Annotated in this window: 53 protein-coding genes (2 of these 53 cut by a window edge); 26 read left to right on the top strand and 27 right to left on the bottom strand. The window is 72.5% G+C overall.

The window, feature by feature from the left end; all coding sequences use genetic code 11:
• The 7 genes from AB0L65_RS38925 to AB0L65_RS38895 form a co-directional block, all read left to right on the top strand.
• Positions 1-424: the 3' portion of a hypothetical protein gene (locus AB0L65_RS38925; RefSeq protein WP_364256277.1), read on the top strand. Its footprint begins 98 nt before the window's first position; only the last 424 of its 522 coding nucleotides appear in the window; the start codon falls outside the window, past its left edge; its stop codon occupies positions 422-424.
• A gap of 135 nt (positions 425-559) precedes the next feature.
• The gene (locus tag AB0L65_RS38920) at positions 560-1,036 is read left to right on the top strand and encodes a hypothetical protein (RefSeq protein WP_364256274.1); all 477 of its coding nucleotides are present in this window, start codon (positions 560-562) and stop codon (positions 1,034-1,036) included.
• Positions 1,037-1,289: 253 nt separating this feature from the next.
• The gene (locus AB0L65_RS38915; RefSeq protein WP_364256271.1) at positions 1,290-2,153 is read left to right on the top strand and encodes an NBR1-Ig-like domain-containing protein; all 864 of its coding nucleotides are present in this window, start codon (positions 1,290-1,292) and stop codon (positions 2,151-2,153) included.
• Between the two features lie 166 nt (positions 2,154-2,319).
• Positions 2,320-2,769, top strand: coding sequence for a nitroreductase family deazaflavin-dependent oxidoreductase (locus tag AB0L65_RS38910; protein WP_364256268.1), 450 nt, complete (start codon positions 2,320-2,322; stop codon positions 2,767-2,769).
• 385 nt (positions 2,770-3,154) lie between these two features.
• On the top strand, positions 3,155-3,553 hold the full coding sequence (locus AB0L65_RS38905) for a hypothetical protein (protein WP_364256265.1): 399 nt from the start codon (positions 3,155-3,157) through the stop codon (positions 3,551-3,553).
• A gap of 164 nt (positions 3,554-3,717) precedes the next feature.
• On the top strand, positions 3,718-5,034 hold the full coding sequence (locus tag AB0L65_RS38900; RefSeq protein WP_364256262.1) for a cytochrome P450: 1,317 nt from the start codon (positions 3,718-3,720) through the stop codon (positions 5,032-5,034).
• On the top strand, positions 5,031-5,246 hold the full coding sequence (locus AB0L65_RS38895) for a hypothetical protein (RefSeq protein WP_364256259.1): 216 nt from the start codon (positions 5,031-5,033) through the stop codon (positions 5,244-5,246). The genes AB0L65_RS38900 and AB0L65_RS38895 overlap by 4 nt, the downstream gene beginning before the upstream one ends.
• A gap of 48 nt (positions 5,247-5,294) precedes the next feature.
• Here AB0L65_RS38895 and AB0L65_RS38890 read toward each other — a convergent pair whose 3' ends face one another.
• Positions 5,295-5,912 carry a DUF305 domain-containing protein gene (locus AB0L65_RS38890; protein WP_364256256.1) on the bottom strand — a complete coding sequence of 206 codons (618 nt, stop codon included), beginning with the start codon at positions 5,910-5,912 and terminating at the stop codon, positions 5,295-5,297.
• A 91-nt stretch (positions 5,913-6,003) separates the two neighbouring features.
• Positions 6,004-6,402 carry a hypothetical protein gene (locus AB0L65_RS38885; RefSeq protein WP_364256253.1) on the bottom strand — a complete coding sequence of 133 codons (399 nt, stop codon included), beginning with the start codon at positions 6,400-6,402 and terminating at the stop codon, positions 6,004-6,006.
• Between the two features lie 298 nt (positions 6,403-6,700).
• On the opposite strand from AB0L65_RS38885, the gene AB0L65_RS38880 reads away from it, so the two are divergent.
• A complete protein-coding gene (locus AB0L65_RS38880) occupies positions 6,701-7,681 on the top strand; it encodes an NlpC/P60 family protein (protein WP_364256250.1) in 981 nt (326 codons plus the stop codon).
• Positions 7,682-7,687: 6 nt separating this feature from the next.
• Here AB0L65_RS38880 and AB0L65_RS38875 read toward each other — a convergent pair whose 3' ends face one another.
• Both AB0L65_RS38875 and AB0L65_RS38870 read right to left on the bottom strand, forming a co-directional pair.
• The gene (locus AB0L65_RS38875; protein ID WP_364256247.1) at positions 7,688-8,329 is read right to left on the bottom strand and encodes a class I SAM-dependent methyltransferase; all 642 of its coding nucleotides are present in this window, start codon (positions 8,327-8,329) and stop codon (positions 7,688-7,690) included.
• A 219-nt stretch (positions 8,330-8,548) separates the two neighbouring features.
• The gene (locus AB0L65_RS38870; RefSeq protein WP_364256244.1) at positions 8,549-10,399 is read right to left on the bottom strand and encodes a hypothetical protein; all 1,851 of its coding nucleotides are present in this window, start codon (positions 10,397-10,399) and stop codon (positions 8,549-8,551) included.
• A gap of 139 nt (positions 10,400-10,538) precedes the next feature.
• Here AB0L65_RS38870 and AB0L65_RS38865 point away from each other — a divergent pair, with 139 nt between their 5' ends.
• The 4 genes from AB0L65_RS38865 (at position 10,539) to AB0L65_RS38850 (ending at position 14,833) form a co-directional block, all read left to right on the top strand.
• Positions 10,539-11,264: a LuxR C-terminal-related transcriptional regulator gene (locus tag AB0L65_RS38865; protein WP_364256241.1), complete on the top strand. Its 726-nt coding sequence runs from the start codon at positions 10,539-10,541 to the stop codon at positions 11,262-11,264.
• A 92-nt stretch (positions 11,265-11,356) separates the two neighbouring features.
• Entirely contained in the window at positions 11,357-11,884 is a 528-nt protein-coding gene (locus tag AB0L65_RS38860; RefSeq protein ID WP_364256238.1) for a hypothetical protein, read from the top strand.
• A 385-nt stretch (positions 11,885-12,269) separates the two neighbouring features.
• On the top strand, positions 12,270-13,589 hold the full coding sequence (locus AB0L65_RS38855; RefSeq protein WP_364256235.1) for a cytochrome P450: 1,320 nt from the start codon (positions 12,270-12,272) through the stop codon (positions 13,587-13,589).
• Positions 13,586-14,833, top strand: coding sequence for an MFS transporter (locus tag AB0L65_RS38850; protein ID WP_364256232.1), 1,248 nt, complete (start codon positions 13,586-13,588; stop codon positions 14,831-14,833). The genes AB0L65_RS38855 and AB0L65_RS38850 overlap by 4 nt, the downstream gene beginning before the upstream one ends.
• Here AB0L65_RS38850 and AB0L65_RS38845 read toward each other — a convergent pair.
• On the bottom strand, positions 14,762-15,901 hold the full coding sequence (locus tag AB0L65_RS38845) for an ATP-binding protein (RefSeq protein WP_364256229.1): 1,140 nt from the start codon (positions 15,899-15,901) through the stop codon (positions 14,762-14,764). The two genes, AB0L65_RS38850 and AB0L65_RS38845, sit on opposite strands and share 72 nt — an antisense overlap.
• Before the next feature lie 361 nt (positions 15,902-16,262).
• Between AB0L65_RS38845 and AB0L65_RS38840 the strand changes: the two genes are divergently transcribed.
• On the top strand, positions 16,263-16,772 hold the full coding sequence (locus tag AB0L65_RS38840; protein WP_364256226.1) for a hypothetical protein: 510 nt from the start codon (positions 16,263-16,265) through the stop codon (positions 16,770-16,772).
• On the opposite strand, the gene AB0L65_RS38835 is transcribed toward AB0L65_RS38840, so the two are convergent.
• The 5 genes from AB0L65_RS38835 to AB0L65_RS38815 form a co-directional block, all read right to left on the bottom strand.
• Positions 16,759-17,667 (bottom strand): LLM class flavin-dependent oxidoreductase, encoded by a 909-nt coding sequence (locus tag AB0L65_RS38835; RefSeq protein WP_364256223.1) that lies wholly within the window; start codon positions 17,665-17,667, stop codon positions 16,759-16,761. The genes AB0L65_RS38840 and AB0L65_RS38835 overlap by 14 nt on opposite strands.
• Positions 17,668-17,723: 56 nt before the next feature.
• The gene (locus AB0L65_RS38830; protein WP_364256220.1) at positions 17,724-18,815 is read right to left on the bottom strand and encodes an FAD-dependent oxidoreductase; all 1,092 of its coding nucleotides are present in this window, start codon (positions 18,813-18,815) and stop codon (positions 17,724-17,726) included.
• Between the two features lie 87 nt (positions 18,816-18,902).
• Positions 18,903-19,373: a MarR family winged helix-turn-helix transcriptional regulator gene (locus tag AB0L65_RS38825; RefSeq protein ID WP_364256217.1), complete on the bottom strand. Its 471-nt coding sequence runs from the start codon at positions 19,371-19,373 to the stop codon at positions 18,903-18,905.
• Positions 19,374-19,430: 57 nt separating this feature from the next.
• Complete coding sequence (locus AB0L65_RS38820; RefSeq protein WP_364256214.1) at positions 19,431-21,323, bottom strand: DUF2264 domain-containing protein; 1,893 nt, start codon at positions 21,321-21,323, stop codon at positions 19,431-19,433.
• Between the two features lie 77 nt (positions 21,324-21,400).
• Positions 21,401-22,414 carry a LacI family DNA-binding transcriptional regulator gene (locus AB0L65_RS38815; protein ID WP_364256211.1) on the bottom strand — a complete coding sequence of 338 codons (1,014 nt, stop codon included), beginning with the start codon at positions 22,412-22,414 and terminating at the stop codon, positions 21,401-21,403.
• A gap of 227 nt (positions 22,415-22,641) precedes the next feature.
• On the opposite strand from AB0L65_RS38815, the gene AB0L65_RS38810 reads away from it, so the two are divergent.
• Entirely contained in the window at positions 22,642-23,103 is a 462-nt protein-coding gene (locus tag AB0L65_RS38810) for a GNAT family N-acetyltransferase (protein WP_364256208.1), read from the top strand.
• On the opposite strand, the gene AB0L65_RS38805 is transcribed toward AB0L65_RS38810, so the two are convergent.
• A complete protein-coding gene (locus AB0L65_RS38805) occupies positions 23,080-25,671 on the bottom strand; it encodes a LuxR C-terminal-related transcriptional regulator (protein ID WP_364256205.1) in 2,592 nt (863 codons plus the stop codon). The genes AB0L65_RS38810 and AB0L65_RS38805 overlap by 24 nt on opposite strands.
• Positions 25,672-25,747: 76 nt before the next feature.
• On the opposite strand from AB0L65_RS38805, the gene AB0L65_RS38800 reads away from it, so the two are divergent.
• Both AB0L65_RS38800 and AB0L65_RS38795 read left to right on the top strand, forming a co-directional pair.
• Positions 25,748-26,827: a hypothetical protein gene (locus AB0L65_RS38800; RefSeq protein ID WP_364256202.1), complete on the top strand. Its 1,080-nt coding sequence runs from the start codon at positions 25,748-25,750 to the stop codon at positions 26,825-26,827.
• Positions 26,828-26,870: 43 nt separating this feature from the next.
• A complete protein-coding gene (locus AB0L65_RS38795) occupies positions 26,871-28,124 on the top strand; it encodes an epoxide hydrolase (RefSeq protein ID WP_364256199.1) in 1,254 nt (417 codons plus the stop codon).
• 1 nt (position 28,125) lies between these two features.
• On the opposite strand, the gene AB0L65_RS38790 is transcribed toward AB0L65_RS38795, so the two are convergent.
• On the bottom strand, positions 28,126-29,001 hold the full coding sequence (locus tag AB0L65_RS38790) for a dioxygenase (protein WP_364256196.1): 876 nt from the start codon (positions 28,999-29,001) through the stop codon (positions 28,126-28,128).
• Positions 29,002-29,066: 65 nt separating this feature from the next.
• Positions 29,067-30,371: a M28 family peptidase gene (locus tag AB0L65_RS38785; protein ID WP_364256193.1), complete on the bottom strand. Its 1,305-nt coding sequence runs from the start codon at positions 30,369-30,371 to the stop codon at positions 29,067-29,069.
• A 76-nt stretch (positions 30,372-30,447) separates the two neighbouring features.
• Between AB0L65_RS38785 and AB0L65_RS38780 the strand changes: the two genes are divergently transcribed.
• Complete coding sequence (locus tag AB0L65_RS38780; RefSeq protein ID WP_364256190.1) at positions 30,448-31,275, top strand: alpha/beta hydrolase; 828 nt, start codon at positions 30,448-30,450, stop codon at positions 31,273-31,275.
• Between the two features lie 46 nt (positions 31,276-31,321).
• Positions 31,322-32,329 carry a HEAT repeat domain-containing protein gene (locus tag AB0L65_RS38775; protein WP_364256187.1) on the top strand — a complete coding sequence of 336 codons (1,008 nt, stop codon included), beginning with the start codon at positions 31,322-31,324 and terminating at the stop codon, positions 32,327-32,329.
• 96 nt (positions 32,330-32,425) lie between these two features.
• Here the strand turns inward: AB0L65_RS38775 and AB0L65_RS38770 are convergent, their stop codons facing one another.
• The 10 genes from AB0L65_RS38770 to AB0L65_RS38725 are packed head-to-tail and all read right to left on the bottom strand — an operon-like array spanning position 32,426 to position 42,680.
• On the bottom strand, positions 32,426-33,373 hold the full coding sequence (locus tag AB0L65_RS38770) for a hypothetical protein (RefSeq protein ID WP_364256184.1): 948 nt from the start codon (positions 33,371-33,373) through the stop codon (positions 32,426-32,428).
• On the bottom strand, positions 33,370-34,593 hold the full coding sequence (locus AB0L65_RS38765) for an FAD-dependent oxidoreductase (protein ID WP_364256181.1): 1,224 nt from the start codon (positions 34,591-34,593) through the stop codon (positions 33,370-33,372). The genes AB0L65_RS38770 and AB0L65_RS38765 overlap by 4 nt, the downstream gene beginning before the upstream one ends.
• A complete protein-coding gene (locus tag AB0L65_RS38760; protein ID WP_364256178.1) occupies positions 34,590-35,282 on the bottom strand; it encodes an SDR family oxidoreductase in 693 nt (230 codons plus the stop codon). Before AB0L65_RS38760 ends, AB0L65_RS38765 begins: the two co-directional genes overlap by 4 nt.
• A complete protein-coding gene (locus tag AB0L65_RS38755) occupies positions 35,279-36,043 on the bottom strand; it encodes an SIS domain-containing protein (RefSeq protein ID WP_355202383.1) in 765 nt (254 codons plus the stop codon). The genes AB0L65_RS38760 and AB0L65_RS38755 overlap by 4 nt, the downstream gene beginning before the upstream one ends.
• Positions 36,040-36,903: an ROK family protein gene (locus AB0L65_RS38750; RefSeq protein WP_364256175.1), complete on the bottom strand. Its 864-nt coding sequence runs from the start codon at positions 36,901-36,903 to the stop codon at positions 36,040-36,042. Before AB0L65_RS38750 ends, AB0L65_RS38755 begins: the two co-directional genes overlap by 4 nt.
• A complete protein-coding gene (locus tag AB0L65_RS38745) occupies positions 36,900-38,894 on the bottom strand; it encodes a hypothetical protein (RefSeq protein ID WP_364256172.1) in 1,995 nt (664 codons plus the stop codon). Before AB0L65_RS38745 ends, AB0L65_RS38750 begins: the two co-directional genes overlap by 4 nt.
• Positions 38,891-39,691, bottom strand: a complete 801-nt coding sequence (locus tag AB0L65_RS38740; RefSeq protein WP_364256169.1) for a carbohydrate ABC transporter permease — start codon at positions 39,689-39,691, stop codon at positions 38,891-38,893. Before AB0L65_RS38740 ends, AB0L65_RS38745 begins: the two co-directional genes overlap by 4 nt.
• On the bottom strand, positions 39,688-40,605 hold the full coding sequence (locus tag AB0L65_RS38735) for a sugar ABC transporter permease (protein ID WP_364256166.1): 918 nt from the start codon (positions 40,603-40,605) through the stop codon (positions 39,688-39,690). The genes AB0L65_RS38740 and AB0L65_RS38735 overlap by 4 nt, the downstream gene beginning before the upstream one ends.
• Positions 40,602-41,888: an ABC transporter substrate-binding protein gene (locus AB0L65_RS38730; protein ID WP_364256163.1), complete on the bottom strand. Its 1,287-nt coding sequence runs from the start codon at positions 41,886-41,888 to the stop codon at positions 40,602-40,604. The genes AB0L65_RS38735 and AB0L65_RS38730 overlap by 4 nt, the downstream gene beginning before the upstream one ends.
• Before the next feature lie 24 nt (positions 41,889-41,912).
• Positions 41,913-42,680 carry a GntR family transcriptional regulator gene (locus tag AB0L65_RS38725; protein WP_364256160.1) on the bottom strand — a complete coding sequence of 256 codons (768 nt, stop codon included), beginning with the start codon at positions 42,678-42,680 and terminating at the stop codon, positions 41,913-41,915.
• Between the two features lie 165 nt (positions 42,681-42,845).
• On the opposite strand from AB0L65_RS38725, the gene AB0L65_RS38720 reads away from it, so the two are divergent.
• The 5 genes from AB0L65_RS38720 (at position 42,846) to AB0L65_RS38700 (ending at position 50,231) form a co-directional block, all read left to right on the top strand.
• Positions 42,846-44,603: an ATP-binding protein gene (locus AB0L65_RS38720; protein ID WP_364256157.1), complete on the top strand. Its 1,758-nt coding sequence runs from the start codon at positions 42,846-42,848 to the stop codon at positions 44,601-44,603.
• Positions 44,604-44,617: 14 nt separating this feature from the next.
• Positions 44,618-45,757 carry an exonuclease SbcCD subunit D gene (locus AB0L65_RS38715; RefSeq protein WP_364256154.1) on the top strand — a complete coding sequence of 380 codons (1,140 nt, stop codon included), beginning with the start codon at positions 44,618-44,620 and terminating at the stop codon, positions 45,755-45,757.
• Positions 45,757-48,183 carry an SMC family ATPase gene (locus AB0L65_RS38710; protein ID WP_364256151.1) on the top strand — a complete coding sequence of 809 codons (2,427 nt, stop codon included), beginning with the start codon at positions 45,757-45,759 and terminating at the stop codon, positions 48,181-48,183. Before AB0L65_RS38715 ends, AB0L65_RS38710 begins: the two co-directional genes overlap by 1 nt.
• Entirely contained in the window at positions 48,180-49,124 is a 945-nt protein-coding gene (locus AB0L65_RS38705) for a hypothetical protein (protein ID WP_364256148.1), read from the top strand. Before AB0L65_RS38710 ends, AB0L65_RS38705 begins: the two co-directional genes overlap by 4 nt.
• A gap of 102 nt (positions 49,125-49,226) precedes the next feature.
• Positions 49,227-50,231: an ABC transporter permease gene (locus AB0L65_RS38700; protein ID WP_364256145.1), complete on the top strand. Its 1,005-nt coding sequence runs from the start codon at positions 49,227-49,229 to the stop codon at positions 50,229-50,231.
• A gap of 5 nt (positions 50,232-50,236) precedes the next feature.
• On the opposite strand, the gene AB0L65_RS38695 is transcribed toward AB0L65_RS38700, so the two are convergent.
• A complete protein-coding gene (locus AB0L65_RS38695) occupies positions 50,237-50,623 on the bottom strand; it encodes a cupin domain-containing protein (protein WP_364256142.1) in 387 nt (128 codons plus the stop codon).
• Positions 50,624-50,789: 166 nt separating this feature from the next.
• Here AB0L65_RS38695 and AB0L65_RS38690 point away from each other — a divergent pair, with 166 nt between their 5' ends.
• Positions 50,790-51,203, top strand: coding sequence for a ribonuclease domain-containing protein (locus AB0L65_RS38690; RefSeq protein WP_355202410.1), 414 nt, complete (start codon positions 50,790-50,792; stop codon positions 51,201-51,203).
• 12 nt (positions 51,204-51,215) lie between these two features.
• Positions 51,216-51,584 carry a barstar family protein gene (locus AB0L65_RS38685; RefSeq protein WP_364256139.1) on the top strand — a complete coding sequence of 123 codons (369 nt, stop codon included), beginning with the start codon at positions 51,216-51,218 and terminating at the stop codon, positions 51,582-51,584.
• Between the two features lie 12 nt (positions 51,585-51,596).
• Here AB0L65_RS38685 and AB0L65_RS38680 read toward each other — a convergent pair whose 3' ends face one another.
• The 3 genes from AB0L65_RS38680 to AB0L65_RS38670 form a co-directional block, all read right to left on the bottom strand.
• Positions 51,597-53,294 (bottom strand): hypothetical protein, encoded by a 1,698-nt coding sequence (locus AB0L65_RS38680; protein WP_364256136.1) that lies wholly within the window; start codon positions 53,292-53,294, stop codon positions 51,597-51,599.
• Positions 53,287-54,519, bottom strand: a complete 1,233-nt coding sequence (locus AB0L65_RS38675; RefSeq protein WP_364256133.1) for an FAD-dependent monooxygenase — start codon at positions 54,517-54,519, stop codon at positions 53,287-53,289. Before AB0L65_RS38675 ends, AB0L65_RS38680 begins: the two co-directional genes overlap by 8 nt.
• 163 nt (positions 54,520-54,682) lie before the next feature.
• Positions 54,683-55,195 carry a fasciclin domain-containing protein gene (locus tag AB0L65_RS38670; RefSeq protein WP_364256130.1) on the bottom strand — a complete coding sequence of 171 codons (513 nt, stop codon included), beginning with the start codon at positions 55,193-55,195 and terminating at the stop codon, positions 54,683-54,685.
• 890 nt (positions 55,196-56,085) lie between these two features.
• Between AB0L65_RS38670 and AB0L65_RS38665 the strand changes: the two genes are divergently transcribed.
• Positions 56,086-56,330, top strand: the 5' portion of a protein-coding gene (locus tag AB0L65_RS38665; RefSeq protein WP_364256127.1) for an NUDIX hydrolase. The gene runs 238 nt beyond the window's last position; 245 of the gene's 483 nt are visible here — the first part of the coding sequence; its start codon is at positions 56,086-56,088; the stop codon falls past the right edge of the window.

Below are 56,330 nucleotides of genomic sequence, written 5' to 3'. Positions count from 1 at the left end.
CGTCACCGCCGTCTCGGACAGCTCGGCCGTCCTGGCGCCGGGCTGGTCGGCGAAGTCCTACCTGGGGATCAGTTACCACGACCGCTGCAAGGGGTGGCAGCGGATAAAGACCCCGTACAGGACTGGCGCCTATATCACGACCAGCAGGCAGGTCCACTGCGAGAAGGGCGAGTGGGGCCGCCGGGCCGTGGTCAAGACGAGCCTCCAGCAGTATCGCGGGCTCGGTTTCTGGCGGACGAAGGCCACCTCGGAGGTGAAGAAGGGAAGGGCGGCGTTCACCGTGACGACGACCCCTTCGTGGAAGTGCTCCGGCGGCAGTCAGCTCTACCGCAACCAGACGAAGGTGCATCTCTACTCTGTCCTGCGTGGCAGCGAAGTGGCCACCCTGTACAAGCGGTCGCAGGAGCGCCGGATCCGGTGTTGATCCCGAGCTGGGACGGGGACGTAGCTCGGCCGGACTTCGGCCCTTGGCGCTCGCAAGAGCGCCAAGGGCGTTTTCTTCCGAAGGAGTGAGCGGCGGATGAGATCGCGTGAGAGAAGGCATGTCCCGGCGTGGCGCGTGATCGTCGGCGGGGTCGTGCCGGCCCTTGCCTTGGTGCTGTGGGCGACGGTCTCGGTGGCGGAGGAGCAACCGTACGAGGACGTCAAAAGGCAATACATCGCCGCCGTGGACGCGGTCTGTGAGGAAGCGTCCCGGCAGTCGGATCTCCGCGAGGAGCCACCTGCCAACCTGCGCGAGGAGGTGGACGAGCTGCGCCGCGCGTCGGAGTCGATGACCGGCACCACAGCCGCGATAGAAGCGATCGCGCCACCCGGTGGCGACGTCCCGCGGGTGCGAAATGGGTTCTTCGTGCCCGCCAGAGCGCTGGCCGCGAGCCTGCGCGAACTCAGCGGACGCGCGGAGGCGGCGATGCGCGCGGGCAGGGAGGGCGAGGCGAAGAAGGCGGTGGAACAGTCCTTGGAACCGGACGAGAACGAGAAGGCATTGCGATCCTTCGCGGCGGGGTACGGCTTCCGGGCATGCGCAGGTGAATGACCACGGCGTCCAGGTAACCCGCAGAATTCCGGACGTATTCGGACAATTCAGGTAATCTCATTTGCTCTCAGGCGTCACAGGCCATGCCGAGGTCGTCGGCACGGCCGGATGACGGCGCCGGACAGGGCAGGTGAAGATGCCGGAATTACCGGGGACGTCAGGCTCGCAGGGAGACGAGCCTGACCCGCAGTGGACGGGCAGAGTAGCGCGGCCCGGGCGAAAACCGGTCCGGCCTGAACCGGCCGCGGGCCCGGTGGCCGCCCTCGCGTACCGCCTGTGGGAGCTCAAGGCGGAGGCGGGCGACCCGTCCTTCGCGGAGATGTCGACCCGCATGGGCGCGGCGGCCTCGAAGTCCTCGCTGGCAGCCGCCGCCCGGGGGCAGGTCCTGCCGACCTGGGAGACGACGTGGGAGTTCGTCCGGGTCCTCGCCGTCGACCGGTTGAGGCAGGACGCCGAGGAGGCCAGGCGCGAGTGGCGAGCCCACTGGGAGCGGGCCGCGAGCGCCGCCGCACGTAGCGAGACCACCGAGGGCCGTACGGGTCACGACGAGACCCGCGCCGGACCCGCCGAGGCCCGTGCCGGGCACATCGAGACAGAGGTCCGTATGGCGGAGCATCCCGAACGCCGAACCCGACCTCCCCTTGCCAGGAGGCCGACCATGATCGCGGCGGTCGTGACCGCCGCTGCCGCCGCCGGTGCCGCTCTCTTCACCTGGTTCGCCCCGCTCTCCGGAAAGGACGGGCCCACCGCGCCGAACACCCCGGCGGGGGCCGCCTCCCCCTACGACGATTCCGCCTTCGAACAGGACGTCACCCATCCGGACGGCACGACGGTGAAAACGGGGACGGAGTTCACGAAGATCTGGCGGATCAGGAACACCGGCACCATCCCGTGGCGGGGACGCTATCTCACCCGGCTGAACGACACCCCGTGCCGCGCCCCCAAACGGGTCGAGATCCGCCCGGTCCAGCCGGGCGAGCCCGTCGACATCGCGGTACGCGTCCGCGCATCGGACTCCCCCGGCAGATGCAAGATCTACTGGAAGATGACCGACGAGACCGGGACCCAGTTACTGTCCGCCAAGAAGCCGATCTTCCTGGACGTGGTCGTCGGCTGATCAGGTCCCAACAGAATGATCTTTGTTGTGCTCTGATCCCCGCTGGAGCCGAGCAAGAGCGCATACCCCCAGCACCTGGCAACCGGGACTGAGGCGTGGATGAAAACGCACCGGCCGGGTGTTGGAGCGTCCTGAATGTGAGTTGGCCGACCAAGGGATGGATGCCATGCCTCTTGTGGGTGAGTACGAACCCAGCCCGACGCAGTGGGTGCGCGAGCAAGTGAAGCTGTACGAAAGCTCCGGCGGCACCAAGGGCACGACTCTGCTGGATACGGGAATGCCCGTCATATTGCTGACCACCCTGGGTGCCAAGAGCAGCAAGATCCGCAAGACGCCGCTGATGCGCGTGGAGCACGAAGGCCGATACGCCGTGGTCGCCTCGCAGGGCGGCGCTCCCGAGCACCCCGTCTGGTACTTCAACGTCAAGGCCCACCCTCATGTGGAACTTCAGGACGGCCCTGCCAAGCAGGACATGAAGGCCCGTGAGGTGACTGGCGCGGAGAAGGCCGAGTGGTGGGAGCGTGCGGTGGCGGCGTATCCGCCGTACACCGACTACCAGAAGAAGACGGACCGGGAGATCCCGGTGTTCGTGCTGGAGCCGCTGGACAGCGACTGACCGCGCGGAAGTCTTGCTCCACGGGACGTACGGGGTCCGCGTCTGCCGGGCGCCCTGTGCGTCCCGTGGTGCTTCTCCGTCGCGAAGGCGCGACCGTCCTGGGCAACGCGGCGGCGTACGGACCGGACATCGACCGGCCGGCGCTCGCGCGCCACGCCCTCGAGACCGACAACAAGTCACGCGGCTGGACGCCACCACCACCCGCCGCAGCCCAGCCCTGCGGCGGGTCCGCCTTTGCGACGTGCCTGGCGGCTTCGGCCTCACTCCTGCCAGAGAACGTCGCAAGCCGGCCGCAGGACGCTGACACGATTCATGGGACTCTCATCCCATCCCCATGTGGCTCCAAGACCCCTCCACGACCCTGGTGCCGTAAGGAGGGGGTGTCATGACCGTGGTACCGGATGTGATCACTGGGCCATCGCCTGTCACGGGCCTGCGGGAGTCGGTGAAGGCGTTCGTGGCCGATTGGGGCAAGCAGGCAAGAATTCCGGTGGAGGTGTGGGCGTTGCCGGAGGACGCGGTTCCCGACGAAGCGGCCCTCCTCGCCTTCGCGGTGCTGGTCGACGCGTTCTCGGCCGTCGAGCAGGCCACGTACGTCTCGATGGCGCTGACCGCGGGGGTCACGTTGAGGCTGACCGTCTGCGACGACGGGCCGGGGCTCGGCTCGCACGAGGTCATCGACCGGAGCAAGCTCCACGCCCGGGCCGCCGCGTTGGGAGGGCGGTACGACATCGCCTCTTCGGTCGGCAACGGGACGACCGTCACGCTGGAGCTGCCGCTGTGAGCCTCCGCCTTCGTCCTGGACATTGAGACTCCTCCACATACGGGTGACCAGGTCAGACCCGCGACGGTGACGGCCATCGGAGGCTGCCGCGGGTGCTCGGCACCTTGCCAAGCAGCCACTCACGGGAGATACGTAGAAGAGATCCGTATGTCCATGGAGGTAACGTGTCGGTGATTCCCGGACCACCCGTACGAGGTGACGGCGGGCTGCATGACATCGCTACCGCGGGCGGCCTGCACGCCTACCAACTGCAGTTGCACGCCGAATACGGGCCGGTCGTACGTTTCGAGTTGCCCGGCACGGACTCGGCGGTCTCCATCGCGGACCCGGTGCTGCTCGAGGCCACCGCCGGGGTCAACAAGCGACCGGAGGAGCTGTTCGAGTTCCTGGCCCCGCTGTGCGAGGCCGGCAACCTGCAGACCCTGCCCGCGGACGAGCACACGCCATGGCGCCGCGCGGTCCTGTCCGTACTGGCCGGTCGCCGCTCCCACGAGGCCCACTTCCCCGGCTTGACCGCGCTCGCCGGCCAGTTGGCGGACCGGTGGGCGAAACAGGCCGGCGAGGGACCGGTCGAGCTGCAGAAGGACCTGAGCGCGCTGTCGCTCCGGATGATCTGCCAGTACGCCCTCGGCAACGGCGTCCACGACCCGGACAAGGTCGTGACGGCCTTCGAGGTCGTGCTCACGGAGTACCTGGGCCGTCAGTACCAGCCGGCCGACCCGGGAACCGAGGAGCAGAGACGGAAGCGTGCCCAGGAGGCCCTGGCCTACCTGCGCGCAACCGTGAACGACGTGCTCGCCTCGGCCCAGCAGGACGGCAACGCCCTGGCCGCGGCGTTGGTCGCGGCGGGGATGAGCCCGGCCCGCGTGCGGGACACCGTATTGATGATCATGCTTGCCGCCCACCACACGACCGGCGTGGCGGTCTCGTGGACCCTCTACCTGCTCTCCCGGCACCCCGCCGAGGCCGAGCGGGTCACGGCGGAGATCGACGAGGTCCTGTCCGATCGTGTCGCACCCGAGTACGCCGACCTCAAACGGCTGACCCGTCTTCAGAACGCGCTCAAAGAATCGATGCGCCTGTATCCGCCGGGTCCGTACGGGGCTCGCGAGACCACCGAGGATCTCGTCCTGGCCGGCTACGAGATCCCCACCGGGACGACCCTCTTCTATCCGTTCTGGGCCGTCCACATGAACCCGCGGTACTGGCCCGATCCCGAGACGTTCGACCCTGGCCGTTTCACCCCCGGCCAGGTCGCCGGCCGACCTCGCTACGCCTACATCCCGTTCGGCCTCGGGCCGCGCAGCTGCGAAGGCGCGAGCCTGGCCATGGTGGAGGCCGAACTGGTGCTGGCGGTCCTCCTGAGGAGATTCCGCTTCCAACCGGCCTCCGGACACGACGTCGTCCCCGTCGAACGGTTCGTGCTCTGGGCCGAGGACGGGATCCGCATGAACCTCACGCCACGACCGGCAACCCGGTGACGAACGCCCACGAGCTCCGAACGACGCGCCCCGACGCCTGCGCGGCGCTGCTGACCCAGGTCTACAACGGGTCGGCGGGCCGCTGCGTCCCGGTGCGGCTGGAGGACGCGGAGCTGCCGCCGTTCGCCGAGATCCGCCGGCCGATCGACCTGCGCCGCGGCTACGACGCGAAGGTGGCCAAGCTCGCGGCCGCCGTCGCTCAGAATCGGTAACCGGTGGGTCCTGGGGGCCCGCCGCGCCGTGCGGCGGGCCCCCAACTCCTAGAGACGGTCGAGGATCTCCCGCAGCTGGGCGACCTCGGCCTGCTGGGCGGTCTCGATGGTCTTGGCCAGCTCCTTGGCCTCGGCGTTGGAGCCCTGCGTCTGCTCGGTACGCGCCATCTGGATCGCGCCCTCGTGATGGGCGATCATCAGCTTGGCGAACTGCCGGTCGAACGCGCCGCCCTTGGCCGCCTCCAGCTTCTTCATGTCGTCCTCGGACATCATGCCGGGCATGTCATGGCCCATCCCATGGTCCATGCCTTCGGACGGCATCGGCTTGCCCCACGCCGTGAGCCAGCCCTGCATGGTCTGGATCTCCGGGTCCTGAGCGGCCTTGATCTTCGCGGCCAGCTCCTTGACCTCCTTGTCGGCGGCCCTGGTCGCGGCCAGGTCGGCCATCTCGACCGCCTGCTGGTGGTGCGGGATCATCATCTGCGCGAACATCACGTCCGCGTCGTTGAACGCCGCCGCGGGCGAGGCGCTCGCCGTCGTCGCGGCGGGTGCGCTGCTGGACATGCCGGCCATGTCCGGCCCCATCGAGCCGCTGTCGGTGCCGCCGCAGCCGGCGACCAGCGCGAGCACGGCTCCGGCCGCCGCGGTGGCAGCCGAGATCCTCATATTCGTGAACATGGTGTTTTTCCTTCGGTGATGGAGGTACGCAGGCCGTCATCGCGAACCGGCTTTTCAGCCCGTCCGCCGATATTTCGGCCTATATGCGCATCACCGAGAGCACTGCGGGGTTCGGCGCCAGGCGGCGCGGCGGCGCTCTGGCCGCCGTACGCGCCGGGGACCCCCAGCCGCCCATCCCCGCACGCCAGTAGAGTGTGGCGGCCCAGACGACCGCGATCAGCAGCGCGATGACCGAGGTGAGCACGGCCAGGCACACGTCGCTCGGATCGAACCCGGCCGCGTCCCGCGAGCAGATCGCGACCTCACCCCGGTCCATCCCGAAAGACTCCACGGGAGAGGCATGAACGTGCGAGCCTTGAACGACGGCGCCACCATGGTGAGAGCCGAGATGCCCCAGCGTGTGCATGCCGGCCACGCCGAACGCGATCAGCAGGGGCAGCAGCCAGGGGAGGCCGGGCAGGAGCAACCGCCGTGCCACGCGCTCCCCCCTCACAGCTGCCGACCTTAGTATTCGCGCCAGGATAGCCAGCGGCGTCACTGCTCACCCGGGCAACAGAACAACTACAAGTCATAGTAGTAGACGTCCCAACAGCATGAGTCTCCCGTTGAACGCCGGAGGCGCGGCGCGCGTATCTCCTCTTGGACCGGCCTGATCGCCCCCTAGCGCAGGTAGTACCCGCCGTTCCGGATGCTCGATGCCGCAAACAGGCCAGACAGCCCTTTCACTTCTGTACTATTTCGCCCCAGGTTCTGGAGATTTACGAGGAGGCGTCGTAGTGGCCCTGCCGACAAGGCTTGGACGAACAGCGGCGGCCGCGGCCCTGTCCCTGGTCGCACTGGCCGTCACTCCCGGCGCCGCCGTGGCCGAGCCGTCGCCGGCCAAGGCCAGAGCCAAGCTCGTGAAGCTGAACGAGCAGGCCGACCAGGTGGTCGAGCGGTACAACCAGGCCACGGAGGCGTACAAGAAGGCCAAGAAGAAGTACGACACGCTCAACACCGAGCTCCGCCTCAAGGACGCCCGAGCCAGTTCCCTGCGCGACGACCTCGTCCGGCTGGCCGTCAACGACTACCAGTTCGGCCCGATCAGGGGGTGGGAAGGGCTCGCAGGCCAGGCCGATCCCACGGCGATCCTGAACAGCATGGCCTCTTTCCGGGAGATGGCCGAGTCCCGGGCGGCCAAGGTCCGCGCCTACGAGGCGGCCACCAAGGAGCTGCGCGACCGGCGCAACGACGCCAAGACCACCCTGGCCGAGTCCGACGCCGCGCGCGACAAGGTCAGCGACGAGAAGTCCAAGATCGAGAAACTGATCGCCGAGCAGACCAAGCTGCTGCGCAGGCTGGGCGCCTTCAAGACCGGCGACCCCAACAGCGCCGGCATCAAGTACACGGGTCCGGCCTCCGGCAATGCCCGCCTGGCGCTGCAGTTCGCCTTCGCCCAGGTGGGCAAGCCGTACCGGTTCGGCGGCACGGGACCGGGCTCCTACGACTGCTCCGGCCTGACCCAGGCCGCCTGGCGGCAGGCCGGGGTCGAGCTGCCCCGTACGACCTGGACCCAGTGGAGCTGGGGCTCCGCCCGCCGCGTCCCCCTGAACGCGTTGCAGCCCGGGGACCTGCTCTTCAGCAAGGGGCTGGGGCACATGGGCATGTACGCCGGCAACGGGAAGATGGTGCACGCGCCGCAGACCGGGGACGTCATCAAGGTCGTCGATCTGGACGACTACTGGCGCACCCGCCTGCTCGGCGCGGTCCGCCCCTGACCGGCTCTACGTGGTCCGGTGAGCCCGGCCGAGGACGTGCGCGAGGGCGGGGACGGGCGGCTGCGGCGCGAAGGCGAACCGCTCGACCTCGTCCACGGCGAAGCCCGCCCGCCGGATCGCGGCGAGCGTGTCGCGGTTGGGACTGCACCTTCCGGCCATGCGCCGCCACACCGGGGTGATCGCGTCCTGGAGCAGGCCGAGCGCCGGGTTGGACGATCGTACGTGCTCGTAGAAGCGCAACTCCCCGCCCGGCCTGAGCACCCGGGCGATCTCGGCCAGCGCCGCCGGTGGCGAGGGCACGCTGCACAGCACGAGCGAGACCACCGCGGCGTCGAAAGCCTCGGCCTCGCCCGGCAGAGCCTCGGCGTGGCCGGCCACGACCCGCACGGGCACGGGCGCCGAGGCGGCCTCGGCCTCGGCGAAGCGGCGCAGGGTGTCCTCCGGTTCGACCGCGACGACTTCGCTGACCGTCTTGGGATAGTGGGCGAAGTTGCGGCCGTTGCCGGCGCCGATCTCGATCACCCGGCCCTCGAGCCCGTCCAGGAGCCGTTGCCGGTGCTCCCGCCCGCCGCGCAGGTCCGCGGCGGCGGAGGCCTGGACGTACACGCGGGCCAGGCGGGGATGCTGAAATCCGGACAGGTCAGTCACGACGATCACCTTTGTTAGCGGGCTACCGTCTTCCAGACTGGCTCATGGCGGACGAAAACGGCCTGCTACCGACTCGCGGGCCCCGGTCGGCGCGGTCGGCGTGGACCCCGGTCGGGCGGGCACCGCTCGGCGCGGACCCCTGGTCGGCGCGGTCGGGGCGGCCCCGGTCGGCGCGGTCGGTGTGCGTGCCGTCGCCGGGACGACGGCACGCACGGGTCGTCATTTCTCGCAGCGGATGGGGTAGGTGGTCTGCGCCGTCGGCTTGTTGTGGTTCAGGACCTCGATCCTGATCGTGCCGTCGGTCCTGGCCGGCCGGCTCCAGCTGAACGCCTGGATGCCGAGGACCCCGCTCTCCGGCATCTTGTGGGTGAAGGTCTCCCCGGCCTGGCCGTCGATGACCCAGTGGTAGCTGACCTCCGTGCCCGCCGGCGCCTTGAACTCGCCGAAGGCCGTCAGGTACGGGTCGGCGACGCAGTCCCCGTAGTAGCCGACCGACTCGATCTCGGTGATCTGCACCGTGCCCGGCGACGGGTCGGGCTGCGTGCAGGTCCAGGTGTAGGGCTCCTGCTCGGCCGGCTTGTTGTGGTTCAGGACTTCCAGGCGGACCACGCCGGAGCCGCTGGACCTGGCGTTGCTGTACCAGAAGTCGCCGATCCTGCTCCGTACGCCGGGCTTGAGCGTGGCGGCCCTGAGCGTGCCCGGCTTGCCGTCGACGACCAGGCGGTACTTGATGTCGGCCGCGCGGTCCGTCACCACCATGGCGTCCGCCCGCAGGGTGAACGAGCCGTCGCACTGGCCGGTGAAGTGGGAGGTCAGCATGTACTCGGCGGTCAGCTTGGCGTCGCCGCCCTCCTCGACGCAGGTGAAGGAGAACTCGCGCTCGGCCGGCTCGCCGGGGCCGCCCTCGGTCGCGAGGCCGAGCGTGTGGGTGCCGTTCCGGCCGGAGTCGAGGCTCCAGGTGGCGGACACGTCACGGGTGCGGGGCTGGTCGCCGGCGGGGAAGTCGACGGTCTGCGGCGTCCACTTGACCCCGTCGAGGATCCACCAGTACGTGACCTTGCGCGCCGGGCCGGCCGGGAGCGAGATGCGGCCGGTGGCCTGGTACGAGACGGGCTCCAGGCAGCTGCCCTCGTAGTCGCCGGGGGTGACGTCGACGATCTGCGGCACCGGCTTCTGTGCGGGCGGAGGCGTCGTGGGAGGCGGCGTCGTAGGCGGAGGCGAGGTGGGCGGAGGCGTCGTGGGAGGCGGCGACGTCGGCGGAGGTGTCGTGGGCGGAGGTGTCGTGGGCGTGGTGGAGCAGGTCACCTGGTAGGTGGCGCGTCCGGAGTCGCGGCCGCCGGCGTTGAGGATGCGGATGGCCTTCCAGCCGCCGGTGGAGCTGCCCACGGACAGCGGCAGCGTCACCTGCCGGGTACGGGGCCCGCCCGCCGCGAAGTACAGCAACTCGGGCCGCCCCTCCCCCGCGCTGCTGTCGATCCACTGGTAGTCGACCCTGGCGGGCGTGCGCGACACCTGGACGGTGCCCGTGAACACCACCGTCGTGGGGCAGGCGCCGCGGTAGGTCGCCGGGTTCGCCTCGACGTCGGCCGCGGCGACCAGCGGCCTGCCGGGCTCGGCGGGCAGCGGGTGGGCGCCGTCCCACACCACGACGGGGCCCGCGCACGCGACGCTGAAGCGGCCCTTGGCCGACAGCCCCTTCCTGCCGAGGATCTCCACGGCCTGCCAGCCGGAGGTGCTCCGGTCGAACGTCTGGCGGTCGGTCACGATCACCTTGCGCGTGCCGTTGACGCGGAAGCTCTTGATGGCGCCCTTGCTGCCGTCACCGCGTACCCAGCGGTAACGCACGGTTCCCCGGCCCTTGGCCGCGACCACGGCGGAGAAGCCGACCGTGGTGGGGCAGGCGCCGGACTGCTTGGCGGGGCTCACCTTGACCTTGGCGGTCCTGACCGCAGGCGCGGCTGTCCTGACCGCGGGCGCGGCCGAACTGACGGCGGGGGCGGCGAGCGCCGGAGGGGCGGCCAGCAGGCTGCTGAGCAGCGCGGCACCCAGCAGCAACGCTGTCCTTCTCATCGGGGGTCCCTTTCTTTCCACAGAGGAGGGACCATGCTCCCCGGCCCGTCTTGGGACTCACTTGGACCTCTCTTGTAACCTCCGCCACAAGTGCCGCCAAGGGATCGGACAGAATGTCCCAATACGGATGAGGGGGCGTGTGAACGAGAGCGTGGCGTTGGCCCAGCTTGCCCAGCGGCTGGAGGAGGTGGTGGGCGAGCTACGCGGCATCCCCGTCGACGTCGAGCGGGTGGAGGACAACGAGCTCGTCCGGGAGCAGATCGCGCAGGCCGCCGCCACGGCCCGCGAACTGCGCGCCATGCACCCGGTGGGCTCGGCGGAGCACGGCCGCGAGGAGCAGAAGAGCCGGCTCCGCGTGCTGGACGCCCTGCGGCGCGGCATGACGATGCGCACGATCGTCCACGCGAGCGTCCTGGACGACCCCCGCAAGGCGGCCCGGATCAGGGAGCTGCACGCCACCGGCGACCTGCACCGGGTCATCGACGAGCCGATCCAGCAACTGCTCGTCTTCGACCGCGCGGTGGCGTTCATCCGGATCACCCCCGTCCCGTACTCGCCGGGGGCTCTCGTGATCAGGCAGCAGAGCCTGATCGCCATCCTCATCGACCTGTTCGAGCAGACCTGGGCCAGGGCCAGGGAGACCACCGAGCCCGCGCACCGGCTGACCCAGCGGGAGCGCGAGGTGCTCGCGCTGATCGCCGAAGGGCGCTCCAACAGCGCCGTCGCCCGCGCCCTGTCGATCACCGAGGCGGCCGTCGGCAAGCACGTGGCCGGCGTGTTCACCAAGCTCGAACTGCCCGCGACCGCCGACGACAACCGGCGGGTGCTGGCCGTGCTCGCCTACCTGCGCGGTGCGGCGGGGTAGGGCGGCGGGGTAGGGCCAGGACTACCCCGACCTCGTCCCAGCCCCCCTGTGGGCGGGATCCGGCGCGCAGTTCAATGAACGTCATGCAACGTATGACTGGATTGCTGGTCGGCGCGGTCTTCGGCGCGGTCTTCGTCGTCGTCAACGCGCAGAGCCCGCTGAACACCTTGACCGTGAACGTCCTGCGGGCGGCCGCCTGCCTGGCGGCCGCGAGTGTGATCGCCATGTGGTTCGTCGCGGCCCGGAGAGAGCACACCGGCGGGGGACCGCGGCGGAACATGTTCGGCCGCGGTTACCTGATCGTCGTCGCCGCCGAGGCGCTCCTGCTCTTCGGCGGGCTCCGGGTGCTGGCCGCCTGGGGGCTCCCCGCGCAGGCCAACGTGGCCTGGGTCGCGTTCGTGGTCGGCGTGCACTTCATCGCCCTGGCGCCGGTCTGGAAGGACCGGGGCATCGCCGTACCCGGTGTGGTCCTCACCGTGCTCGGCGTCGCCGGCCTGCTCCTGGCCCCGACGGGCGCGGTCGCCTGGGTGCCGCTCGTCAGCGGCGTGCTGTCCGGGGTGGCGCTCCTGACCGGCGCCGTCGCCTTCGGCTGGCGCAGCGTGACGGCGCGAACGGCCTAGCCCGCGCAATGCCGCGCCTTTATGAAATGTGTGCTGATCCGTGCGGATGCCTGCCATTTCGTGCGAGCCCTTGCGCCCCGGTTACCGGGGAAATCCAATGGGGTTCGCGACCGGGCGAATAAAGCCGCGTCGGTCTTCACGCAGAAAGGAGGTGTCGGAGAATGGCATTCGCCAAGCACACCGCTGCCACACTGCTGGGCCTGAACAAGGGCCGGATGGGCGGCCGCTACCCCTGGGCTGACTTCTAAAGAACGGGTGCCCGCCCGGTGGGCGGGCGAATACCCCAGGTGAATGACCGCGGTTTCCACGCCGGTGCGAGCCCCCCGGCGCGTGCCGGCGTGGGCCGCGTTCGCGATTGCCGGCCACCACCGAAAGGGTCAGAGCGATGAGAAAGCCTGCCGACACAATGCCGCCGGGGCCGCGCGGACGCTGGCCCGTCGGCAACTCCTACGACTACGACCGGGACCGGATCGGATTTCTCCGGCGCTGCCAGGCCGATTACGGCGACATCTTCACCTTCAGCCCGGCCACCATCTTCGTGGCGGACCCCGAGCTGATCGGCGAGCTGTTCAAGAAGTCGAACGAGCTCTATCTCACCGAGGAGTCGCTGTTCCCGGCCCGGCATTCCGACCAGGAGGTGAGCGACCACCTGGACGGCTGGATGCGGGCCCGGGGCCGTGCCTGGCACGGCATGACCAGGAACGTCATCAGGTCCCACGGGCACCGGGTGACGGACCTGCTCGACGAACGCCTCGCGTCGCTCTCCGGCCGGGCCTTCCACGTGGTGCCGTTCATGCGGAGCTACAGCGCCAAGCTCTCGGCGATGTTCTGTTTCGGCCTGGACAACGAGGCCGTTTTCGATGCCGCGGAGCGGCGTTCGGGGCTGGCGCTGCCGTTCATGGACTCGAGCCTGACCTTCCCGAGCTGGCTGCCGCTGCCGTCCATCAAACGGGTGCAGCGGGCCGAGGCCGGGGTGAACGCGGCCATCACCGAGAAGTTCCGGCAGCGCAAGGCCGCGCCGCACGAAACGCCGGAAGACCTCATCGACCTGCTGCTCGCCGACGATCCCGACATGCCCTCGGAGGACGAGGCCATCAACTTCCTGACGTCGATGATTCTCGCGTCGTTCGGCTCGCCGGGGGCGACGATGGCGTGGGTGATCAGGGAGATGGCCCGGCGGCCGGAGGTGCGGGAGCGGCTGCGGGAGGAGGCGCTGGCCGTCATCGCCGACTCCGGCGGCCTCGCCAACGAGCGGAGCCTGCCGTACGCCGACGCCGTGACGAAGGAGGTCATGCGGCTCTATCCGCCGACCTGGCTCATGGGGCGCAAGGTGCGCAAGACCTGCACGTTCGGCGGCTACACCCTGCGGCCCGGCATGGACGTGCGCTTCAGCCCGTACCTCATCCACCGCGACCCCCGGTTCTGGCCGGACGCGGAGGAGTTCCGCCCCGAGCGGTGGCTCGAAGCCACGCAGCAGCCCCGGTTCACCTACTTCCCGTTCGGCGCCGGGCCGCGGGTGTGCCTCGGCATGCACCTGGGCGTCTACCAGGCCATCGTGGGGACCGCGCACATCGCGGCCCACTACGACATCGAAGGGCTCGACCTGCAGGACTCCGACGCCATCGCCGGTCCGGTGCTGGAGCCGCTGGCGCTGCGGGTCAGGATGAGGCGCACCCACGCGGGACGGACCGTGGTGGGGGCATGACGGCGAAGGCCGGCCGCTTCCGGGACGCCCTGGCCATCGGCGAGTTCCGCGCGATCTTCGCCGCGCACACCGTGTCGATGACCGGGAGCGTCCTGGCCCAGCTGGCCCTGACCGTGCTGGTCTACCTGCGGTCCGACTCGCCGCTGCTGGCCGCGGTGACGTTCGCGCTGCCGATGCTGCCGCAACTGGTCGCGGGGACGTTGCTGTCGGCGCTGGTGGACCGGGTGCCGAACCGGCGGCTGCTGGTCGGCTGCAACCTGATCTCGGCGGTGCTGGCGGCGGCGATGGCGGTGCCCGGCGCTCCGACGGCGGTGCTGCTGGCGCTCGGGTTCGCGCTGGGGCTGATCCGGCCGGTGTTCGGCGGCGCGCGGGCCGCCACGATGCCGCAGGTGCTGCCGGGCGACGCGTACGTGCCGGGGCGCAGCCTGATGCGGGTGGTGGCGCAGGTCGCGCAGATCGGCGGCTTCGCGGTGAGCGGCATCGCGCTGACCGTGGTCTCGCCCGGCACGCTGCTGCTGGCCGACGCCGTGTCCTTCGGCCTGTCCGCCGCGCTGCTGCGGTTCGGCACGCGGGAGCGCCCGGCGGCCGCGGGCTCCGGGCAGTCGCTGGTGCGCGACTCGCTGTCGGGGATCGGCCGGCTCATGGCGGTCCGGCCGCTGCGGCGCCTGCTGGTGTTCGCCTGGGCGGTGCCCGCGTTCGCGGTCGCGCCGGAGGCGCTGGCGGTGCCGTACGCGGCGGAGCTGTCGGCGGACGACACCGTGGGCGCCGGTCTGCTCCTGACCGCGCTGCCGCTGGGCACGGTGGCCGCCGAGTTCGCCGGGAACTGGACGCTGTCCGCCGGGCGGCAGGTCCGGCTGATGGCGGCGCTGGCCGCGCTGTGCTTCGCGCCCCTGCTCGCCTTCGCGTTCCGGCCGCCGATCCCGGTGGCGGCCGGGGTGCTGTTCGTCGCGGGGCTGGGCGCGTCGTTCCAGCTCGGCCTGGACCGCATGCTCCTGGACGCCGCGCCGAAGGAGCTGCTGGGGCGGGCGCTGAGCGTGCGGGCCTCGTGGATGATGTTCTTCCAGGGGCTCGGGTTCGCCGTGGCGGGGCTGGCCGCCGAGTTCGCGCCGACCACGGCCGTGATCACGGGGGCGGCGCTGCTCGGGCTGCTGGCCGCCGGGGTGTTCGCGCTCTCAGGCGTTCAGCCTCGGTACGTTGCGCTCGCGGATCAGGCTCTCGGCCAGGATCCGCAGGGCGAGCGGTGAGCCTCCGGCCTCGACCACGTACCGGCGGCACTCCTCCCGGTCCCGGTGCGCGAGCTCGACGTTGAGCGCGGCCGACAGCACCCTGAACGCGTCGTGGTCGCTCAGCGCGCTCAGCTCCATCGGCAGCGCACCCTCCCGGATCACCAGGTCGCTCAGGTATGTCCGCGCGCTCACGACGACGGTGCACGTGGGCGAGCCGGGCAGGAGCGGGCGCACCTGCCGTACCGACCGGGCGTTGTCCAGCACGACCAGCATCAGCTTGCCGGCCAGCACGCTCCGGTACAGGCAGGAGGCCTCCTCCTCGTCGTCGGGCGCCACCCGCACACCCAGCGCCCGCAGAAACCTGACGATCACCGGATGCGCCCCAGCATCTCCCGATAAATCCGCGTAAAGGTGGCCGTCGGGGAACCGCGCCGCCGACCGGTGCGCCCACTGGACGACCAGCGCCGACTTGCCGATCCCCGGCGGCCCGGTCACGAGGACGAGCGGGCCGGCCGCCAGGTCGCCGTACGGCCGCCGCGACCACTCCTCCAGCTGGGCCAGCTGCGGCTCCCGCCCGGCGAACCCGCGGATCGGGCGCGGCAGCTGGCGCGGCACCGGCAGCGCCGGATCCCGCCCGGCCGGCGCGGGCGCCCCCTCCTCACCCGCCGCCAGCGCCAGATCCCGCTCGGCCAACGCGGGCGCCCCCTTCTCGCCCGCCGCCAGCGCCCGCCAGGCCCGGCGCCACCGCCGCACCTGCTCGGCCGCGTGCCGCTGCTGGCCGCAGGACATCAGGCAGGCCCGTACGAACGCCTCCACCAGGGCCAGCCGCGGCAGGCCGCGCGGGCCGTGACCGCGCAGCACCGCCGAGACCGTCGTCTCCGGGAGCGCGTCGACCCAGGTGCCGTCCGCGAGCTCCACCGAGCCGCCGAGGATGCGGAGCCTGCGCAGCGACGGCTGCCCCGACCATCGGCGCAGCGCCACCAGGCGCTGTAACAGCTGCTCCGCGACCGAGCAGCCCTCGGGACCCGGAATTTCCTGGTCGGGGTCTTCCGGGTAAACGGCGTTACCGGGCGTGGGCGCGCGCATTACGGCCGACTGATAACGTCGTGGGGAATGCGCGTAAATGAGGCCCCGGCGTGCTTCGCATGAGCATTTTGTCCCCCGCCGAGTCACGACTTATGCCGGGGGCCGATGTCCGGAATTTGACTTCTCCGCCGCGCCCGTTTCTTTCTCGAGTTCGGCCTGGAATTACCGTGGGCGGCTCGGAGAAGATACGCGTTCAGGTGACCACTCTCCGTATATCGCCGGGCGAATTCCGCGGGGAGCGCCGCGCGAATGCCGCCGCACCGGTGAAGTTCCGGCTCCGAGCTGCTCGGCTGAGCCACCTCCGCCCTACCGGCGGGTGCATCCTGATGGGGGAAGCACACACCCGACCGGGAGGTGGGCGTTGCGGGACGGACGGGGGCCCGGCGGATCAGCCGGGAAGACGCATAGGGCGAAGGCGGGGGTCCGTGGGGGCGGGCTCCGGCTCGGCGTCGTCGAGCTCTATGGCCTCGGCATGCTGGCGCTGGCCGTGGTGAGCGCGTACTTCGCCGTGCTCGCGGCGGTGCCGGAGATCCGGGCGGCGCGCGGCGAGGGCACCACGGGGACGTTCACCGCCGAACATCTCGAATGCTCCATCTACGGCAGCTGCTCGTGGCATGGATCGTTCCGCTCGGACGACGGCGGCCTGCGCCTTGCCGACGCCTGGCTCCACGGCCGCGACGAGGACGAGCTGTCCGCCGGCGACCAGGCTCCGGCCCTGTACGCGGGCCACGACGGCGGCAAGGTCCACGCCCCGGGAAGCCACGACCTCCGGGCCCTGGGGGCGTTCTTCGTGGTGGACCTGCTCTTCGCGGGTTACGCCCTCACGTTCTTCCCGGGCGTACGGCTGACGCGCCGCCTCAGGAGGCCTTGATCGCCTCGCGCACGGCCGGGACGATCTCCCCGGCCCAGCGGCCGAGGGTGACGAGGTCGGCGACGCCGTGATCGGCCGAGAAGAGGATGAAGCCCGACGCGCCATGCTCCAGCACGGCCCCGGTCAGTTCCTCGACCCACTGGCCGACGGAGCCACCGATCCAGCGGCCGTCGCCGTCACGGGTGGCGGGCAGCGGCCGATCGGTGATGCGGCCCGGGAAGTTGTAGATCGTACGGATCTCGCGCGGATCCCGGCCCGCGGCCGCCGCCGCCTCGTCGATGATCGGCCGCGAGGTCCGGTAGCGCTCGCTGAGCCAGTCCGCCGCGTGACCGGGGAGCCAGCCGTCGGCCACCCGGCCGGTGGCGGCCAGGGATTTCGCGCCGTTCGATCCCGTCCACACCGGGGGCGCCGCGACGGGAGCCGGCTCGATCTGGCGCACCTGGTAGTGGCGGCCCTCGTAGGTGACCGGCGGGCCGCCGCCCGACAGCTTCTTGACCAGGACGATCGCCTCCTCGAAGGCGTCCACGGCGGCGCCCGGCGACAGCCGGGGCACGCCCATGTCGGCGATCCGGTCCCACAGCCCGCCCGCGCCCATGCCCAGCACGACGCGGCCCTGCGACAGCGCCGACAACGACGTGACGGTCCTGGCCAGCATGGGAGCGGGGCGGGTCGGCAGGTTGGTGACGTTGACGAGGCCGGCGACGTGCCGCGTACTCCCCAGGATGAACCCGAGGGCGGCGTACGCGTCCAGGCGCCTGCCGATGTAGGGGTGGTCCGACAGCGACAGGAGGTCGAGACCGTCGCGGTCGGCCTGCTGGGCCATGCGCAGCAGCTCCGGCGCCTCGTCGACGCCGCTGTGCGCGCCGAAGCCGAAGACGACGTCGTGTCCGGACATGGTTCTGCCTTTCCTTTCGAATTTCATGATCACACCTGCCGCGGCCGGGAGGCCCTTCAGGCGGCGCCGAACTGCTCGGTGAAGCGGCCGGTGAACAGGTCGGCTCCCTTGTACGCCGACACCGTCTCGGCCGGGACGACGGCCGGGCCGTCGGGGCTGGGCAGCTGGCCGACACCCCCGCGCGGTCCGAGCGGGAGCAGGATCATGGGGTGGGGCAGGGGCCGATATGCGGCGGTGGGCCGCTCGCCGCGCAGCCGGGCGAGGATGTTGCCCGCGACCACCTCGGCGTGCTGCATCGCGTACCCGGCCATCTTGGCCTCGGGGACGTCAGTGATGTCGCCGATCGCGTAGACGTGGTCGTACCCGTGGACGTTGAGCGTCTCGGTGACCCGCACCTGCCCTTGCGGGGTGCGGGTGGTGAGCCGGCCGTCGGCGAGGTAGTCGCTGTTGACGCGCACGCCGTAGGCGCGGAACCAGATGTCGGCGGTGATCTCCTCCCCGCCGGCGGTGGTGACGGTGAAGGTCCCGGCCTCGCCGGGCTCGGTCGCCGGCGGCGCGGTCAGGTGGGTGCCCAGCCGCAGGTCGATGCCGAGCTCGCCGAGCTGGCGGTGCAGGTCCTGGCGCAGCTCCGGCTCGAACGCCGGCAGGAGTTGCCCGGCCGGGTCGACCACGGTCACGTGCTTGTGCGCCCAGACCTCCTTGATCTCCCCGGCCAGCTCCAGACCGACCGGGCCGGCGCCCAGGATCAGCACGTGTTCGGCGCTGGCCAGCTCCTTGTGGGTCGCGCGGAGGTCGTCCAGGACCTGCTCGGTGGAGTCGGCGACGGGCTTGGCCGGGTAGGTGTAGCTGGAGCCGGTGGCCAGGACCAGGTAGTCGGCCTCGACCCGCTGCCCCGAGGCCAGGGTGACGCCGCCGGGATCCACGGAGACCGCACGGTCGCGGATCACCGTGCCCCGGGTCAGGAACCCGCTGTACGGGAAGAACATGTTGCTCCCCCACTCCGGCCGGGTCACCGACCGCAGCGACCCGGCCGTGTTGAAGAACGCGTCCCGGGGATCGACGAGGACGACCTCGGCCTCGGCGTCCAGCGCCTTGGCCAGCGCCGAACCGCCGTAACCACCGCCGACGACCACAACTTTACGACTCATGATTGCACGCCCCGATCAACAGAATAGGTTGAGTTCGTGCTACGAACCATATTAGTTCGCTACACGAACTGCAACCCGGGGGCGGCTTTACGAGTGGGCCCCCTCACCGGGCTCCAGGAAGACCACGGGGACCTTGTTGTCCTGCACGACCCGGCCGAGCAGGTCGGCGAGCGCGTCACGGTCGGCGACGGCGAGGCCCGTGGTCAGGTTCTCGATCCGCGCGCAGGTCTCCGCGTAGAACTCCGCGGCGAGCTCGGAACCCTTCCTGGTCAGCGCGATCCGCAGCGCGCGCGAGTCGTGCGGGTCCGGCCTGCGCTGGACCAGGCCGTTGCGCTCGGTGCGGTCCACCAGGCCGGTGAGGCTGGACTTGGCCAGCCCCAGCATCGCGCCCAGCTCGCTCATGCCGTACGGCTGCGCCATCAGCACGCACAACAACTGCCCCTGTTGCGAGGTGAGGCCATATTCCCTGGCGGACTCGGCGTACACGGCGTTCGTCAGGAACGTGGACCGCACCAGCGCGGCCACCACCCCGATCCGCTCCCCATCATGCTTTTCCACGCGTTCAGGGTAACATTCAAATGCCTGACAATTCGTAGGACGAACTACCCCTTCAGGTCAGAGGCGGGTGGTCACGTAGGTCTTGCGCACGTGCCACTCCACCAGGGGGCCGGCGCCGAGGCGGACCGTGATCGGATCCCCGGCGGGCGGACGCAGGGTGACCTCGTCCCCGTTCACCCGCACCTCCGGCATCGCCGGCTCCCGTTCGGCCGCCGTGAGCAGGACCAGGCTGACGTACACGGCGGTCCCGCCCGGGTGGGCGTCGCGGATCAGGTACGGCGTGGCGGAGTGCGCTCCGAAGGCGTTCACGCCGTGCCCGCTCGCCACGCCCGCCCCCGTGTAGCCGTGCAGCCCGCGCACCACGCTGGTCAGGCCGTCCGCGCGCCGGGCCAGCGCCCAGGCGTCCCCGGACCGGGCCTCGGGCGGCCGCGGACCGGCCACCGCGTGGCCGCCGTCGCGTACCCGGTGTCCGGCGGGCGCCGTGACCTGGTGGATCCGGATCTCGGCCGGGCCGTCGACCACGGAGGCGGTCACCACGCGGACGGGCCCGTCCTGGTACGCCGAGGCGGCGAAGCGCTCCCCCATGGCGAGAGGTTCGATGCGGCGCCGCCGGGAGGGCGCCCCCTGCGGTGAGACGACGGCGAGCTGCCCGTCGACCGCCTGCTCGCCGAGGTCGGGGCCGGTGTGGCTGGTGTAGGCGAGCCTCAGGTAGTGCGGGTCCGGCGGCCCCGCCGGGTCCTGGACGCGGTCGCGGTCGCTGCCGTGGTTGACCAGCCGGACGACGCCGTCCTCGCGGGTGGCGTGCAGCAGCCAGCCCGGCGGGGACATCGCCACGACCTGGTCGGCGAGGTCGACCGGCGCGGCCGTCTCGGCGTCCGTCCAGGCCGGGTGACCGGGCGGCAGCAGCAGGCCGAGGAAGGCCTTGCTGGCCCAGTACGGCGAGGCGGGGCCGGAGTAGTCCTGGGTGCCGGGCGGGAAGGCGTCGTACCAGCCGCAGGTGAGCAGGCCGCGCTCGTCGGGGACGCCGCGCTCGACGAAGTGGCGCAGCACGCCGCTCGCGATCCGCCTGGTCCGCCCAGGGGGCAGGGGCGAGGCGCCGGTCAGCGCGCCCAGCCAGAGCGGCGCGACCGTCGCGAACCGGTAGATCAGGGACCGCCCCTGGTGCACCGGCCCGCCGTCGGCAGCGAACAGGTGCTGGTAGTGCTCCAGGAACCGGCTCAGGCGGTCCGCGTAGAGCCGCCCGCGGGCGGTGTCGCCGGCCATCCGCGCCCACAGCGACGGATACAGGTGCATCGCCCAGCCGGAGTAGTAGTCGAAGTTCTTGCCCTTGCCGTCGGAGTACCAGCCGTCGCCGACGTACCACTCCTCGATCCGCTCCAGCCCGCCGGCGATCTCGCCGGGGTCGTGCGGCCCGCCCACCTCGGCGAGGAACTGCTCCACGACGACCTGGAACAGCACCCAGTTGTTGTCCGGCGTGCGCCGCCCGACGAACCCCGCCAGCCAGGCCACCACCCGCTCCCGCTGCTCCGGAGACAGCCGGTCGAACAGCCAGGGCCGGGTCTCGTGCAGCGCGAGCGCGATGGAGGCGGCCTCCACGAGCGGCTGCGACATGTCCGTCAAGGGAGGCCAGGCGTACGGGTGCGCGGGGTCGGTGCCGGCCACCAGCCCCGCCGCGTAGCGCTCCAGCAGGGCGGGCGGCACGTCGCCGCCCGCCCCGGCGATGCGGAAGGCCGCGAGCAGGAACGTGCGGGCGAACCCTTCCAGCCCGTCGCTGACGGTGCCCGACCGGCTCGCCCGTCCGGGGAGGCGGTATTGGGCGAAGCCGTCCGTGGCGTACGGCGCCACGGAGTCGAGCAGGTGGTCCGCCACGCTCTCCCAGTGGGCACGGGTCCAGCCGGTGAAATCGGACAGCTGCGGGTCGGCAGGCGGGAGGCGCAGGGGGGAGGACATGGACCGGATACTACGGCATCCACCTGGGCAGACCTTCGACGGAGTGGCATCGTCCCTGTAAACGGTTTAACTCCGCCTCAGACGTGCAGAAGAGGGCGGACGGAGTCGCGGACGATGATGTGCGTGCCGAGCATCACGTGCCGGCTCGCCCCGGCCGTGTCGGTGTCCAGGGCCAGCCGCACAGCGGTCCGGCCCAGCTCCTCGTGCGGCACGTGCACGGTGGTCAGGTCGATGTCGTCGGCCGGCGGAAGGTCGTCGAAGCCGACCAGCGACACGTCGTCCGGCACCCGCAGGCCGCGTTCCCGCAACGCCGCCCGGGCCCCGGCCGCCAGCAGATCGTTCCCGGCGAACACCGCGGTGAAGTCACGCGGCCCCGCCTCCAGCCGCTCCCGCATCATGCGGTAGCCGTCGCGCCGGTCCATCACCACGCTGTCCACCTCGAGCCCGGGGTCATGCGCCACCCGGTGCGCGGCCAGCGCCGCCCGATAGCCCGCGATCCGGCTCTCCGGCGTCGTGTAACCGGCCCGCCGCCCGAGGAACAGGATCCGCCGGTGACCGGCCGAGAGCAGATGACTGGTGATCGCATGGGCGCCACCGGTGTTGTCGTACTCCACCACGATGGCCGGCACCTCCTCCCCCAGTGCCGGACGCCCGCACAACACCAGCCGCGACCCCGCCACCGCCAACGCCCGCGCGTAGTCCGCCATCCGCTCCCGGTAGGCGTCGTCGATCGGCATGTTGCCGACCAGGATCACCGCCTCGGCGTGCTCCTCCCGCAGCAGCCGCACCATGGCCAGCTCCCGCTCGGCGTCCCCGCCCGTCGTGCCCACGATGCACAGCCGGCCCTCGCGCACCGCCTGGTCCTGCACGCCCTGCGCCACGTGCGCGTAATGCGGGGACACCACCGAGTTCACCACGATCGCCACGCTCTTCGGCCGCGCTCCCGCCAGCCCCCGCGCGTGCGCGTTGGCCACGTAGTCGAGCTCCCGGACCGCCCGCATCACCTTGCTCCGGGTGGCGGGAGCGCTCGGGTACGAGCCCGACAGGATCCGCGACACGGTCGCCACCGACACACCGGCGTGCTTGGCCACGTCCCGGATCGTCGAGGGACGAGGTCGATCATCCTCAGGAACGGCCCGGCGAGGCATCCATCCCCCTTATCCCCGCTGTTAAAGCGGTTTAACGATATCGCACGACGGCGCTTCAGGCGCGAGTCCTGCCCCCGTGACCGGCGCGCTACCGGGACGCCAGGCCGCGCAGCGGGCGCGACCGGCCGCTGATGGCAGCGTCCGCCCCAGGGCCTCGTAGGCTGGCCCGCGTGGAGATCCGCGACAGAACCCCCGACGACCTGGACGCCTGCACGAAGGCCCTCGCCGAGGTCCAGGCCGGCGACCGCTACCCCGTGGACTGGCCGCGCGACCCGGCCGGCTGGCTGACGCCGGACGGCCTGATCGGGGCGTGGATAGCCGTCGAGGCGGAGGCGGTGCTCGGCCACGTGGCGCTCACCCGGGACATGGAGGTCACCCGCCTGTTCGTCACCCCCGCCGCCCGCGGGAGCGGCCTGGCCGCCCGGCTCCTCGACACCGTCCGCGCCGCCGTCGAAACCCCTCTCAAGCTGGAGGTCTCCTCCGAGGGGACGGCCGCCATAGCGTTCTACGAACGCTCCGGCTGGCGCAGGGTCGGCAGCGGCCGCGCCCGCTGGCTCAACGCGGCCGGTGAGCCGGCGCTGGTGTATTACTACGTGAGCCCGCCCCGGTCAGGTGAAGAGCAGGTCGGCTAGCTCGGCCCGGCTGTTCAGCCCGGTCCGCTCGTAGACCTGCACGAGCGTGTTCGCGACCGTCCGGCGGGAGAGCACCAGCCGGTCGGCGATGTCCTGGTTGCTCAGGCCCGAGGCGGCCAGCTGCGCGATCTGCCGCTGCCTGGCGGTCAGCTGCGGCGCGGCCAGGCCGGTCAGCGCCGGGGTGCGGGCGCCTTCGCAGCGGCGGGCCAGCCGCCACGCGCGGGTCTCGGCGGCCCGCTGCCGCCGTGGCAGCCCCTGCCTCCGGTACGCGGCCGCGGACTGGGCGGCGGCCTCCGCCGCGTGCAGCAGCATGCCGAGCGACTCGAAGGCCAGCGACACCGCGTCGAGCTCCTGGGGAGCGTCCTCGGCCGCCGCGTGCCGGGCGAGGATCGGGGCCAGGTCGCCTTCCACGGAGGCGGCCAGCCGGGCGAGCCGGTCGGCGACCAGGCCGGAGGCGCCGAGCCGGACTGCGTCGTGCAGTGCGTACAGCTCGTACGCTCGGAGCTCCCCGGCCGCGTCGGCGGTCTCGAGCGCCGCCTCGACCGCCCCGGCCAGGTCGCCGTCCGCCGCGAGCGCCCACGGCCGCGCCAGCCGGAAGGCGAACTCGACCTGGTGACCGACCCGCAGGCCCAGCTCGCCGGCCAGCTCCGTGGTCGCCCGCACCGCGGCCACGTCGCCGGTGAGCGCGTACGCGTGGGCCAGCTCGGCCAGGCACAGCCCGCCGTGCAGCGTACGGCCCCGCAGCCGCACGGCGGCCTGCCTGCACAGCCGGACGGCCTCGGCGGGCCGCCCCTGGAGCCTGGCCACCCGGCCGCGCAGCGCCCCGAACATGATCAGCGCGCGGTCCCAGCCCACATAGTCCTCGCCGATGCGGTACCCCACGTCGGCGAACCGGCCCGCCGCGGCCAGGTCACCGGCGAGAACGGCGGCGCCGGCCCCCGTCTCCGCCAGCGTGGCCGTGACCGACGGCAGCCCTCCGGGCAGGTCTCCGACGCTGCCGAGCGCCTCGTCCACGCGGGCGACGGCCTGCCGGGCGCGTCCTTCGTGGACGAGCCGGCCTCCCTCCAGCGGGGCCAGCCCGAGCTCGAACCGGGAGCTGAGCGGGGCGATCCGGCGGATCTCCGCGACCGACCGCCCGAGGTGGTCGAACATGCCCATCATGTACTCGATGGAGCCGCGCATCACCAGGAGGCCCTGGCGCGGCTCCGTAGCGGTCATCGTGGCGCAGGCGTCCGTCAGCATGGCCCGGGCCTCGGCCTCCCGGCCCAATCCCCAGAAGAGGTTGAGCGCGTGCACGGACACCAGGTCGGCCCGCGTCATGTCGTCCGCCGGGGCGTCGGCCAGGTCCGGCAGGACGGTCTCGGTCTCGTCGTACCGGTCGTCGTAGAACAGCACCGACGCCAGCGCCAGGGCGGCCGTGGGCCCTCCCCCGACCGCCAGCGCGGCCCGTCCGAGCCGGGCCGCGAGCCGCAGGTCGCGGACGTTCCGCGCGATGTTGCAGGCCTCGACGAGCGCGGCGGGGTCGCCGGCCGTCCCGCTGTCGAGCCGCCAGACCGCGACGCGGAGCGGGTCCGCGCCGGTGCGGCCGCCCACCTCGTCGGCCAGGCTCCTGAGCACCTCGCGGGTACGCAGCGTGCCGCACCCGGCCCGGATCACCTCGCCGTAGAGCGGATGCGCGAGCCGTACGGACAGGGGCTCAGGAAAGTGCGGGGGCTCCAGGGGCCGGGCGGGCGGCGGCTCGGGCGAGATCGTGACGAGCTGGCGATCCTCCAGGCGCCGCAGCGTCTCCAGCGGGGCGAGCGCGGTCAGCGCGTCCACGGACAGCGGCTCGCCGTGGGCGACGAGCTCCAGCGCGGCCCGTTCGCCGGGGTCGACGTCGCCGATCCGGCTCTCGATCAGCTCGCGCAGCCGCGTCGTCACCGAGATCTCGCCCGACCAGTGCCACACCCCGCGCCTTTCGGCGAGCGCGCCGCCAGACTCGCCGGCCAGCACCAGCTCGCGCAGGAACAGCGCGTTGCCCTCGCTGGCCCGCCACAGCCGCCGGACCGTAGGCGCCTCGACCTGCCCGCCCAGCGCTCCGGCCAGGACCAGGCCGGCCTCCCGGAGCGTCAGCGGGGCCAGGTCCAGGCGCGGGAGCAGGTCGTCCTTCCACAGCGCCGTCACGGCGTCGGGCGCGCGTTCCCCGCTGCGCGTCGTCGCCAGCACGCGTGCCCGGCCGCCGATCACCAGGTGGTGCACCAGTACGGCCGAGACCGGGTCCAGCAGGTGGGCGTCGTCGACCATGAGCACCAGCCGCTCGCGGTCCAGGGCGTCGGCGGCCCAGCCGATCACGTTGCCGTGCGGCGGCTGGCCGGGCAGCAGGTGCGCCATGGCGCCCAGCGGGAGGTCCGAGGCGGCGGCGGTGGCGAGGATCCAGGTCACGTCGCCGGCGCCGGACAGCGCCTCGGCCGCCAGGCGGCTCTTGCCGGCGCCCGCCGGCCCGGCCACGACGGCGCCGCCGGCCTCCACCGCCGATCGGATCGCCGCGAGCTGGGATTCCCGACCGGCGAAGGGCCACAGATGACGCACAGAGGGATGGTACGGGCGAACGTTTGAGTAGGCCATGCTCTATGCGGGACCTCGCGGGGTGGGAGACGTTCTGCACATGACCGCGATGCCATCCCGCGCCCACCTCACCCCTCTTGTACGGAAATATCTGGACGATGAGGGCGCCGAGGTGGAGTCCATCCGCGTGGAGCCGATCGACCACACGTCCGGCACCCCGTCCACCGGCGGCCTGCGCCGGGTCAGCGGCACGACCGCGTCCGGCCGCACCTGGTCCTTCTTCGTCAAATCCCTCCATTCCGCCCGGCACTGGGCGAACATCGAGGTGATCCCCGAGCCCGCCCGCACGGAGTTCGTCGCCGGGTTCCCGTGGCGGACCGAGGCCGACGTGTACACCTCCGGCCTGCCCCTCCCGCCCGGGCTGCGGCTGCCCCGCCTGTTCCTGGTCGACGACCTCGGCGACGAACGCCTCGACCTGTGGCTGGAGGACGTGCGCACCGCCCCCGGGGAGTGGGACCTGACCAGGTACGCCGCCGCGGCCCGCGCGCTGGGCCGGCTCGCCGGGCAGCGTCCCGCCGACGGCTCCCGCCCCCGTACGGCGCTGCGGACCTACGTCGGCCGGCTGCTCACCCGGCACGCGCTGCCCATCCTGCGCGACCCCGCCCTCTGGCGGCACCCGCTCGTCGCCGCGCACGCCGACCCGCTCCTGCAGATGGACCTGGACACCCTGGCCCGCCGCGTCCCCGCGCTGCTCGCGGCCGCGGACCGCCTGCCGCACACCATGGCGCACGGCGACGCCGGGCCGCAGAACCTCCTCGTGCCCGCCGACGACCCCGGCCGGTTCGTGGCCATCGACTGGGGCTGGCAGGACCCGGTGCCGATCGGCTTCGACCTCGGCCAGCTGCTCGTGGGCCTGGCGCACGACGGCCTGACCGAGCCCGGCGAGCTGCCCGTGATCCATCGCGCGATCCTGGCCGCGTACCAGCGAGGGCTGGCCGACGAAGGCGTGCCCGCCGGCGACGCCGCGGCCGGGTACGTCACCACGCTGGTCCTGCGCAGCGCCTTCACCGCGATCCCCGCCGAGCGCCTCGGCGAGCCGGTCACCGACGACCTGCGCGAGCTGTTCCGCAAGCGCGTCGGCCTGGCCCGCTTCATCGCCGACCTCGGCCTCGCGCTCTGATACATCACGAAATTAAATAAATCTCTGATATATTTTGCCGTCGATGGCACCTGAGCAGGAGACGACGATGAGCGACGAGACCCGGAGCCCGCTGGCGCCGGAGCCGATCCACGTGCCCGACGACGTGCTCGCCGACCTGCGGCGGCGCCTGGAGCTGACCCGCTGGCCGGACGACGCGGGCAACGACGACTGGAGCTACGGCGTCAGCCGCGCCTACCTGCGGGAGCTCGTCGACCACTGGCACACCGGCTACGACTGGCGCAAGGCCGAGGCCGCGATCAACGCCTACGAGCACTACCGCGTCGAGGTCGACGGCGTCCCCGTGCACTTCATGCGCAAGCCCGGTGTCGGCCCGAGCCCGACGCCGCTGATCCTCACCCACGGCTGGCCGTGGACGTTCTGGCACTGGTCCAAGGTCATCGACCCGCTGGCCGACCCCGGCGCGCACGGCGGCGACCCGGCCGAGGCCTTCGACGTCATCGTCCCCTCGTTCCCCGGCTTCGGCTTCTCCACGCCGCTGCCGGACCACCCGGACATGAACTTCTGGAAGGTCGCCGACCTCTGGCACATCCTCATGACCCGGGTCCTCGGCCACGAGCGGTACGCCGCCGCCGGCTGCGACGTCGGAGCCATGGTCACGGGGCAGCTCGGGCACAAGTACGCCGCCGAGCTGCACGGCATCCACATCGGCTCCGGGCAGAAGCTCACGCTGTTCAACGGCGACCGGGCCTGGGACCTCAGCGGCGGGCAGCCCATCCCCGAGGGCCTGCCCGCCGACGTCCACGCCCGGATCGTCGCCCTGGACAGGCGCTTCGCCGTCCACCTCGCCGCCCACGTCCTGGCCCCGAGCACGCTCTCCTACGGCCTGACCGACTCGCCCGCCGGAATGCTCGCCTGGATCCTGGAGCGCTGGGCCAGTTGGAGCGACCACGGCGGCGACCTGGAGTCGGTCTTCACCAAGGACGACCTGCTCACCCACGCCATGATCTTCTGGGTGAGCAATTCGATCGGCACCTCGATCCGCACGTACGCCAACAACAACCGCTACCCGTGGACCCCCTCCCACGACCGGCAGCCGCCCGTCGAGGCCCCCACGGGCATCACCTTCGTCGGCTACGAGAACCCGCCCGGCGTCACCACAGACCAGCGCGTGCGGCACTTCGCCGGGAGCGACCGCGGCGCCTGGTACAACCACGTCAACCTGACCGTGCACGACCACGGCGGCCACTTCATCCCGTGGGAGATCCCCGGGGAGTGGGTCGACGACCTGCGGCGCACGTTCCGCGGCCGCCGGTAGCTCACCGGCTCTCGCGCAGCCGCAGCTCCACGTGCGCGTGGCGGAACGGGACGGGCATGCCGTACGCCGCCGCCGGCTCCGCGTCCTCGGCGCGGACGAAGTCCAGCACCAGGCTGTCCTTCACACCGAACACCGCGTCCGAGTCGAGGTAAGGCGACTCGGAGACGAACACGTGCGTGGTGAGCGGCGCGTGGCCGTCGGCGCCGGCGATGAAGTGGATGTGCGCGGGCCGGTAGGGGTGGCGGCCCGCCGCCGCCAGGAGCTCCCCGACCGGCCCGTCGTCGGGGATCGGGTACGGGGCCGGAAGGATCGTGCGGAACGCGAAACGTCCCTGGTCGTCGCAGGTGAACAGGCCACGCAGGTGCCCGGTGGGGACGTCGTCCCGCTGGACGTCGTAGAAGCCCTTCTCGTCGGCCTGCCAGACGTCCACGACCGCGCCGGGGAGGGGGTCGCCGCCGGCCGCGAGCACCTGCCCGGTGACGAGCGTCGGCTCGCCGCCGGGCACCAGGGAGATCGGATCCCCGAGCCGCCGCGGCGGGGAGTCGACCATGTGGAACGGCCCCAGGACGGTGGAGTCCGTGGCCCCGGCGGGCGCCCGGTTGGCCATGGTGTCGACGAGCATCGACAGGCCGAGCACGTCCGACAGCAGGACGAACTCCTGGCGGGTGGCGTCGCAGGTCTGCCCGGTCCTGGTGAGGAAGCCGACGGCCGCGTCGAGCTCGGCCTGGGTGAGCTCGACGTCCTTGGCGAAGGCGTGCAGGTGACGGACGAGGCTGGTGAGGACCTGCCGCAGCCGGGCGTCACGGGCGCCGGCGAACGACGCCGCGACGACGTCCTCGGAACGCTCTTCGGAGAACCGAACGGGAGTCTGTGACATCGTGATCACGTCCTGGCGACGTTGGGGCGTTGTCCCCCAGCATGACCATGGCCGGCGGGGCGCCGCTACCCGCGGAGGTCCGCCGGGGTCCAGCCGGCGGTGCCCGCCACGATCCGGACGGCCGCGCGGGCCAGCGGCTCCAGCCCAGCCACGTCGATCTTGTCGATCGTGTCGGCCGAGTCGAACAGGTACATCGGCGCTGACAGGAAGTGCACCAGCGGCACCCCCTCGGGGTGGAAGAACGCGCCGTCCGTCGGCGGCATCGGCGAGAACACGTCCGGGGGCAGGACGAACGACCGCCGCAGGTCCTCCGCCTCCAGCGTCGCGGCGACCAGTTTCTCCAGCCGGGGGGCTCGTGTCGTGAACCACCATCTGACCTCGGGCTCGGCGGTCGGCACGAGCGTGCCGTCCACCGCCTCGCAGCGGAGCGCGGCGTGCTCCAGGTGCAGTTCGAGCACGACGCCGGCCAGCTCCGCCCGGTGGCGGTCGATGAAGGCGCGGGTGCCCGCCGCGTGGGCCATGTGCCCGGAGGTGAGCAGGAACGTCAGGTTGTGCGGGCGTTCCTCGGCCGGGACGCGGGCCCAGTGGCGGGCGACGGCCAGGACGAGGGCCAGGCCGGAGGCGTCCTCCACGGCCGAGGCCCACGGGGCGTCGTGGTGCGAGGCGACGATGACCGTGTGGGGCGAGCTGCCCGGGAGGGTGGCGACCACGTTGTGGGTGATCACGGTGTCGGTGGCGGACTCGGCGATCAGCTCCCCCTCGCACGGGAGGCGGGCCAGGAGCCGGCGGGCGTCCGTCCCGGACAGCCACAGCGCGGGGATGGGCCGCTCGACCGCGTCGTACGGCACGTAGTAGTCGCGGGTCTCCCAGGGGAGGCCGGTCAGCGCGCCGATGAAGCCCGCGGCCCCTGCGGCCAGGGCGGGCTCGACGACCTCCATCATCCGCGGGCCGAACGGGATCGTCTGGACGAGGGTGTCGAAGACGCCCTCGGGGTCGTACGCCGAGGTGGCGAGCGTCTTGACGTACGACTGCGGCAGCTCGCTGAAGGTCACCTCGTCCACGACGATGTCGCCCGGCCGGGCGTCGGCGAGCCGCGCGATCCGGCCCCGCAGGCCGCCGGTCGGCGCGGTGTGGGGCAGCGGCATGCCGGTCCACGAGGTGCCGTCGTCGAGGCGCAGCAGCCCGGTGCCCGGCTGCCAGCGCGGCACCTCGACCGGCTCGAGCGTGACCTCCAGGCCGAACTCCGCCAGGCGCTCGGCCAGCCACCGCTCGGTCCACGCGTCCGCCGGGTAGCCGGGGCGGCGGACGCCCTGGCCCACGACGGTCTCGATCCAGCCCAGCATCTCCGCCGCGGAAGGCACGTGCTCCATGGCCACGATCCAACCATTGACACGACCCACTTGTGAAGCGAGAGTTTCGGTCATCCGTACAAATTATGGAGGCTGTATGAAGTTCGTCGTGGCCGCCGTCGCGCTCGTACTCGGGCTCCTGGCCAGACCCGCCCAGGCCGCGGACACCATCGAGGCGCACTACAAGGTCGCGGGCCCGTGGACGGTCGCGACCGCCGACGCGACCGGATACAAGCTCTACTACCCGGCCGACCTCGGGGCGGGCGGCTTCAAGCACCCGATCATCACCTGGGGCAACGGGACCAACGCGGTGCCCACGCAGTATCCGGGGCTGCTCAACCAGCTGGCCTCCTGGGGGTTCGCCGTGGTCGCCTCCACCGACACCACGACGGGCACCGGGTCCGAGATGATCGCCGCGGCCCAGTACCTGATCGACCGGAACACCGACAGCTCCAGCGTCTTCTACGGCAAGCTCGACGTGACCAAGGTCGGCGCGGTCGGCCACTCCCAGGGCGCGGGCGGTTCGGTGAACACCGCCACCAAGTCCGGCGGGCTCATCGACACCGTCGTCCCCATCGCGCTGCCCGCCCCGATCTGGGTGAGCGCGGGCGACGCGTTCCACGTGGACCAGCTGACCTGCCCCGTGCTGTTCGTCAGCGGGTCCAGCGACACGATCATCTCCCCCAACTCGGCGCTGCAGACGTACTACGACCAGGTCCCGGGCGCGGCAGCCAAGGCGCTGCTCAAGGGCGCCGGCCACAACACGATCCAGGGCACGGGCGGCGGCTTCCTCGGCTACGTGACGGCGTGGCTGATGTACCAGCTCCAGGGCGACACGTACGCGCGCGGCGCCTTCGCGGGCACCTCGCCCGAGATCAACACCAACGCCAACTGGCAGAACCAGGTCGAGAAGAACCTGCCTTGAGGAAAACGGATGGCCGCACGGCGCTCGGCGCGCGACCATGCCTCCCATGGACGTCATCGCCGAAGCGGTCGAGTTGATCAGGAACGCCACCTGTCCGGGCGACTACGACCAGGCGTGGGAACTCGTGGGCAAGGCCACGGAGGATCGGGAGACCGCGGCGGGGCGGGGTTTCGCGCTGGTGCGGTCGCCCGATCCGGCCGAGCGCAGGATCGGCTGCGACCTGCTGGGCAGCGTGGCGCAGGTCGAGGAGTCCCTGCGGGAGCCGGTGCTGCTCGCGGCCCTGGAGCTGGTCGCGACCGAGACCGAAGACGCCGTGCACGCCTCGATCGCGCGGACGCTGGGCTGCACGGGCGACGAACGGGCCGTGCCCGAGCTGCTGCGCCTGGCCGAGCACCCCGACGAGGACGTGCGCTTCAACGTCGCGTGGTCGCTGCCGCTGGGCCGCGCGAACGACGACGCGGTGGTCGAGGCGCTGATCCGGCTGACCACCGACCCCGAGGACGAGGTGCGGGACTGGGCGACGTTCGCTCTGGGGACCCAGTGCCAGGCGGACAGCCGGGCGATCCGGGAGGCGCTGTGGGCCCGGGTCGGCGATCAGGACACCGAGGCGCGTGAGGAGGCGATCGCCGGGCTGGCCCGCCGTCGTGATCGCCGCGTCGTGCCGCATGCCGCCCGCCTGCTGGACAACGGCGGGTTCAGCCCCAACACGCTGACGGCGATCGCCTGCCTCGGGGATCCGGCGCTGGTGCCGTACCTGGAGGACTTCGAGGAGGACCAGGGCGTCACCGATGCGCTGGGCGAGTGCGATCCGGCGTCGCGGGCGGCGCGCGACGCCTTCGCCGCCGGTCTGGCCGAGGCCCTGCACGCGCGCCTGCCCGAGCTGGACTTCGGCGTGTACGGCGAGCTCTGCGAGCCCGGGCTCACCCTGGCGGCGTCCGGCTACGTCTGGTCGGTCGAGCGGCTGCGCGACCGGGCGAGCGGTGACCCGGTGCGCGCCGCCGACCTCGTCGCCGCCGAACTCTCACCGAGCGAGTCCCCGAGCGGCGCCGCCTGAGCCCGCGAGTCACCTGACGGCCCGCTCGTAGCGCGAAGGCGAGGCCGGGTTCGCGATCAGCCCGCCCGTAGCGCGAAGGCGGCGCCAGGTTCGCGATCAGCGCGGCCGTAGCGCGAAGGCGGCGCGCGGGTTGGCGATCAGCGCGGCCTTGGCCGCCTCGCCGAGCCCTTCCGCCTCCAGCCGCGGCACGAACCGCTCCAGCAGGTACGTCAGCCCCGGCCCGCCGCCCAGCCCCGGCCAGTACGACCGCCGCGCCAGATCCATCCCGAACAGCAGCCGATCCCCCAGCCCGCGCCCGGCCAGCTCGGCGACGAGCGCGACGACTTCGCTGTCGGGCCCGTACTTGATCCGCCCGGGACGGTCGAAGGCCAGGTATGCCCCCCTCTCCGCCAATGACGTGAGATATCCGGCGTCGGGATTGTGGTCGATGTGCCCGAGCACCACCCGATCGGCCTCCACGCCGTGCGAGGACAGCGCGTCCAGCAGCTCGTGCCCCATCGTGCCCTTGTCGCAGTGCGTGACGACCGGCACGCCGGTGCGCAGGGCGGCCGCGGCCACCGCGCCGATCAGCCGCTCCACCCCCCGCCCGAACGCGTGGTACGAGGTCGCGATCTTGATCGCTCCGGCCCGCGCCGGCGACCGCCGTACCAGCGGCCCGACCAGCCCGTACTCGTCCATGCCCAGCTCGATCTCGGCCACCAGCAGCTCGGCGATCTCGTCGGCCGAGTAGTGGTGCAGCCAGTGGGCGTCGCTGTAGTAGGTGCTCTTGTGGAAGCCGGTCACCGCGATCACGTGCAGCCCGGTCCGCTCGGCCAGCGCCTTCATCAGCGACGGGCTGCGGCCGAACCCGAGCGGCGTCATCTCGACCACCGCGGACAGCCCGAGCCGCCGGGCCGCCGTCGCCTCCGCGACGGCCGCGTCCAGGGAGTCGAGCCGGTAGTCGGGCTCGTTGCGGACGGGCCAGTCACCGGTCATGAAAAAGTGCTCATGCGCATAGGTGAGGCCGATCTCCTCGACGTCCCCCAGCACCGTACGAACCGTCACAGGAGCGCTCCTTCCTCGCGAAGCCGGGCACGCAGCAGGTCCACGTCCACCGCCGCGGGCTCCACCCCGGCCTGTACGGCCAGCGCCGCCGCCGTCCCGGCCGCCTGCCCCATCGCCATGCACTGCCCCATCGACCGGGCCGAGGCGTGCGCGTCGTGCGTGGCCGACAGGCACCGCCCCGCGACGATCAGCCCCTCGACCTCGACCGGCAGCAGGCACCGGTACGGGATCCCGTAGGTGCCGTAGTCGTGCACGTACTCCCACCGGGTGGCCGCTCCGGCGGCGTGGTCCTCGATGGGGGCGCCGCACCGGGCGATCGTGTCGGGAAAATCCCTCCCGGCCAACACATCATCAGAAGTCAGGACATATCGTCCGACGAGGCGCCGCGACTCCCGCACCCCGATCCGTACGGACGTGCTCAGCAGCACCGCCGACTCGTACCCGGGCACCTTGGCCCGCAGGAAGCGGACGTACTCCCGCACCTGCGCACGTCCCTCGCGTTCGGCGCGCGACAGCTCGAACGGGTCGGTCGGGTCGAGCCCGCTCACTCTGGTCAGGTTGGTGTGCACGATCCCGTCGTTGACGGTCCTGTGCACGGAGCCCTCGCGCCTGGGCAGGTCGGCGTCGGCCATCAGCGCGTGCAGCTCGGCCGTGCTGGTGGCGGCCAGGTCCACCCCGCCCATCCGGAACGTGGCCGTCATCGGCTGCGAGCGCATGCTCGGCCGCTCCAGCGTGGCCCCGGCCCGCCAGGCCACCTCGCCGTCGCCCGTCGCGTCCACGACCACCCGGGCCTTGACCAGGAACCGGCCGGCCACGGTCTCCACCTCGACCCCGGTCCCCGGCACGTACGCGCACACCCGCGCGTGCAGCAGCACGCCGGCGCCGGAGGTGAGCTCGTCCCAGACGAGCTTGAGCTCCTCCGGCTCGTACGTGACGCCGGTGCCGGCCCCGTACGTGTTGGGCCGCTCGAAGGCGGCTCCGGCGGAGAAGAGCCGTTCGCACACCTCCCAGCCGATCCCGCCGACGACCCGCCGCGAGACCGGGCCGGGGGCGTAGAAGCCGTAAAAGGTGTCGAGCACGGCGACGCCGGTGCCGCCGAGGAAGCCCGACGGCTCCACCAGCAGGCACGACGCGCCGGAGCGGACCGCCGCCACGGCCGCCGCGCACCCGGCGCTGCCGCCACCGGCGACGACCACGTCGCCTTCCCACAGGACGTTCACCGCAGATGCCACCCTCCGTCGACGGGAATGACCGCGCCCGTGGTCCGCCCCGACGAGGGCGAGAGCAGCCACAGCACGGCCTGCGCGACCTCCTCCGGCCCGCAGGGGCTCGCGCCGAGGGGCATCAGCGCGGGCATCCTGGCCTGGACGGCGGCGGACGTGCGGGCGCGGACGCTCATCGGCGTGGCCACCAGGCCGGCCGAGACCAGGTTGACCCGCACCCCGCGCGGCGCGGCCTCGCGGGCGGCGGTCCTGATCAGCGGGATCAGCGCGCCCTTGGCCGAGGCGTAGGCCACGGTGCGGAAGTCGTCGTCGATCGACGTGCCGAGCGCCGAGCCGATCACCACGATCGACCCGCCCTCGGGCAGCGCGGGGATCGCCGCGCGCAGCAGCCGGAACACCGACTCGTGATTGACCCGGTGCACCTCCTGCCAGGCCTCGTCGGTGCACTCGGTCACGCCGCCGTCGCCGAGCCTGCGGCCGGACATGCCGACCGCGTGCACGACTCCGGCCAGCCGCCCGTGCCGGGCCGTGGCCTGGGCCAGCGCCTTCTCGACCCCGCCGGGCTCGGTGATGTCGATGCCGTCGGCGAGGTCCACGCCGTACGCGCTCGTTCCGGACGCCTCGACCGCCTCCACGCAGGCGCGGCCGATGCCGCCGTCCGAGCCCGCCACCAGGACGGCGCTCATGGCTTCCTGAGCACGGCGGCGGCGCGGCGGGCGTGTTCGAGGTAGGCGGCCTCGAAGAGCTCCTCGGAGCGGGGTCCGCCGACGAGCTTGGCGCTGGAGATGACCGGCGGCGTCCAGCCGCCCGCGACCAGCAGCTCGGCCGTGCGCACCTTGATCTCGTTGACCACGGAGACGGCCGCCAGCGTGCTGCCGGGGCCGACCGGCTCGGCCAGCCCTTCGACGTGGCACAGCGCGTCGCCGACCGGGGTGCGCAGGTCGACCACCACGTCGGCGTGGTCGGCCAGCCGGGTGCCGCTGGGGTGTCCGGGCTCGACGGCCATGGTCTCGTTCATCGAGGTCACGGCCACGACGGACAGGCCCGCCTTGCGCAGGCCCATCGCCATCTCGATGGGCACGGCGTTCAGCCCGCTGACGCTGAAGACGATGGCCGCGTCGCTCGGCCGCAGCTCGAAGTTGCCCAGGATGGCCTCGGCCAGCCCTTCGACGCGTTCGATGAACATGGCCTGGCGCATCCCGTTCGAGCCGGCCACCTGGGTGTAGAAGGTCGTGGACAGGTCGACGATGGGGTGGAAGCCGGGGTAGGAGCCGTAGCGGGGGAACATCTCCTCCACGCCCATCCGCGAATGTCCGGTTCCGAACGTGTGCACCACTCCTCCGCCGAGGATCGCCTCAGAGGCGATGCGAGCGGCTTCGGCGAGGGCGTCCTCCTGTGTCCGTTCGATCTCGCCGAGCAGCTCCATGGCGCGGCTTATCCACTTCATCCAGATCTCCTCCCATAGAGTGCGGCGCCGATGGCCCCCGCCATCGGGCCGAGTACGGCGGGCAGCACCGTGACGTCTCCGATCAGCGGTCGTCTGCGCGCGAGTTCGTGGTGCAGGGTTGATCGCATGAGGTCGAGCGCGCCGGAGACGCCGCCGCCGACGACCACCGAGCCGACGCCGAAGAACGCGGCCGCGTCGCCCAGCGCCACGCCGAGCGCCCATCCGGCCTGCTCGAACACCTGGGCCGCGCGCTCGTCCCCGGCCCTGGCCGCCTCGGCCACCTCCGCCGCGGTGGCCTTCGCCGTCCCCGGGCGGAAGGCCCGCACGATGCCGGGCCCGCCGGCGAACGTCTCCACGCAGCCCCGGTTGCCGCAGCAGCAGACCGGCCCCCAGGGGGAGACGGTGAGGTGGCCGACCTCGCCGAGGTTGTCGCGCGGCCCGACGAGGACGGTCCCGCGCAGCGCCACGGCCCCGCCCACGCCGGTGCCGAGCACGGCGAACAGCACGTCGGCCAGCCCGCGGGCGGCGCCCAGCGCCAGCTCGGCGCGCGCGAACGCGCGGGCGTCGTTGACGACGGAGACGGGGACCCCGGTCAGCTCGTGCAGCCGGGCCCCCACGGGGTAGCCGTCCCAGTCACCCGGCGGATTCGGGACGAACAGGGCGGTCCCGGTGTCGCGGTCCACGTGGCCGGGGAGCCCGATCCCGATGGACCCGGCGTGCGGGGCCAGCGAGGCCGCGAGCTTCACCGTCTCGTCGGGGCCGGGTGGCGTGGGGACGGTGCCCGAGCCGGAGACCGCGTCGCCTTCCAGCGTCACCCATTTGATGTACGTGCCGCCGACGTCGACCCCGAGCGCGGTCACGGCCCGACCTCCAGCGCCCGGGAAGCGAAGCGGGCCCCGCCGCGCGGCCGCCGGAAGGGTTCGACGCCGAGCAGCCGCAGGTAGGCCAGCAGCGGCTGGGAGTGGCTGTGCAGGTTGGCGACCGGGTACGCCTGCATGGCGACGCCGACCTCGGCCAGGTCCCAGGTGCGCCCGGGGCGGCCGGTCTCGGGGGCCAGGTAGGCGTCGGGGCCCGACAGCGTGCCCTCCCAGACGTCCGGGTAGGCGGCCGTGTGCGCGGCCAGCGTCATCCGCCGCCACCAGTCCCAGGCCAGGTCGGGCAGGTGTTCGGCGGCGGCCCAGACGAGCGTCATGTTGATCGCGTACCAGATCGTGCCGACCCCGCCGGGGCCGTACGCGTCGGCGGCGGGCCAGCGCAGCCGGGCGCCCAAAGGGGAATCGGCGGCGGAAGTGCGCTCGATCGTGCGCAGCAGCTCCACGGCCCGCTCAGGCGGGGCGGCGCCGCACAGAACGGCCCAGGGCTGCACCTCCAGCCACAGATCGTCGTCGCCGACGACCGCTCCCGGGCCGTACGCGCGGCGGTACCAGCGCCCGTTCCACTCCCCCGCGACCAGGTCGCGCAGCTCCTCGCCGAGCTTGCGGGCCTCGGCGGCGGTCGCGTGGTCGCCGAGCCGCTCCGCCAGCGTCGCGTAGCGCGGCAGGACCCAGGCGGCCATGGCGGAGTTGAGGACGGACTCGCCCCGGGCGATCATCACCTCGCGCGGCACGCCGCTCTCGGAGATGGCCATGTCGTTCCAGTCGGCGTTGAGGATGCGGACGTGCCCGTGCTCGCCCCGTCCGACCACCTCGGCGAAGAACCTGAACTGCCTGCGCAGGTTCTCCAGTAGCGGCACCCCGGGGGCCCCGTGGACCGGGTGGTACGGCACCGTCGCGTGGAAGGCGGCCTCGTCGCCCGTCGCGCTGAGGTACTCGGCGGCCAGCCACAGGGCCCACAGGTTCTGGTCCGACGGGCGGAACAGGTCGGTCCAGGGCCGCTTGTCCGGTCCGAGCGCATACGGCAGGTCGCCGTCGGGTCCGCCCCACGCGCACGTGTTGCGCAGCACGGACAGCGCCAGGTCGGGCTCGATGTAGACGAGCGGGAGCGCGTGCTGGAGCGGGTCGCGGGCGGCGCCGTTGAAGCCGTGCCGGAAGGAGTAGCAGGACCCCTGGTCGAGGGTGTGGCCGCCGAGCACGCCGTCGGCGCAGGCCGCGCCGGTGAGCAGGGCGGCGTGCCAGGGGATTTCCCGCTCGGCCTCGGGCGCCCGCGCGGCGGACGCGCGCGGCAGCCGGGCACGCAGGGCCGCCAGGCTCTCCTCGAACGTCGCGGTCCCGGACGAGGGGTCGAGCAGGCCGTAGCGGAGGTCCAGCACCCGCTCCTCGCCCGCCGACAGCTCCAGCGGGAGCACGAGCCGCCCGGACCGCGTCCTGGCTCCGCCGACCAGCTCCAGCTCCAGCTCGAGCCCGGGGTCGTCGGCGTCGGCGCGACACTCGACCGGGCCGGTGATGAGCTCGACCCGGGCCGGCCTGGTCGCCCACTCCTCGGTCGCCTCCAGCCGTACCGGCGCGTCGAGCAGGTTGCGCACCCGCAGCCGGATCAGCACCCACGGCTGCTCGCCCTCCGGGCAGAGGACCGTGCGTTCCAGCGCCACCCGCTCGTCGGCCACCCGGACGACGGCGAAGGTCGGCCCGAAAATCCGCTCAGATCCCGAAATATCGGTGGAAAGCTCGCCGATGTGGGTCGCGCCGGTCCCCCGGGTCAGCCACAGCAGGCCGGTGTGCTCGTCGAACAGGTCGCTCAGCCCGTAGTTGTCCGACACCAGCGTGATCCGCCGGTTGCCCACGTGCGCGAAGTGCCGCCGCGTGGGCGGGTCCAGCACGGGGTCCCACTCGGCGCGCGGGTCCCGCTCCTGGTCCAGCGTGTACGCGAACGCGGGCAGCCCGTACGCCGTCGTCCACTCCCCGTACGAGCTCATTTGCGCACCCCTCCCAGGGTCAGCCCGGCGACGTAGTAGCGCTGCAGCAGGAACATCAGCGCCAGCGGCGGCACCGCCGTGATCAGCGCGGCGGTGCTCACCAGGCCGATGCTGAAGTCGTACTCGGTCTGGAGCTGCGACAGCCCCACCGGCAGCGGCCACAGCCCCGGGTTGTTGGCCACGATGAGCGGCCAGAGCAGGTTGTCCCACTGCGCGAGGAACTGCAGCAGGAAGAGCGTCAGCAGCGCGGGCCGCAGCAGGGGCACGCCGATGCGGGCGAAGATGCGCAGCTCGCTCGCCCCGTCCACCCGCGCGGACAGCAGCAGCTCGCGCGGCAGCGCCAGCGCGAACTGGCGGACCAGGAACACCCCGAAGGCGCTCATCATGAACGGCACGATCATGCCCTGGAAGGTGTCGATCCAGCCCAGCGCCTTGACGATGAGGTACATCGGCACGAGCACCACGATCGGCGACAGCGACAGCGTCCCCACGATCACCGCGAACAGCGCGCGGCTGCCGGGGAAGCGGAGCTGCGCGAGCGCGTACCCGGCGGCGGCGGACAGGATCACCTCGAGCACCGCGATGCCGAGCGAGAGGATCAGGCTGTTGCGCAGGTAGAGCGGGAAGCCGCCCTGTCCGAACAACTGCGCCACGTGCGCGCCCAGCTGGGAGACGTCGAACGACAGCCCGCCGAGATCGCTCGCGTCCGAGGCCGAGGAGACCGCGATCATCGCGTACACCGGCAGCAGCATGACGGCCACGACCAGCGTCAGGACGGTCCCGCGTAAGACCTTCACCCGTCATCGCCTCCCCGCAGCACGCGGAACTGCGCGACCGACAGCGCCAGCATGGCCGCGAGCAGCACCATCGCGATGGCCGACGCGTAGCCCATGCGCTCGAACGTGAAGCCGGTCGCCCACATGTACAGCGGCAGCACCTCGGTCGCGCCCGCCGGGCCGCCCTTGGTCAGCAGGAAGGCCGGCACGAACGACTGCATCGCGCCGACCACCGCGATGACCAGCACGAACAGCAGCGTGCGGCGCAGCAGCGGCAGCGTGATGCGGAAGAAGATCCGCACCGGCCCCGCCCCGTCGAGCCCGGCGGCCTCGAAGACGCTCAGCGGCAGCCCCTGGAGGCCCGCGGTCAGGATGATCACGAACAGGCCGAGGTGCTTCCACGTCGTCATGATCACCAGGGCCCAGAGCGCCAGGCCCTCGTCGGTCAGCCACGGCTTCGGCTCCGCGCCGGCCAGCCCGATCAGCGCGTTGGCCAGGCCGTCCTCGGCGAAGATCACCGACCACGTCAGCGAGGTGGCCACCAGCGGCATCGCGGCCGGGATCATGATCAGCCCGCGCAGGAAGGCGTTGTAGCGGCCCGGCTTGCTCAGCGGCACGGCGATCGCCAGGGCGAGCACGATCGACGGAACCACGGAGCCGGCGGTGTAGACGGCGGTGACCCTGGCCGAGTTCCAGAAGCCGGGGTCCTCCAGCATCCTGCGGTAGTTGTCCAGGCCCGTCCACTCGGGGGCCCCGGCGAGGTCGTAGCTGGTGAAGCTGAGGTAGACCGCCGACACGAACGGCACGACCCAGAAGACCAGGAAGTACAGGGCGGCGGGGAGGGACAGCAGGGCGCCGGTGCGCGCCTCCGCCCAGCGCTGCCCCTGGCCCGAGACCCGCGCGACGCGCGGCGCGAGTCCCAGCGACAGCGTCATAGGGCGATCCGCATCGCCTGGTCGAAGTCGGCCGCGGCCTGCTCGGGGGTCTTCTTGCCGAACGCCACCGCGTCGCCGGCGTCGGTGAGCGCCTTGGCCATCTCGTTCCAGACGGGCGTCTGCGGGCCGAAGTCGGCGTGCGGGGCGGAGGCGGCCATGATGTCGATGGCCTTCTGGTCGGCCCCGGGCAGCTTCTCCCAGCCCTTGACCGGGGTGAGCAGGCTGGCGTCCTTGAGCTGCTTGGCGGCGACGTCCTCGCGCTGGAGGTAGTCGATGAAGTGCCAGGCGGTGTACTGGAGCTTGGACTTCTGGGCGACCGCCCAGCCCCAGGTGTAGGCGGGCGCGACCGGCTGACCCGACTCCCAGCGGGGCATCGGCGCGATGTCGAAGCCCTTGCCGAAGGTCAGCTTGGGGTTCAGCGTCGGGAACAGGTCCATCGCGAACAGCCCGGACACCAGCATGGCCGCCTCACCCGTGGCGAACAGCCCGAAGCCGGACAGCGGGTTCGACAGCTTGGGGTTGCCCAGGCTGCCGTAGTAGCGCAGGGCCTCGACCCCGGGGTCCGAGGCGAGCGTGGCCTTGGTGGCGTCGGGGCTGAGTATCGTGCCGCCCTTGCCCTTGACCAGGGCGAGCAGCTGCATCAGCGTCCACTGCGGGCTGCCCAGGATCCACTGCAGGCCCACCTTCTTGCCGTCGGCCGAGGTCAGCCGCTTGCTGTACTCGGCGACCTCCTCCCAGGTGGTGGGCGGCTTGTCCGGGTCGAGCCCGGCTTCGGCGAACCTGTCCTTGCGGTAGTAGAGGTAGCAGATCGTGTAGTCGATGGGGACGCCGTACAGCTTGCCCTCGTACGACAGCGAGCCGATCGCGTGCTCGTCGTACGCCTGGACCAGCGCCTTCTCGTCGGCCACGCCCATGGCCTTGGGGATGATCGGGGCGAGGCGGCCCTTGCGGGCGTGGCCCGGGATCGTCCAGCCGCCGATCTTGACCAGGTCGGGCGGGACGTCGCCGGCGAACGCGGTCAGCAGCTTGGCGTCGAGCTTGTCGACCGGCACGTACAAGGGGGTGATGTCGACGCCGCCGAACTCCTGCATGTAGCTGCGCAGCAGCGGGTTGAAGACCTTGTCGTACGCCTTGGTCTGGTGCAGCCAGACGGAGAGTTTTCCGCGCGGCACCCCGTCGGCGGGGACCGTGGCGGCCGGTTCCGAGCCGCAGGCGGCGAGCAGGCCGGACGCCGTCGCGAGGGTGGCGGTTCTGAGCAGGGCACGGCGGGTCAACCTGGTCATGCTCGACCTCCCGGTATGGGGGTTTTACTGGCCCATGAGTGCGTTGTTGGGGTCGTTGAGCTCCACGGAGAACACGGTGAGATCGCCGCGGGCGTGGCGGATGGTGTATTCGAGGGCGATCCCGCTCTCGGTGCACGTGCTGCGGGCGGTGGCCAGCAGGGCCGCGGCCATGGGCACGTGCAGCAGCTCGGCGAGCCGGTAGTCGGCGTTGACCGCGCCGATCGTCTCCCGGCCGCTCGCGGGGGTGAGGCCGTACTTGGTGCGCAGCAGGTCGTAGAGGGAGCCGGTGAGGTCCTCGTCGAGGATGCCGGGGACCAGCTCGACGGGCAGGTGGGCGCTTTCGAGCATGCAGGGCACGCCGTCGAGCAGGCGCAGCCGCTCGACGAAGACGATCTCCTGGTCCTCCCGCACGCCGAGCGCGGTGGCGGCGTCGGATCCGGCCTGCTGGAGGTGGGCCTTGAGCAGCCGCGTCGCGGGCTTGCGGCCCAGCCGCGCCATCGTCTCGGTGAACCCGACCGGCCGCGAGCCCAGCTCGGGAGCCACGGCCTGCGGAGCGGTGTAGGTGCCGCTCCCCTGCCTGGCCACCAGCAGCCCTTCCTGGACCAGGTCGCCGATCGCCCGCCGGGCCGTCGCCCTGCTCACGCCCGCGTAGACCATCAGGTCCTTCTCCGCGGGGATCATCGTGTCGGGCTCGCAGTCGCGGATCACCGCCCGCAGGCGCTCGCGCAGCTGGTAGTAGAGCGGCACCGCGGCTGACGGGTCGAGCGCCAGCCTGCGTTCCCAGTCGGTCATGACGTCTCCGCCTCAGTTGTACGGACGACCGTATCTTTTCTGCTCACCGGGCGAGTGTCAACCATGTGATTCCGCAGGACGCGAGCGCACGTGAAATGCGCCGGACGCACACCTCGGGCCCACTACGCTCCTTTAGAAGGGCGTTTCGTGGGGGCGGAGGGATGAGTGACGGTCAACGGGGCGGCAAACCATCAGGTGAGCACGGCGGCGGCCACAGCGGGTGAGGCCGTCGGGCGGGTGCTCGGCACCCAGGCGGCCTCGCCGCTGTCGTTCTGGGTCGGCCTGGAGCCGGGCAAGGTCGTCCAGCTCGACGACGTGGTGGTGACCAGGCGCGAGGTGCCCGGCCACGGTACCGTGCTCGTGGCCGGCGTGGTGACGACCGTGGAGGCCAGGCACGAGGGCGCCGCGTACGACTCCGACGTCTTCCTGATCGCCGACGGCGCGCTGCCGGCCGCCGTGGTCGAGGTGGCGGAGGTGCGGGTGACGCGGGTCGAGCCGGAGGTGTTCGTGCCGCCGCTGCCCGGCTCCAAGGTCTTCCTGGCCGGCTCGGGCGACCGCGACCAGGCCCTCTACTTCGACGTGATGGACCGCCGGATCCCCCTGGGCATGGGCCGCGACGGCCAGCCGCTGTACGTCAACTTCGACTTCCTCGACGGCACCCGCGGCGCCCACGTGTCGATCTCCGGCGTCTCCGGCGTGGCCACCAAGACCTCCTTCGCGACCTTCCTCCTCTACTCGATCTTCAATTCGGGCGTGCTGGAGGGAGAGGCCGCCAACACCAAGGCGCTGATCTTCTCCGTCAAGGGCGAGGACCTGCTCTTCCTCGACCACGACAACGTGCGGCTCGACGAGCGCGCCAGAGGCGTCTATGCCCGGCTGGGGCTGCCCGCCAAGGCGTTCGGCAGCGTCCACGTCTTCGCCCCGCCCCGGCCGAACGACCCCAACGGCGTGCCGCACGTCTCGGCGCGCACGCAGGGGGTGAGCTCCTTCTACTGGACGCTGGTCGAGTTCTGCCAGGAGGAGCTGCTGCGCTTCGTGTTCGCCGACTCCGACGACGAGCGGGCCGGCTACTCCCTGCTGGTCGGCCAGGTCGCCGCCCGGCTGAAGGCGTGGGCCGAGCCGGTCGGCGACGGCGGCGCGGTCATGGTGCGGGGCACGTCCTGCCGTACGTTCACCGACCTCGTCGAGCTGCTGTCCGACGAGCTCCAGAACGAGGGCACGCGCGGCGAGTGGGCCGGCGCGGCGACGCCGCTCGGCACCGTCAACGCGTTCCTGCGCAGGCTCCGCAGCGCCGTGCGGCCGCTGTCCCCGATCGTCCGGGGCGACCTGCCGTTCTACCGCAACCACTCGGTCCGCACCTCCGACGCCCAGGTGTCGATCGTGGACCTGCACAACCTGCCGGAGCGGGCGCAGCGGTTCGTGGTGGGCGTGGTGCTGCGCGGCGAGTTCCACCGCAAGGAGTCCTCGGGCACGGCCCGGCCGCTGCTGTTCGTGGTGCTGGACGAGCTCAACAAGTACGCCCCGCGCGAGGGAGACTCCCCGATCAAGGAGATCCTGCTGGACGTGGCCGAGCGGGGCCGCTCGCTGGGCGTCATCCTCATCGGCGCCCAGCAGACCGCCTCGGAGGTGGAGCGGCGCATCGTCTCCAACAGCGCCGTACGCGTCGCCGGCCGCCTCGACCCGGCCGAGGCCGCCCGGTCCGAGTACGGCTGGCTGCCCCCGGCCGTCAGGGAGCGCGCCACGATCGCCAAGCCCGGCACCATGTTCGTCGCCCAGCCGGAGATCCCGGTCCCGCTGGCCGTCGCGTTCCCCTTCCCGGCCTGGGCGACCCGGCCGGCCGAGGCCGCGACCGAGCCGGCGAAGGTCTCGGCCGATCCGTTCCAGGGCTTGCCCGGCGTCGAAGACGACATCCCGCCCTTCTGACCACAGGTGGTTTCGTGAAGATCCTGCACACCGCGGACTGGCACGTGGGCAAGGTGCTCAAGGGCCGCCCCCGCTTCGACGAGCACCGGGAGGTGCTGCGCGAGCTGGTGGCCGCCGCCCGCACCCACGACGTCGACGCCGTCATCGTGGCCGGCGACCTGTTCGACACCTCGGCGCCCACGCCCGAGGCCCAGTCGCTGGTGCTCAATGCGCTCATGGCGCTGCGCGGCGACGGCAGGGACGTGATCGTGCTGGCCGGCAACCACGACAACCCGCAGCTGCTGGAGGTCTACCGGCCGGTGCTCGGCAAGCTGGGCCTGCACGTCATCGGCTCGTTCCGGCGCCCGGACGCGGGCGGCACGCTGGCGTTCACGGCGCGCTCGGGCGAGCCGGTGCGGCTTGCGGTGCTGCCGTTCCTGTCGCACCGCTACGTCGTACGCGCCGCCGAGGTCCTCACCGGCACCGCCGCCGACCACAACCGCGACTACGCCGCCCGCATCGGCGAGCTGATCGGCGCGCTCACCGCCGGCTTCCACGCCGACACCGTCAACCTGGTCACCACCCACGGCACCCTGCCCGGCGGGGCGTTCGGCGGCGGCGAGCGGGAGGCGCAGTCGATCTTCTCCTACTACTTCGAGCCGACCGCGTTCCCGGCCGCCACCCAGTACGCCGCCCTCGGCCACCTGCACCGCCGCCAGCAGATTCCCGGCCCGTGCCCGATCTGGTACAGCGGCTCGCCGCTGGCCGTCGACTTCGGCGAGGAGGGCAACACCCCGGGCGCGCTGCTGGTCGAGGTCACCCCGGGCAAGCCCGCCGTGGTGCGGGAGCTGGCCTTCGCCTCGGCGCGGCGGCTGCGCACCGTGCGCGGCACGCTGGAGCAGCTGGAGGCCATCGAGCCGGGCGACGACTGGCTCAAGGTGATCGTGGAGGAGAAACCCCGGGTGGGCCTCGCCGACGACGTGCGCGGCCTGCTGAACGGCGCCGTGGACGTGGTCCTGGACGAGCGGTTCCGGCCGGTGCCCGCCACGCGCAGGACCGGCTCGGCCGAGCACAGCCCGCGCGAGCTGTTCCGCGAATACCTGACCGCCACCGGCCGCCACGACGAGCAGGTGGCCACGCTGTTCGACCGGCTCTACGACGAGGTGACCGGCTGATGCGACCTCTCCTGCTGCACCTGGACCACTTCGGCAGCTTCCGCGAGCCGGTGACCGTCGACTTCTCCGACACCGAATACTTCGCACTCGTGGGCCCGACCGGCGCCGGCAAGAGCACGATCATCGACGCGATCTGCTTCGCCCTGTACGGCACGGTGCCGCGCTGGGGCAGGGAGAACTCCATCGCCCACGCTCTGGCCCCGTCCGTCGCGGCCGGCAAGGTGGCGATGGTGTTCGACAGCAACGGGCGGCGCTTCGGCGTGGCCCGGTCGATGGTGCGCGACGCCAAGGGAGCGGTGCGCACCAAGGAGGCCAGGCTCGACGAGCTCGACCCGGCCGCGCCGCTCGAGCAGGCGTTCGACGCGGTGGTCAAGCCGCTCGCCGAGGGCGAGAACGTCACCCCGGAGGCGCAACGGGTGACCGGGCTGGAATACCGGTTCTTCACCCAGTGCGTGGTGCTGCCGCAGGGGCGCTTCGCGGAGTTCCTGCACGCGGCGCCGCGCGAGCGGCAGGACCTGCTGGTGCAGCTGCTCGACGCCGACGTCTACGAGCGGATCAGGCAGAGCGCCGCCCGCGAGGAGGAGGCCGCCAAGCAGGCCGCCTCCTTCGCCCGCGACCAGCTCACCAAGCTGTCCGGCGCGACCGCGGAGGCCGAGCGGGAGCTGGCGGAGCGGCTGGAGGCGCTGCGGCGGCTGGCCGAGACCATCGGCGCCGACCTGGACCTGCTGCGGGCCCGCGAGGGCGACATCCGCCGCGCCGAGCAGGAGCTGGCCGTCATGGCCGAGCGCCGGTCGATGCTGTCGGCGCTGCGCATGCCCTCCGCCGTACCCACGCTGGCCTCGGCCCGCCGCGCCGCCGCCGAGGCGGTCGAGGCGCTGACCGGCGAGGTGGCCACCCTGGAGGCCGACGACCACGAGGCGTACGAGGCACTGGCCGCGCTGGGCGACCGGGGCGCGCCACGGGCGGCGCTGACCGCGCTGGACGCCCGCGAGCGCCTGGCCGCCGACGCCGCCCGCGCCCGCGCCGAGGCCGCGACGGCGGCCACGTCGCTGCGGGACCTGGCCGGCGCGCGGGAAGCCGCCGAAGAGGCGCTGGCCGCCGCCGAGACCCAGCGGGAACGGCTGCGCGACGCCCACGCGGCCGCCCACCTGGTCCCGCGGCTGGCCGTGGGCGAGCCGTGCCCGGTCTGCCGGCACCCCGTCTCCGAGCTGCCCCGGCACGAGCCGCCCGCCGACATCCGCGCCGCCGACCGCGTCCTCGCGGGCACCCGCGAACGCGCCGAGCGCGCCAGGGCCGCCCACGCGCGCGCCGAGACCTCGGCGTCGATGCTCACCGCGCAGGCCGCGCGGGTGGAGTCCGAACTGGCCGCGCTGCCCGCCCCCGGGGACCGGGCCGAGCTCGAAGGCCGGCTGGCCGCGATCGCCAAGGCCGACGAGCTGGCCACCCAGGCACGCAGGGCGCTGCGCGCCGCCCGCGGGAAGCTGGACGAGGCGCGGGCCGGCGCCGAGCGCACCGAGCGGCAGGCCGAGAGCGCCTGGCGGGAGCTGGAGGCGGCCCGCGACCGGCTGCTCGTCTCCGGCCGGCAGGAGGACCCGCCGCCGCTCCTCGACCGGCGCGACCTGCACCAGGCGTGGACCGAGCTGCTCGGCTGGCGGGACCTGGCCGCGCAGGCCGCCCGCGCCGAGCTGGCCGAGCGCGAGGAGCAGCTCGCGCAGGCCGGCGCCCGGCTCACGGCCGACCGCCGCCGGCTGACCGAGCGGCTGGCCCAGCACGGCGTGGTCGCCCCGCGCGACGCCTCGCCCGACCAGCTCGGCGCCGCCGTCGCCGGGACCGTCGCCCGCGCCGACAGCGCCCTCGAACGCCTCAAGGAGGAGCGCAAGCGCGCCGCCGACCTCGAGCTCCAGGTCTCCGGGAAGGAGCACGAGGCCAAGGTCGCCCACGAGCTCGCCCTGCGCCTGCGGGCCAACGCCTTCGAGCGCTGGCTGTGCGCCGAGGCCCTGGCCGTGCTGGTCGCCTCGGCCTCCGACACGCTGCGCGAGCTGTCCGACGGCCAGTACGAGCTGGCCCTCGGCGACAAGACCGGCGACATCGAGGTCATCGACTACGGCGAGGCCGGCCTGCGCCGCAGCGCCCGCACCCTGTCCGGCGGCGAGACCTTCCAGGCCGCCCTCGCGCTGGCCCTGGCGCTGTCCGGCGCCGTCGCGCGGGGCCTCGACTCGATCTTCCTGGACGAGGGGTTCGGCACGCTCGACCCGGCCACGCTCGACACCGTGGCCGGCACTCTCGAACGCCTGGCCGCCGGCCAGGACCGCCTAATCGGCGTCGTCACGCACGTGCCCGCGCTGGCCGATCGCGTGCCGGTGCGCTTCGAGGTCAGGCGCGACGGCAAGGGCTCCCATGTGCGGAAGGCGGCCATCGCTCCATGACGGGATTCACCGTCGACCCGTGGGACCCCGGCTACGCCGCCGCCCTCGCCGTCGAGAACCTCTCCGAGATGGGCGCCACCAGCGCCGAGCTGGTCATCGACATCGAGCGGCCGGCCGCCGACTGGAAGCCCGTCACGCCCGGGCCCGACGCCTCCCCTCCCGGGACGCTGCTGGTGGCCGACGGGGTCCGCAGGATCGACGCCCGCGTGTGGGTCGACGATCCCGACGCGCCCATGCCCGTCCCGGGGATCGCGGCGTCGTACGCGGCCGGCATCGTCCGCTGCGGCCCGGACGGCGCCGACCTGGCGGCGATCCAGGTCAACCGGTCGCTGATCTCCGCCTCGCCGCACACGCCCGAGGTCAAGACCACGCACGCCACGTACGAGCCCAGCAAGGCCGCCGACGCGAGCTTCGAGGAGTTGTCCCTGGCGCTGCAGCGGCTGGTCACCCAGCTGGAGGTGGACCTGGCGGTGCGGCACCGCGACCGCGGCGACGACCTGCTGCTGGTGGACGGGCCGCTGCGGGGGCGTACGCACCTGCCGCGCACGATCGGCTACATCAAGACCCACCACACCGCCTACCTGCCGCCGCCGCAGTCCGCGGTGGTCGCCGCGCTCGCGCCGGGCCAGCGCACGCCCGTGTTCCTGATGGGGACGAGCTGGCGGCGGCATGCCTGGTACCTGCGGCTTCCCGTCCAGTCGTCCGCGCCGTGGGCGGGCGTGGCGCGTTGCGAGGCCAGCGCCGAGCTGGACCCGGCCCAGGTCGTACGGCTGGCCGACGCGGTCACCGTCGCCCTGCCGCCGCTGGCCGGCGTGGACTACAAGGACCCGCGCGCGCCGCAGAACCTGGTCCCGATCGGCGGCCTGGAGAAGCTCCTGCGCCACCACCTGGGCGACAGCCGCCTGCTCTACCGCGCACTGCGCACGGCGGCGGCCGGTTAGCCGGTCGTGCTCGGGAACGGACCCGTCACGAAAGGCTTCGGTAGCCGTCAGGGAGGGAATGTCAGCGGCCCTGACCGGCGGGCGCCTGCCTAGCGTGGGCGCATGGGTGACTGGTGGGCGGCCTTCAAGCGATCGCCGTACTTTCCCGCGTCCGTCCTGGCGCTGATCCTCTCGGCGGGGGCGGGGCTGTTCGCCGGGTCGTACACGTACGCCATGGCCTCCCCGACCCCGCACCACATGCCGGTGGCGGTCGTCGGCGTCAGCGCCCAGACCGTACGGGGGAAGGCCTTCGTCGCCGGCCTGGAGCAGTCCCTGGAGTCCTCGCTCGTCCTGCGCTTCGAGCGGACGTACGCCGACGCCGTCAGGGCCATCGAGGAGCAGCGGGCCTTCGCCATATTCGCGGTGCGCGGGAACGACGTCGAGATGGACGTCTCGAGCGCCTCGGGCGCGTCGGTGGCGCTGCTGCTCGTCGAGCAGGCTCCGCGCGTCGCCGCCCGGGTGGGGGTGCGCCTCACGATGAGGGACATCAAGCCGCTCCAGCGAGCCGACCCGCGCGGCCTGGCGATCTTCTACATCACGCTCGCCGCCGTGATCATCGGGTTCACCGGGGCGGCCCAGCTGAGCGCCAACGCCGCCCAGCTCAATCCCGGCGAGCGGATCGCCTTCACCGCCGCCTATGCCGGGCTTGGGGCGTTCGCCATCGTGGCGATCGTGGACTGGCTGCTGGGCGCGCTGAAGCTGCCGGTCCTGGAGTCGTGGTTGATCCTGGCGCTGACCATGTTCGCGACGGGGATGGTGTTCACCATGTTCCACACCTTCATCGGGCGCTGGGCGATGCTTCCCACCTGGGGGCTGATGGTGCTGCTGGGCAACCCCTCCTCCGGCGGGGCGGTGTCGTGGCCGCTGCTGCCGTCACCGCTGGGCGTCATCGGCCGCTGGCTGCCGCCGGGGGCGTCGGTCAACGCCCAGCACACCGCCGTCTACTTCCGCGGCCACCAGAGCCTGATGCCGTTCCTGGTGCTGGGGGCGTGGTCGCTGGTGTCCTGCGTCGTCTTCCTGATCTGGCGCAAACGCCATCCCGGGGGCCGCACCGACGCCCCCTCATGAGCCTGTCAGCCGCGTGGGGCACGGCGGTCGCGGCGGCGTTCGAGCTCTTCCTCATCGACCAGGGTGAGCATCGGCTCGCCCGGGGCGCACAGCATCACGACGACGAAACGGCTCCACGTGTCGGGGAGGTTGTTGGCCGCCTGGTAGTGGATGACGTCACCGCCCGGCTCCCAGAAGGCCTCGCCGGCGCGGATGACCCGCTCGGGCTCGCCCTCCAGCTCGAAGATCATTTCTCCTTCGAGCATGTAGCCGAAGACCGGGCCGGCGTGGCGGTGCGGCGGGGTGCCCGGGTCCCCCGGCGGCAGCTCGATCAGGGCGGTCATCGAGCAGGCCCCTTCGGGGACCGTGGGGTGCTGCTCCTGAAGGAGGGTCAGGACGGTGTTGGATCGCATGTCCAGGAGGCTATGGGCCATTCGGCCCTATGAGATGGGCCATTTGCGGTCCGACCGATTGGACCAATTCCGAGTGTTCATCTTTCCTTTAGTGATCTTTGTCGTTATTTGCCCCATTCTGCGGGGATCATTGCGGTGTCCGTCGCACCCCCCACGAGGAGGCTTCGTGCACACCCCGCAACGCTCCGGACGTTCCTGGCCGGTGAGGCTCACCGTCGTCCTCACCGCCTTCGTGTCCCTCATCGGCCTGGTCGGCATCACCCCCGCCAACGCCTCGGTCTACAACTCCTGCACCATCTCGCGGTGCTCCGACGCGCGCTCGGCCAGCTCGACCTGGGCCTCCAAGGGCTACCCCACCTCCAGCGGCTGGTACTCCTGGCCGGACGGCCGCTACAACTACACCGGCGGGCGCTTCTACAACCGCGAGGGCCAGCTGCCCAGCGGCGCCACCTACTATGAGTACGACGTCTACTCCAGGGCGCGCGGGGCCGCGCGTGACGCGTACCGGATCGTCGTGAACCGCAGCACCGGCGTGGTGTGGTTCTCGCCCAACCACTACACCGACTTCTACCGCCTGTAGGGACGCACGCCCATGACCTCCGCCGAACGTCCGCTGCCGTCCTGGCTCACGGTGTCCACCGGCCCGGCGCCGGCGGTGGTCGACGGGCGGGCCTGCCGGACCCGCGCCGCCTTCTTCGACGAGGTGGCGCGGGTGCTGCGCCTGCCCGCCTACTTCGGCCGCAACTGGGACGCGCTCACCGACTCGCTGCGCGACACCGGCGCCGTCGCCCTGTTCGTGGCGCACGCCGAGGAGCTGCTCGGCGACGAGCCTCCCGAGCAGTTCGCCACGCTGCTGGCGGTCCTCTCCGACGCCGCCGAAGCCGGGCTCACCGTCACCCTGAACACCGAGCCCGCCCATGAGACCCCGCTCCGGGAGCGGACCGCCGCCGCACTGAGCTGAGCCAGGCGAGCGCTATGCGGAGCACAGGTACGGGCGGGAGAGCGTCAGGGCGGTCGCCGTGAGCGCCATCCCGAACAGGACCGGCGCGAGGTGCCAGAGGTCGACGTACCCGATGGCCAGGTGGGTGAGGACGGCGGGCACGAACCCGGCGACGGCCGCGAGCGTCAGCGTCCACCACACCCACGACTCACCGCGCCGCCATCCCCAGGCGCTCAGCAGGGTGATCGCCGCCGCGGCGGCCAGCAGCGCCCCGCCGAACCCGGCCCTGTCGTGCGCGACGAACGGCAGCAGCCGCGTCCCGGCCGCCGCCCGCAGCGCGTCCGGCCCGGTTCCCAGGTACTCCAGGTCGCTCGGGACGAAGACGCCGCCGAGACCGACGGCCGACACGGCCACGCCGCCGACGAACAGCCCGGCCCCGGTGATCACCATGAGGAGCTGGCCGGTGAGCGCCCGGCGGCGTTCGCGCTCGGGTCCGTCCGGGCGGGAGATCCATCGCGGACGCGCCCGGGGCCGCCGGGCCGCGGCCAGGAACATGGGGAGGAGCACGACGGCCAGCGCCGTGTGCAGCGGCTCCACGTACCCGTGGGTGAAGAGGTAGGGCACGGCGGCGAACCCGATCGCCCCCGAGACCAGGTACGCCTCGCGCGCCCACGGCCATCCGCGGCGCATGCCGCCGGCGGTGAGTCCGAGGTAGAGGACGCCGACGGCCACCATCGTGCCCGCCAGCGTGATCCGGTCGTGCCGCAGGAAGTGGACCAGGTGGTGGTTGACGGCGTGTAACGCCTCCTGGTCCATGTCGAGGAAGGCGCGGTCGTACCAGAGCAGCACCGGCCCGAGCGCGACCGCCGCGGCGACGAGCCCGGCGACCGCGATGACGGCACCGGTCACCAGCCCCCACCACCAGCCGGGCCACCGTCGGGGGTCACGACCGACGGCCCTCAGCGAGGGGGTGGGCGCGGTGGGGGTCGCCGCCTCCATCACCCGCCCGAACCACCCGGGGCCTGCCTCGATCAGCAGGGCCGGCGTGGCGAGCACGGCCTTGGCGGGATCGGCAAGAATACGGGCCGCCGCTCCAACGGCCGGGGAAGCAGGCAACACGATGCCCCCTTCACCCACCCTCACACCACACTCGACCCCGCCCACCCCCACGCCGTGCTCCCCCAGGGGCTCCCCCGCGCCGCACGACCCCCGGGGCCTCTCCACGCCGCACTCCGCCCGAGGCACCCCCGCGCCGCACTCCGCCCGAGGCACCTCCACGTCGTGCTCCGGCCGGTGCTGCACCTTGGTGTCCGTCGGAAGGATCGCGTCCACGTGTGCTGCCAGGGCGGCGGTCACGGCCGGGTCCCCCGTGCGGACCAGCAGCGGCACCCGCCTGCCCGCCGCCGCCTCCCGTACCAGCGGCACGTCCGCGAGCCCGACCGGCTCCACCAGGATGAGCCCCGCCCCGAGCGGCGCCAGCGCGCGTACGGCGTCCCGGGCCACCTCCGGCGGCACCGCCGCACCCAGCCGGCTGCGCACCGCCACCCCGCTCACGGTGCCCGACAAGTGCGCGGGCGGGTGCCGATGCCCGAGCAGCCGCGCGACCACCCGCCCGCCGCCGGGCAGCGATCCCGTCCAGGCCAGCGTCCGCAGCGCCACCCGCCGCGACCGCCGTACGCCCAGCAGCGCCCCCGCGACCCCCCGTAGCGGCTGGTACGTCCAATCAGGCATCGCTCCCCGGCCCTCCTTCCGACCCTCCACCCGGCCCTGCGTCCGGCATTCCGTCGAGCTCGGGCAGCGGGTCGGCACCCCGTTCCGCCGACTCGGGCGGCGTCCATCCGAGGACGGGGTCCATCGACCTCAGCAGCAGCCTGGGCGGCACCAGGCGGGCGGCGAGGTTCCGTGACCACGCCCCCGGTCCCCACGCCATCAGGGACGCCGCTCCCAGCCGGGCCGACCGGCGCACGATCGCCTGGGTACGGGGCCGCCGCACCCGGTCGTACCGCGCGAGCGCCACGCCCACGTCGCGGTCCGAACGCAGGCAGGCGGCCAGTGTGACCGCGTCCTCCAGCGCCGTGCCCGCCCCCTGCCCCAGTGCCGGGTCCATCGCGTGCGCCGCGTCCCCCAGCAGCGCCACCCTCCCCCGCACGTACGTGGCCAGCGGCGGCATCGCGTACACGTCGTGCCGCAGCGCGGCATCCTCGGGCACGGCCGCCAGCAACTCGGGCACCGGATCGGGCCAGCCGCCGAACCTGCGCACGAGCCCCGCGTACGCGTCCTCCTCGCCGCCTTCGGGCGCCCGGGCCGCAGCGAAGCAGTAGAACCGCCCGCCCGGCAGCGCGGCGAACCCGAAGCGCTCCCCGCGCCCCCAGAAAACCGCCCCTTCGGCTCCCCACCCGCCCAGCGGCCCGGTCACCGCCCGCCACGCCGTACACCCGGCATACCGGGGCGCCCGCGCCTCCGGCCACCCCTGCCGCCGCACCCGGCTACGGATCCCGTCGGCCCCCACCACCAGGTCCGCCCGCACCTGCCCGCCTCGATGCCCGACCACCACCCCCTCGCCATCCGGCCGCACGGCTTGCACCTCGCTGCCGGACCGCGGCAGGTCCGCCGGCAGTGCGGCCACGAGGACCCGCACCAGCTCGGCCCGGTGCACCATGAGCAGCGGCCACCCGTGCCGCCTCGCCACGTCGGCGTTGTCGGTCCTGGACAGCCATCGCCCGGCCCGGTCCCGCACCCCGCCCACGGTCTCCACGCCGGCGATCGCCCGTACCCGATCGGCCAGGCCCAATGCGGCGAGGGCGCGCGTGGCGTTCGGCCAGAGCGCCAGCCCCGCCCCGATCTCGCCGAACTCGACGGCCCGCTCCAGCACGGTCACCCGCCACCCGATCCGGTGCAGCGCGATCGCCGCCGCCAGCCCTCCGATCCCCCCGCCGACCACGACCGCAGCAGGCACGACCCGCACCCCCGACATCCTTTTGAGCGACTGCTTAATCAGACCATAGACCGATTTAAGCGATCGCTCAACCGCCTCGATGGCGGCACACCCGCAGGGAAGGACGGGAGCCGGCGGGGAGCGCGGCCGATGATAACCGCGCTCCCCGATAGGGCAGATCCCGTCAGTGGGGCAGCAGGATCTTGTCGACGATGTAGACGGTGGCGTTGCTCGTCTTCACGCCGCCGCAGACGATCTTGGCGTCGTTGATGGTGAGGTTCTCACCGGAGCCCTTCACGGTCAGGGACCCGCCCTGCATGGTCTTGAGCGTGGCGCCCTCGACCAGGTCGGACGGCGCCTTCTTGCCCATCACGACGTGGTAGGACAGCAGCTTGGTCAGTGCTTCCTTGTTGGCCATGAGCTTGTCCTGGGCTTCCTTCGGGATCGCGTCGAACGCCTTGTTGTCCGGCGCGAAGACCGTGATGTCCGTGGCGGAGTCCAGTTTCTCCTCGAGCCCGGCCTTCTTCACCGCCTCCGACAGCTTGGACAGCTCGGAGAGCTTGGAGATGGCGGTGCCAACGGGCTGGTCCGCGACCTCGGCCAGGTTGCCCTCGATCGCGGAGCAGCCGGGTCCGGACGGGCTGGCGGCGGCGGTCGCGGTCGGCGAGGGCGACATTTCCGGAGAAGTGGGTGACATTTCCGGAGAGGTGGGCGACATCTCTGGCGAAGTCGGCGACATCTCCGGGGCGGCGGTCGTTTCCTCCGGCGATGGCACCGGCGTACGCGTGTGGACTGCTGCGCCGGCGGTACCAGTGGCACCGGCGGCCAGCGCCAGCGCCGCCGCGAGAAGCACTTGTTTCACTGTGATCCCCCCGAGTTCGGAGTGCCGCGGCGGGCGAACCTGCCACGGCTCGAACGCAGCCCCGGGCTCGCACCCCGGCTGCCTCTCCAGTGTGGGCAGCCATCGAGAACACGGGAGTTACATTTCGCCCAAAAAGCCACAAAAGCCGTACACCATAACTTTTGCCCGCCATATCCCGGCGCAGGTTTGGAACCCGACGGGCCCCGGCCCGCCGGGGCCCGCGGGCCTCAGGTCCCTTTAAGAAGCATTCAGAGCACCGGCCGGAGGTCGTGCGGGCCAAAGGCGCGGCGGCGTTCGGTGGCGCAGAAGGTTCCGGCGAGCCCGATGAGGAGCCGTCCGACGAGCCGGCCAGGTCGCCGCCCGTGCCGGTGGCGACGGCGCGCAGGGCGGTGATCGCGCCGCGGGTGGGCAGCAGCGGCTCGGCCGCCGCGAGCGGGGCGGGGATCGACGACAGCGCGCCGGTGGCGACGGTCAGCACGAGGACCGCGACGGACAGCAGGCGACCCGCGACGGACAGCAGGCGACCCGCGAGGGACAGCAGGCGACCCGAGCGCCGGAGTACGGCGGCCGCGGCCCGCCTGGTTCGTGGACCTGACGGACCCGGCGCGGCGCGACGCCGTCGCCATCGTCCGGCGCGGGCAGGCCGGCGTGGCGGCCGGGCCGGCGCGCTGAGAGACGGCCCGGCGCTACCGGGATCCCGGGGGCGGAACGGGTAGCGTGGACGGATGAGCAAATCGTTCCTGGAGCCGGCCGAGTGGTACGCGACCCTTCCGGCGTTCTATGCCTCCGCGTGCGTGCTGCTCACCGATGCCGAGGACCGGGTCCTCATGGTCAAGCCCAACTACCGGCCCCACTGGGCGATCCCTGGCGGCATCATGGAGGCCGACGAGCACCCCCACGAGTGCGCGGTCCGCGAGGTCGAGGAGGAGCTCGGACTGCGCGTGACGGTGAGCGGGCTCCTGGTGGTGGA

The organism is Nonomuraea sp. NPDC052116 (assembly GCF_040680035.1).
Classification (GTDB): domain Bacteria; phylum Actinomycetota; class Actinomycetes; order Streptosporangiales; family Streptosporangiaceae; genus Nonomuraea; species Nonomuraea angiospora_A.
The sequence above is the reverse complement of the archived record's forward strand: the minus strand, read 5'-3'. Positions and strand labels throughout refer to the sequence as shown.

What these genes read in the sequence shown, in the direction of transcription:
- AB0L65_RS38775 (WP_364256187.1), top strand. Translation starts at nt 31,322, where the DNA reads ATGGACGTCATCGCCGAAGCGGTCGAGTTGATCAGGAACGCCACCTGT.
- AB0L65_RS38700 (WP_364256145.1), top strand. Translation starts at nt 49,227, where the DNA reads ATGGGTGACTGGTGGGCGGCCTTCAAGCGATCGCCGTACTTTCCCGCG.
- AB0L65_RS38780 (WP_364256190.1), top strand. Translation starts at nt 30,448, where the DNA reads ATGAAGTTCGTCGTGGCCGCCGTCGCGCTCGTACTCGGGCTCCTGGCC.
- AB0L65_RS38905 (WP_364256265.1), top strand. Translation starts at nt 3,155, where the DNA reads ATGACCGTGGTACCGGATGTGATCACTGGGCCATCGCCTGTCACGGGC.
- AB0L65_RS38800 (WP_364256202.1), top strand. Translation starts at nt 25,748, where the DNA reads ATGACCGCGATGCCATCCCGCGCCCACCTCACCCCTCTTGTACGGAAA.
- AB0L65_RS38710 (WP_364256151.1), top strand. Translation starts at nt 45,757, where the DNA reads ATGCGACCTCTCCTGCTGCACCTGGACCACTTCGGCAGCTTCCGCGAG.
- AB0L65_RS38730 (WP_364256163.1), bottom strand. Translation starts at nt 41,888, where the DNA reads ATGACCAGGTTGACCCGCCGTGCCCTGCTCAGAACCGCCACCCTCGCG.
- AB0L65_RS38795 (WP_364256199.1), top strand. Translation starts at nt 26,871, where the DNA reads ATGGCACCTGAGCAGGAGACGACGATGAGCGACGAGACCCGGAGCCCG.
- AB0L65_RS38835 (WP_364256223.1), bottom strand. Translation starts at nt 17,667, where the DNA reads ATGTCCGGACACGACGTCGTCTTCGGCTTCGGCGCGCACAGCGGCGTC.
- AB0L65_RS38790 (WP_364256196.1), bottom strand. Translation starts at nt 29,001, where the DNA reads ATGTCACAGACTCCCGTTCGGTTCTCCGAAGAGCGTTCCGAGGACGTC.
- AB0L65_RS38890 (WP_364256256.1), bottom strand. Translation starts at nt 5,912, where the DNA reads ATGAGGATCTCGGCTGCCACCGCGGCGGCCGGAGCCGTGCTCGCGCTG.
- AB0L65_RS38830 (WP_364256220.1), bottom strand. Translation starts at nt 18,815, where the DNA reads ATGAGTCGTAAAGTTGTGGTCGTCGGCGGTGGTTACGGCGGTTCGGCG.
- AB0L65_RS38735 (WP_364256166.1), bottom strand. Translation starts at nt 40,605, where the DNA reads ATGACGCTGTCGCTGGGACTCGCGCCGCGCGTCGCGCGGGTCTCGGGC.
- AB0L65_RS38725 (WP_364256160.1), bottom strand. Translation starts at nt 42,680, where the DNA reads ATGACCGACTGGGAACGCAGGCTGGCGCTCGACCCGTCAGCCGCGGTG.
- AB0L65_RS38680 (WP_364256136.1), bottom strand. Translation starts at nt 53,294, where the DNA reads ATGCCTGATTGGACGTACCAGCCGCTACGGGGGGTCGCGGGGGCGCTG.
- AB0L65_RS38685 (WP_364256139.1), top strand. Translation starts at nt 51,216, where the DNA reads ATGACCTCCGCCGAACGTCCGCTGCCGTCCTGGCTCACGGTGTCCACC.
- AB0L65_RS38845 (WP_364256229.1), bottom strand. Translation starts at nt 15,901, where the DNA reads ATGCGCGCGCCCACGCCCGGTAACGCCGTTTACCCGGAAGACCCCGAC.
- AB0L65_RS38760 (WP_364256178.1), bottom strand. Translation starts at nt 35,282, where the DNA reads ATGAGCGCCGTCCTGGTGGCGGGCTCGGACGGCGGCATCGGCCGCGCC.
- AB0L65_RS38850 (WP_364256232.1), top strand. Translation starts at nt 13,586, where the DNA reads ATGACGGCGAAGGCCGGCCGCTTCCGGGACGCCCTGGCCATCGGCGAG.
- AB0L65_RS38870 (WP_364256244.1), bottom strand. Translation starts at nt 10,399, where the DNA reads ATGAGAAGGACAGCGTTGCTGCTGGGTGCCGCGCTGCTCAGCAGCCTG.
- AB0L65_RS38820 (WP_364256214.1), bottom strand. Translation starts at nt 21,323, where the DNA reads ATGTCCTCCCCCCTGCGCCTCCCGCCTGCCGACCCGCAGCTGTCCGAT.
- AB0L65_RS38705 (WP_364256148.1), top strand. Translation starts at nt 48,180, where the DNA reads ATGACGGGATTCACCGTCGACCCGTGGGACCCCGGCTACGCCGCCGCC.
- AB0L65_RS38785 (WP_364256193.1), bottom strand. Translation starts at nt 30,371, where the DNA reads ATGGAGCACGTGCCTTCCGCGGCGGAGATGCTGGGCTGGATCGAGACC.
- AB0L65_RS38755 (WP_355202383.1), bottom strand. Translation starts at nt 36,043, where the DNA reads ATGAAGTGGATAAGCCGCGCCATGGAGCTGCTCGGCGAGATCGAACGG.
- AB0L65_RS38855 (WP_364256235.1), top strand. Translation starts at nt 12,270, where the DNA reads ATGAGAAAGCCTGCCGACACAATGCCGCCGGGGCCGCGCGGACGCTGG.
- AB0L65_RS38745 (WP_364256172.1), bottom strand. Translation starts at nt 38,894, where the DNA reads ATGAGCTCGTACGGGGAGTGGACGACGGCGTACGGGCTGCCCGCGTTC.
- AB0L65_RS38695 (WP_364256142.1), bottom strand. Translation starts at nt 50,623, where the DNA reads ATGCGATCCAACACCGTCCTGACCCTCCTTCAGGAGCAGCACCCCACG.
- AB0L65_RS38670 (WP_364256130.1), bottom strand. Translation starts at nt 55,195, where the DNA reads ATGTCACCCACTTCTCCGGAAATGTCGCCCTCGCCGACCGCGACCGCC.
- AB0L65_RS38910 (WP_364256268.1), top strand. Translation starts at nt 2,320, where the DNA reads ATGCCTCTTGTGGGTGAGTACGAACCCAGCCCGACGCAGTGGGTGCGC.
- AB0L65_RS38860 (WP_364256238.1), top strand. Translation starts at nt 11,357, where the DNA reads ATGACTGGATTGCTGGTCGGCGCGGTCTTCGGCGCGGTCTTCGTCGTC.